This is a genomic window from Hydrogenophaga intermedia, from assembly GCF_023715105.1.
Taxonomy (GTDB): Bacteria; Pseudomonadota; Gammaproteobacteria; order Burkholderiales; family Burkholderiaceae_C; genus Hydrogenophaga; species Hydrogenophaga intermedia_A.
Map to the genome: position 1 here is coordinate 111096 of NZ_JAMBNO010000008.1, position 56926 is coordinate 168021.

General features: G+C 68.1%; 49 protein-coding genes and 4 tRNA genes (2 of these 53 only partly in view). 33 read left to right on the forward strand and 20 right to left on the reverse strand.

All coding sequences use genetic code 11. The features are described 5' to 3' along the window. Positions 1 to 479, reverse strand: the beginning of a protein-coding gene (locus tag M3149_RS09275; RefSeq protein WP_251709020.1) for a PQQ-dependent sugar dehydrogenase. It extends 772 nt beyond the left edge of the window; 479 of the gene's 1251 nt are visible here — the first part of the coding sequence; it begins with the start codon at positions 477 to 479; the stop codon falls past the left edge of the window. Positions 480 to 647: 168 nt separating this feature from the next. On the opposite strand from M3149_RS09275, the gene M3149_RS09280 reads away from it, so the two are divergent. Both M3149_RS09280 and M3149_RS09285 read left to right on the forward strand, forming a co-directional pair. Further along, positions 648 to 1259, forward strand: a complete 612-nt coding sequence (locus M3149_RS09280; RefSeq protein ID WP_251709021.1) for a LysE family translocator — start codon at positions 648 to 650, stop codon at positions 1257 to 1259. Further along, positions 1259 to 2173 (forward strand): SdiA-regulated domain-containing protein, encoded by a 915-nt coding sequence (locus M3149_RS09285; protein ID WP_251709022.1) that lies wholly within the window; start codon positions 1259 to 1261, stop codon positions 2171 to 2173. The genes M3149_RS09280 and M3149_RS09285 overlap by 1 nt, the downstream gene beginning before the upstream one ends. A gap of 13 nt (positions 2174 to 2186) precedes the next feature. Here M3149_RS09285 and M3149_RS09290 read toward each other — a convergent pair whose 3' ends face one another. After that, a complete protein-coding gene (locus tag M3149_RS09290; RefSeq protein WP_251709023.1) occupies positions 2187 to 2624 on the reverse strand; it encodes a YciI family protein in 438 nt (145 codons plus the stop codon). Between the two features lie 146 nt (positions 2625 to 2770). Here M3149_RS09290 and M3149_RS09295 point away from each other — a divergent pair, with 146 nt between their 5' ends. The 6 genes from M3149_RS09295 to M3149_RS09320 are packed head-to-tail and all read left to right on the forward strand — an operon-like array spanning position 2771 to position 8866. Next, positions 2771 to 4420 carry an acyl-CoA synthetase gene (locus M3149_RS09295; RefSeq protein ID WP_251709024.1) on the forward strand — a complete coding sequence of 550 codons (1650 nt, stop codon included), beginning with the start codon at positions 2771 to 2773 and terminating at the stop codon, positions 4418 to 4420. A 19-nt stretch (positions 4421 to 4439) separates the two neighbouring features. After that, positions 4440 to 5237, forward strand: coding sequence for an enoyl-CoA hydratase (locus M3149_RS09300; RefSeq protein WP_251709025.1), 798 nt, complete (start codon positions 4440 to 4442; stop codon positions 5235 to 5237). A gap of 8 nt (positions 5238 to 5245) precedes the next feature. Further along, positions 5246 to 6235 (forward strand): NADPH:quinone reductase, encoded by a 990-nt coding sequence (locus tag M3149_RS09305; RefSeq protein WP_251709026.1) that lies wholly within the window; start codon positions 5246 to 5248, stop codon positions 6233 to 6235. A 24-nt stretch (positions 6236 to 6259) separates the two neighbouring features. Then, positions 6260 to 6724 carry a CoA-binding protein gene (locus M3149_RS09310; RefSeq protein WP_251709027.1) on the forward strand — a complete coding sequence of 155 codons (465 nt, stop codon included), beginning with the start codon at positions 6260 to 6262 and terminating at the stop codon, positions 6722 to 6724. A 47-nt stretch (positions 6725 to 6771) separates the two neighbouring features. Beyond that, positions 6772 to 8055, forward strand: coding sequence for an O-acetylhomoserine aminocarboxypropyltransferase/cysteine synthase family protein (locus M3149_RS09315; RefSeq protein WP_251709028.1), 1284 nt, complete (start codon positions 6772 to 6774; stop codon positions 8053 to 8055). A 10-nt stretch (positions 8056 to 8065) separates the two neighbouring features. Then, on the forward strand, positions 8066 to 8866 hold the full coding sequence (locus tag M3149_RS09320; protein WP_251709029.1) for a 2-keto-4-pentenoate hydratase: 801 nt from the start codon (positions 8066 to 8068) through the stop codon (positions 8864 to 8866). A gap of 7 nt (positions 8867 to 8873) precedes the next feature. On the opposite strand, the gene M3149_RS09325 is transcribed toward M3149_RS09320, so the two are convergent. From M3149_RS09325 to M3149_RS09345, 5 genes are all read right to left on the reverse strand, one after another. After that, positions 8874 to 10169, reverse strand: a complete 1296-nt coding sequence (locus M3149_RS09325; protein ID WP_251709030.1) for a flavin-containing monooxygenase — start codon at positions 10167 to 10169, stop codon at positions 8874 to 8876. 90 nt (positions 10170 to 10259) lie between these two features. After that, positions 10260 to 10658: an ACT domain-containing protein gene (locus tag M3149_RS09330; protein ID WP_251709031.1), complete on the reverse strand. Its 399-nt coding sequence runs from the start codon at positions 10656 to 10658 to the stop codon at positions 10260 to 10262. Between the two features lie 16 nt (positions 10659 to 10674). Further along, complete coding sequence (locus M3149_RS09335) at positions 10675 to 10992, reverse strand: hypothetical protein (RefSeq protein ID WP_251709032.1); 318 nt, start codon at positions 10990 to 10992, stop codon at positions 10675 to 10677. Then, positions 10989 to 11387 (reverse strand): hypothetical protein, encoded by a 399-nt coding sequence (locus M3149_RS09340; RefSeq protein ID WP_251709033.1) that lies wholly within the window; start codon positions 11385 to 11387, stop codon positions 10989 to 10991. Before M3149_RS09340 ends, M3149_RS09335 begins: the two co-directional genes overlap by 4 nt. Before the next feature lie 41 nt (positions 11388 to 11428). Continuing rightward, positions 11429 to 11896 (reverse strand): DUF1810 domain-containing protein, encoded by a 468-nt coding sequence (locus M3149_RS09345; protein ID WP_251709034.1) that lies wholly within the window; start codon positions 11894 to 11896, stop codon positions 11429 to 11431. 98 nt (positions 11897 to 11994) lie between these two features. Here M3149_RS09345 and M3149_RS09350 point away from each other — a divergent pair, with 98 nt between their 5' ends. Further along, positions 11995 to 12768, forward strand: a complete 774-nt coding sequence (locus M3149_RS09350; RefSeq protein ID WP_251709035.1) for an ABC transporter ATP-binding protein — start codon at positions 11995 to 11997, stop codon at positions 12766 to 12768. Further along, on the forward strand, positions 12752 to 15283 hold the full coding sequence (locus M3149_RS09355; protein ID WP_251709036.1) for an ABC transporter permease: 2532 nt from the start codon (positions 12752 to 12754) through the stop codon (positions 15281 to 15283). The genes M3149_RS09350 and M3149_RS09355 overlap by 17 nt, the downstream gene beginning before the upstream one ends. Here the strand turns inward: M3149_RS09355 and M3149_RS09360 are convergent. The 4 genes from M3149_RS09360 to ytfE all read right to left on the reverse strand — a co-directional run bounded on the left by M3149_RS09360 (position 15180) and on the right by ytfE (position 18973). Continuing rightward, positions 15180 to 15992, reverse strand: coding sequence for an SOS response-associated peptidase (locus tag M3149_RS09360; protein WP_353056809.1), 813 nt, complete (start codon positions 15990 to 15992; stop codon positions 15180 to 15182). The genes M3149_RS09355 and M3149_RS09360 overlap by 104 nt on opposite strands. Positions 15993 to 16038: 46 nt before the next feature. Beyond that, on the reverse strand, positions 16039 to 16914 hold the full coding sequence (locus M3149_RS09365) for a pirin family protein (protein ID WP_251709037.1): 876 nt from the start codon (positions 16912 to 16914) through the stop codon (positions 16039 to 16041). Positions 16915 to 17042: 128 nt separating this feature from the next. Further along, entirely contained in the window at positions 17043 to 18263 is a 1221-nt protein-coding gene (locus M3149_RS09370; RefSeq protein WP_251709038.1) for an NAD(P)H-dependent flavin oxidoreductase, read from the reverse strand. Continuing rightward, complete coding sequence (gene ytfE / locus M3149_RS09375; RefSeq protein WP_251709039.1) at positions 18260 to 18973, reverse strand: iron-sulfur cluster repair protein YtfE; 714 nt, start codon at positions 18971 to 18973, stop codon at positions 18260 to 18262. The genes M3149_RS09370 and ytfE overlap by 4 nt, the downstream gene beginning before the upstream one ends. A 102-nt stretch (positions 18974 to 19075) precedes the next feature. Here ytfE and M3149_RS09380 point away from each other — a divergent pair, with 102 nt between their 5' ends. Continuing rightward, positions 19076 to 19555, forward strand: coding sequence for an RrF2 family transcriptional regulator (locus M3149_RS09380; RefSeq protein ID WP_251709040.1), 480 nt, complete (start codon positions 19076 to 19078; stop codon positions 19553 to 19555). Positions 19556 to 19562: 7 nt separating this feature from the next. Here the strand turns inward: M3149_RS09380 and hpnC are convergent, their stop codons facing one another. Further along, on the reverse strand, positions 19563 to 20477 hold the full coding sequence (hpnC, locus tag M3149_RS09385) for a squalene synthase HpnC (RefSeq protein ID WP_435370734.1): 915 nt from the start codon (positions 20475 to 20477) through the stop codon (positions 19563 to 19565). A 135-nt stretch (positions 20478 to 20612) separates the two neighbouring features. Between hpnC and M3149_RS09390 the strand changes: the two genes are divergently transcribed. The 6 genes from M3149_RS09390 to M3149_RS09415 all read left to right on the forward strand — a co-directional run bounded on the left by M3149_RS09390 (position 20613) and on the right by M3149_RS09415 (position 31687). Further along, positions 20613 to 21713: an efflux RND transporter periplasmic adaptor subunit gene (locus M3149_RS09390; RefSeq protein ID WP_251709042.1), complete on the forward strand. Its 1101-nt coding sequence runs from the start codon at positions 20613 to 20615 to the stop codon at positions 21711 to 21713. Positions 21714 to 21715: 2 nt separating this feature from the next. Further along, the gene (locus M3149_RS09395; RefSeq protein WP_251709043.1) at positions 21716 to 24859 is read left to right on the forward strand and encodes an efflux RND transporter permease subunit; all 3144 of its coding nucleotides are present in this window, start codon (positions 21716 to 21718) and stop codon (positions 24857 to 24859) included. Positions 24860 to 25018: 159 nt separating this feature from the next. Beyond that, positions 25019 to 26488, forward strand: a complete 1470-nt coding sequence (locus M3149_RS09400) for an efflux transporter outer membrane subunit (RefSeq protein WP_251709044.1) — start codon at positions 25019 to 25021, stop codon at positions 26486 to 26488. A 7-nt stretch (positions 26489 to 26495) separates the two neighbouring features. Then, positions 26496 to 27620, forward strand: coding sequence for an efflux RND transporter periplasmic adaptor subunit (locus M3149_RS09405; RefSeq protein WP_251709045.1), 1125 nt, complete (start codon positions 26496 to 26498; stop codon positions 27618 to 27620). After that, a complete protein-coding gene (locus M3149_RS09410) occupies positions 27617 to 30781 on the forward strand; it encodes an efflux RND transporter permease subunit (protein ID WP_251709046.1) in 3165 nt (1054 codons plus the stop codon). The genes M3149_RS09405 and M3149_RS09410 overlap by 4 nt, the downstream gene beginning before the upstream one ends. Positions 30782 to 30787: 6 nt before the next feature. Then, a complete protein-coding gene (locus M3149_RS09415; protein WP_251709047.1) occupies positions 30788 to 31687 on the forward strand; it encodes a LysR family transcriptional regulator in 900 nt (299 codons plus the stop codon). On the opposite strand, the gene M3149_RS09420 is transcribed toward M3149_RS09415, so the two are convergent. After that, positions 31647 to 32981, reverse strand: coding sequence for a D-amino acid dehydrogenase (locus M3149_RS09420; protein ID WP_251709048.1), 1335 nt, complete (start codon positions 32979 to 32981; stop codon positions 31647 to 31649). The genes M3149_RS09415 and M3149_RS09420 overlap by 41 nt on opposite strands. A 184-nt stretch (positions 32982 to 33165) precedes the next feature. Here M3149_RS09420 and M3149_RS09425 point away from each other — a divergent pair, with 184 nt between their 5' ends. From M3149_RS09425 to M3149_RS09490, 14 genes are all read left to right on the forward strand, one after another. Further along, the gene (locus tag M3149_RS09425; RefSeq protein WP_251709049.1) at positions 33166 to 34515 is read left to right on the forward strand and encodes an aspartate aminotransferase family protein; all 1350 of its coding nucleotides are present in this window, start codon (positions 33166 to 33168) and stop codon (positions 34513 to 34515) included. A 155-nt stretch (positions 34516 to 34670) separates the two neighbouring features. Next, on the forward strand, positions 34671 to 35648 hold the full coding sequence (locus tag M3149_RS09430; protein WP_251709050.1) for a TAXI family TRAP transporter solute-binding subunit: 978 nt from the start codon (positions 34671 to 34673) through the stop codon (positions 35646 to 35648). 109 nt (positions 35649 to 35757) lie between these two features. Continuing rightward, the gene (locus M3149_RS09435; protein ID WP_251709051.1) at positions 35758 to 38340 is read left to right on the forward strand and encodes a TRAP transporter permease; all 2583 of its coding nucleotides are present in this window, start codon (positions 35758 to 35760) and stop codon (positions 38338 to 38340) included. A 6-nt stretch (positions 38341 to 38346) separates the two neighbouring features. Beyond that, the gene (locus tag M3149_RS09440; protein WP_251709052.1) at positions 38347 to 38994 is read left to right on the forward strand and encodes an aspartate/glutamate racemase family protein; all 648 of its coding nucleotides are present in this window, start codon (positions 38347 to 38349) and stop codon (positions 38992 to 38994) included. Between the two features lie 105 nt (positions 38995 to 39099). Beyond that, a tRNA-Leu gene (locus tag M3149_RS09445) sits at positions 39100 to 39186 on the forward strand. Between the two features lie 64 nt (positions 39187 to 39250). Further along, complete coding sequence (gene tig / locus M3149_RS09450) at positions 39251 to 40561, forward strand: trigger factor (RefSeq protein WP_251709053.1); 1311 nt, start codon at positions 39251 to 39253, stop codon at positions 40559 to 40561. Between the two features lie 188 nt (positions 40562 to 40749). After that, on the forward strand, positions 40750 to 41367 hold the full coding sequence (gene clpP, locus M3149_RS09455; protein ID WP_285886845.1) for an ATP-dependent Clp endopeptidase proteolytic subunit ClpP: 618 nt from the start codon (positions 40750 to 40752) through the stop codon (positions 41365 to 41367). Positions 41368 to 41474: 107 nt separating this feature from the next. Then, positions 41475 to 42740, forward strand: coding sequence for an ATP-dependent Clp protease ATP-binding subunit ClpX (gene clpX, locus M3149_RS09460; protein ID WP_251709054.1), 1266 nt, complete (start codon positions 41475 to 41477; stop codon positions 42738 to 42740). A 17-nt stretch (positions 42741 to 42757) separates the two neighbouring features. Then, complete coding sequence (gene lon, locus M3149_RS09465) at positions 42758 to 45190, forward strand: endopeptidase La (RefSeq protein WP_251709055.1); 2433 nt, start codon at positions 42758 to 42760, stop codon at positions 45188 to 45190. Between the two features lie 82 nt (positions 45191 to 45272). Beyond that, positions 45273 to 45348, forward strand: a tRNA-Gly gene (locus M3149_RS09470). Between the two features lie 77 nt (positions 45349 to 45425). Beyond that, positions 45426 to 45499, forward strand: a tRNA-Cys gene (locus M3149_RS09475). 79 nt (positions 45500 to 45578) lie between these two features. Next, positions 45579 to 45671 (forward strand) — tRNA-Leu (locus M3149_RS09480). 40 nt (positions 45672 to 45711) lie between these two features. Then, on the forward strand, positions 45712 to 46335 hold the full coding sequence (locus M3149_RS09485; RefSeq protein WP_251709056.1) for a DUF6806 family protein: 624 nt from the start codon (positions 45712 to 45714) through the stop codon (positions 46333 to 46335). Between the two features lie 153 nt (positions 46336 to 46488). Then, positions 46489 to 47793, forward strand: a complete 1305-nt coding sequence (locus M3149_RS09490) for an MFS transporter (protein ID WP_251709057.1) — start codon at positions 46489 to 46491, stop codon at positions 47791 to 47793. Between the two features lie 31 nt (positions 47794 to 47824). Here the strand turns inward: M3149_RS09490 and murI are convergent, their stop codons facing one another. The 5 genes from murI to M3149_RS09515 form a co-directional block, all read right to left on the reverse strand. Next, positions 47825 to 48631, reverse strand: a complete 807-nt coding sequence (murI, locus tag M3149_RS09495) for a glutamate racemase (RefSeq protein WP_251709058.1) — start codon at positions 48629 to 48631, stop codon at positions 47825 to 47827. A gap of 5 nt (positions 48632 to 48636) precedes the next feature. Further along, complete coding sequence (locus tag M3149_RS09500) at positions 48637 to 50190, reverse strand: fumarate hydratase (RefSeq protein ID WP_251709059.1); 1554 nt, start codon at positions 50188 to 50190, stop codon at positions 48637 to 48639. A 107-nt stretch (positions 50191 to 50297) separates the two neighbouring features. Next, positions 50298 to 50639, reverse strand: a complete 342-nt coding sequence (locus tag M3149_RS09505) for a hypothetical protein (RefSeq protein ID WP_251709060.1) — start codon at positions 50637 to 50639, stop codon at positions 50298 to 50300. After that, positions 50528 to 51310, reverse strand: coding sequence for a leukotoxin LktA family filamentous adhesin (locus M3149_RS09510; RefSeq protein WP_251709061.1), 783 nt, complete (start codon positions 51308 to 51310; stop codon positions 50528 to 50530). The genes M3149_RS09505 and M3149_RS09510 overlap by 112 nt, the downstream gene beginning before the upstream one ends. 267 nt (positions 51311 to 51577) lie before the next feature. Further along, on the reverse strand, positions 51578 to 52177 hold the full coding sequence (locus M3149_RS09515; RefSeq protein ID WP_251709062.1) for a YqhA family protein: 600 nt from the start codon (positions 52175 to 52177) through the stop codon (positions 51578 to 51580). Between the two features lie 143 nt (positions 52178 to 52320). On the opposite strand from M3149_RS09515, the gene acs reads away from it, so the two are divergent. After that, entirely contained in the window at positions 52321 to 54315 is a 1995-nt protein-coding gene (gene acs / locus M3149_RS09520) for an acetate--CoA ligase (protein ID WP_251709063.1), read from the forward strand. A 274-nt stretch (positions 54316 to 54589) separates the two neighbouring features. Here the strand turns inward: acs and M3149_RS09525 are convergent, their stop codons facing one another. Then, on the reverse strand, positions 54590 to 54895 hold the full coding sequence (locus M3149_RS09525; RefSeq protein ID WP_251709064.1) for a c-type cytochrome: 306 nt from the start codon (positions 54893 to 54895) through the stop codon (positions 54590 to 54592). Between the two features lie 120 nt (positions 54896 to 55015). On the opposite strand from M3149_RS09525, the gene M3149_RS09530 reads away from it, so the two are divergent. Further along, complete coding sequence (locus tag M3149_RS09530) at positions 55016 to 55258, forward strand: TIGR04438 family Trp-rich protein (protein ID WP_251709065.1); 243 nt, start codon at positions 55016 to 55018, stop codon at positions 55256 to 55258. Between the two features lie 22 nt (positions 55259 to 55280). Here M3149_RS09530 and ilvD read toward each other — a convergent pair whose 3' ends face one another. Beyond that, a protein-coding gene (gene ilvD / locus M3149_RS09535; protein WP_251709066.1) for a dihydroxy-acid dehydratase crosses the window boundary here: on the reverse strand, positions 55281 to 56926 show its 3' portion. It continues 52 nt past the right edge of the window; the window shows 1646 of its 1698 coding nt (coding positions 53-1698); the start codon falls outside the window, past its right edge; its stop codon occupies positions 55281 to 55283.

Sequence of the window (56926 nt, forward strand, 5' to 3'; positions counted from 1 at the left end):
AAGCGCAGCACCTTGTCGATCGCCATCACGTAGAGCGAACCGTTGCGGTACGCCACGCCGGCGGGCTGGTTGAGCTTGTCGACCACCGTGCGCACGCTGCGCGCGCTGCCGGTGTCGCTGACCTCGTACACGCGGCCGATGCCGCGCGTGCCCACATAGATCTTGCCGTTGTCGCCCATGGCCATGGCGCGCCCGCCCGGCAGGCCGGTGGCCCAGATCTCGACCTTGAAGCCCGGCGGCAGCTTGATGCGGTTGATGGGGATCTGGTCGGCCGGCGTCACCGTCATCTTGCCGGCCAGCGGTGCCAGGGTGGAGCTGGCCATGCTGGCAGGCATGCCTTGCTTCCAGGCGGGTTGCGGTGCGGCCGCAGCGGGGGCGGCGGGCGCGGCCGCGGGCGGCGCGGCCTTCTGTGCGCAGGCCGTCAGCACGAGCGCGGCCACCGCGCCCAGCACGCCCGGGCGGGCGAGGGACTTGATCATGGGTTGTCTCCTGAAAGTTCGAGTTGTTCGTTGTGGCTTGTCCGCCGGCATAGGTCGGTAGGCATGCCAACAAACATCCTAACGTCAGGCGATCAGGTCTGCATTGCGGCAGACCCGCATTCCGTGAAGGTCAATGCCTATGGCCGCGATAGCCCTTAGCATCGCGCGATGGACCTGAACACCTGGCTCATCTACCTCATCGCGGCGGTCGGCCTGTCGCTTTCACCCGGGCCCAACGGATTGCTCGCGCTCACGCACGGCGCGCTGCACGGGCGCCGGCTCACGTTGTTCACCATCGCGGGCGGGGCGCTGGGCTTTGTGGTGCTGATTGCACTGTCCATGTTCGGCATCGGCGCGCTGCTGCAGACCTCGCTGCTGTGGCTCACGGTGCTCAAGTGGGTGGGTGGCGCCTATCTCGTGTGGTTGGGCATCCAGGTCTGGCGCTCGCCGCCGCTGGGTGCCACCCTCGCGGCCACCGGCGGGCAGGCGCGCGCGGGCGTGCTGTTCCGTCAGGGCCTGCTGTCGGCGGTCACCAACCCCAAGGGCATCCTCTTCTTCGCCGCCTTCCTGCCGCAGTTCATCGACCCGGCGCGCAGCCTGTGGCTGCAGTTCGTGGTGATGGCCGGCACCTTCGCGCTGGTGGAGATCGCCACCGAGCTGTTCATCGCCAGCGCGGCGCACCGCATCCGCCCCTGGTTGCAGCGTGTGGGCAAGGCCTTCAACCGCGCCTGCGGCGGGGTGTTCATGGCCATTGGCGCCGCACTGCCGTTGCGCGGGTGATGCGCAAGGCGCTCTGGGCCGTTGCCCTGGTTTTGCTGGCCGCAGCCTGGTACTTCAAGCTGCCCGCACTCGGTTACTACTGGGTCAACACCCGTCTCGCGTCACCCGACTGGGTGGGTCGATCCGTGAACCTGGCGTCGTACCGTGCGGTGGTCGAGGGCCAGGTCATCGAGGGGCTCACCCGAAACACCTCGGGCCTCACGTTCAACACGGCCACAGGCACGCTGTTCACGGTGATCAACCGGCCGCCGCAGGTTGCCGAGCTGTCGCGCGATGGGCGATTGCTGCGGCTCATTCCCATCGAAGGGGCGAACGATCCCGAGGGCATCACGCACGTGGATGGCGACCGTTATGTGATCTCGGACGAGGACAGCCACAGCCTCACCTGGGTCAGCATCGACGCCAGCACGCAGCGGCTGTCCTTGAAAGGTCAGCCCCGGCTGGAGTTGGGCATCGACGTGGTGAACAACGCAAGCTTCGAGGGCGTGTCCTGGGATGCGGTGAACGGCCGCCTGTTCGTGGTGAAGGAAAAGCTGCCACTGCGCGTGCTGGTCATGACCGGGCTGCAAGAGGCCATGGCAGGAAAGGGCTTCGCGGTCAGCATCACCGAGTGGAAATCGGCCTCGGCGTCCACGCTGTTCATGAGCGATCTGTCGTCGCTCACCTTTCATGAACCCACCGGCCACCTGTTGCTGCTCAGCGACGAATCGGCCATGGTGGTGGAGTACGCGCCCGATGGCACGCCCGTGAGCTTGTTGCCCTTGTTGCGCGGCTTGAACGGCCTGCGCAACAAGGTCCCGCATCCCGAAGGCCTGGCATTGGGCGCTGACGGCGCGCTCTATGTGCTCTCGGAGCCCAATCTGTTCTACCGTTTCGAGCCACGCGAACGCCCCGCCTGGGCGTCACCTCGCTGAGGCGCGTGGCCGCTCAGCCGCGTTTCACCCCGCCCTCGATCTGCTCACGCAGCCTCTCCTCCTGCTCGCGCAGCTCGGGCGTGAAGCTCTCGCCGAAGTCCTCTGCCTCGTACACGCGGCGGATCTCCAGCGTCGACTGCGGGCCGTTGGTGGGTTTGGGGCAGCGGCGGGCCCAGTCCACGGCCTCTTCCAGCGAGGCGCATTCCCAGATCCAGAAGCCGGCAATCAGCTCCTTGCTCTCGGTGAACGGCCCGTCGATCACGCGTGTGCCCTTGCCGTCGAACACCACGCGTGCGCCGCGCGCGCTGGGGTGCAGGCCATCGCCGCTTTTCATCACGCCGGCTTTCACCAGCTCCTCGTTGAATGCGCCCATCGCCGCAAACTCGGCTTCGGTGGGCATGACGCCCGCTTCGGTGTCGGCATCGGCATGCACCATGACCATGAATCGCACGGCAGTCTCCTGAGTGAAGCGGCGCCAGCCATTCTGGCGCCATCATCCGCTCGACGGGGCGTTGCGTCGGGTTTCGACAGCGTGTCTCGCCGTCCATCGGGAAAGCCCCGCTGCCGCCCGCGCGCGGCCTCACTACGATGAACCCCATGAACATCTACGACCAGCACCTCGACCGCAACCCCGCCAACCACGTGGCGCTCTCGCCCGTGAGCTTCGTGGAGCGAACGGCGGAGATCTTTGGCGACATGCCCGCGGTGATTCACGGCGCGCGGCGCTACACCTGGGCGCAGGTGCGCGATCGCTCGGCCCGTCTGGCCGCGGCGCTGCGTGCGCTGGGCGTGGGCCAGGGCGACACGGTGAGCACGCTGCTGCCCAACACCCCCGAGATGGCCGAGGCGCACTACGCCATTCCCGCGCTGGGTGCGGTCATCAACACGCTCAACACCCGGCTCGACGCCCCGCTGCTCGCCTGGCAGATGAACCACTGCGAGGCGAAGGTGCTGATCACCGACCGCGAGTTCGCCCCGGTGGTGGCGAAGGCGCTCGCGGCGCTGGCCGAGATGGGCCGCCGCGTGGTGGTGATCGACGTCTGCGACAGCGAATACAGCGGCCCGGGCGACACCCTGGGCACGCACGAGTACGAGGCCTTGCTGGCCGCGCACGAGCCGCTGGCCCGCCTGGAGGGCCCCACGGACGAATGGAACGCCATCGCCGTGAGCTACACCAGCGGCACCACCGGCGACCCCAAGGGCGTGGTGACGCACCACCGCGGCGCCTACCTCAACGCGGTGAGCAACGTCGTCACCTGGACGATGCCGCAGTTTCCGCGCTACCTGTGGACGCTGCCCATGTTCCATTGCAATGGCTGGTGTTTCCCCTGGACGGTGGCCATGCAGGCCGGCGTGCACGTGTGCCTGCGCCGCGTGGAGCCCGCGGTCATCCTGGCCGCCATGCGCGAGCACGGCGTTGACCACTACTGCGCCGCGCCCATCGTGCACAACGGGCTCATTGCCGCCGTCGCGGCCGACCCGTCGCTGAAAGACGGCATCGGCGCCGTGCGCGGCATGGTGGCGGGCGCTGCGCCGCCGGCCTCGATGATCGAGGGCATGGCGCGCATGGGGTTCCAGATCACCCACGTGTATGGCCTCACCGAGGTCTACGGCCCGGCGGCGGTGGCCGCGGCGCGCCCGACCTGGGCCGTGGCCGAGCTGGGCGAGCAGGTGCGCCTGAACGGCCGCCAGGGCGTGCGCTACCCGCTGCAGGAGGGCATGACCGTGATGAACCCCGAGACCATGCAGGAAGTGCCCGCCGACGGCCAGACCATGGGCGAGATCATGTTCCGCGGCAACATCGTGATGAAGGGCTACCTGAAGAACCCCTTGTCCACCGCCAAGGCGTTCGAGGGCGGCTGGTTCCACACCGGCGACCTGGCCGTGCTCGAGCCCGACCGCTACGTGAAGATCAAGGACCGCAGCAAGGACATCATCATCAGCGGCGGCGAGAACATCAGCTCCATCGAGGTGGAGGACGCCCTCTACCGCCACCCCGCGGTGATGGCCTGCGCCGTGGTGGCCCGGCCCGACCCGAAGTGGGGCGAAAGCCCGCTGGCCTATGTGGAACTGCGGCCCGGCGCCGAGGTGAGCGCCGCCGACCTGATTGCCCACTGCCGCACGCTGCTGGCCGGCTACAAGGTGCCCAAGGAGGTTCGCTTCGAGCCCATCCCCAAGACCAGCACCGGCAAGATCCAGAAGTTCGAGCTGCGCCAGCGCGCCAAGAGCGCCAACGCCATCGAATGAGACACACCGCGAGACGACCATGAACGACCGACTGAACCCCGACATCGCCAGCGAACCGCTGCGCTACGAGCGCGACGCCCGCGGCGTCATCACCCTCACGCTCAACCGCGCGCAGGCCTTCAACGCCTTGAGCGAAAGCATGCTGGCCGCGCTGCAGGCCGCCATGGAGCGCGTGGCCGCCGACGACAGCGCACGCGTGGTGGTGATCGCCGCGGAAGGCAAGGCCTTCTGCGCCGGGCACGACTTGAAGGAGATGCGCGCCGAGCCCTCGCTCGACTACTACCAGCGCCTGTTCGCGCAGTGCAGCCGCTTCATGCTGGCCCTGCAGCAACTGCCGGTGCCGGTGATTGCGCAGGTGCAGGGCATTGCCACGGCGGCGGGCTGCCAGCTCGTGGCCATGTGCGACCTGGCCGTGGCCGTGCGCGAGGCGAAGTTCGCCGTGAGCGGCGTGAACCTGGGCCTGTTCTGCAGCACGCCCAGCGTGGCGCTCAGCCGCAACCTCGGCCGCAAGGCCGCTTTCGAGATGCTCGTCACCGGCGGCTTCATCAGCGCCGACGAAGCGAAGGACAAGGGCCTCATCAACCGCGTGGTGGACGCCGGCGAACTGCAGGCCGAGGTGGCGAAGCTTGTGGACAGCATCCTCGCCAAACCGCGCGTGGCCATTGCCGCCGGCAAGGGCCTGTTCTACCGGCAACTGGAAACCGGCATCGCCGACGCCTACGAAGACGCGGCCCGCACCATGGCCTGCAACATGATGGACGCCAGTGCGCTGGAAGGCGTGCAGGCCTTCATCGACAAACGCAAGCCGAACTGGTGACCGCGCGCATGAAAGCCGCTTTCTACGAAGCCGTGGGCCCGGCGAAAGAGGTCCTGCGTATCGCCAACATTCCCGAGCCGCAACCCGCCCCCGGCGAGGTGCGCGTGCGCGTGCAATGGTCGGGCGTGAACCCGTCCGACGTGAAAACACGCGCCGGCCTGCGCAGCAAGACCTTGCCATTCCCGCGCATCGTGCCGCACAGCGACGGTAGCGGCGTGATCGACGCCGTGGGCGAGGGCGTTGACCGATCGCGCATCGGCGAACGCGTGTGGGTGTGGAACGCCGCCTGGGGCCGCGCGCACGGCACCGCCTGCGAGGCGCTGTGCCTGCCGCAGCAACAGGCCGTGCGTCTGCCCGACAACGTGAGCGGCGAAGCCGGCGCCTGCCTGGGCATCCCCGCGCTCACCGCGCTGCACGCGGTGTTGATGGACGGCGGCGTGGCCGGCAAGACCGTGCTGGTGGCCGGTGGCGCGGGTGCCGTCGGCCACTACGCGGTGCAGATGGCCAGCCAACTCGGCGCGGCGCGTGTCATCAGCACCGTGAGCACGCCGCAGAAAGCCGCCATCGCGCGCGAGGCCGGCGCCGACGATGTGGTGAACTACAAGACCGAGCCCCTGGTGCAGCGAATGGCCGAGCTCACGCAAGGGCAGGGCGTGGACCGCATCATCGAACTCGACATGGCCGCTAACGCCGCCGCCAACCTGGACATGCTCAAGCCCAACGGCGAATGCGTGGCGTACGGCAGCGGTGCGTCGCCCATGGCGGTGCCGTTCTACCCACTGATCGTGAAGAACCTGCAGCTCAAGTTCTTCATGGTCTATCACCTGACGGCGGCGGACCGCGCGCGCGCCACCAGCACCCTCACGCGCCTGCTTGAACGCGGCGCGCTGCAACACCTGATCGACCAGCGCCTGCCGCTGGAGCAGATTGCCGCCGCACACGAGCGCGTGGAAAGCGGGCAGGCCGTGGGCAACGTGGTGCTGCACGTGGGTGAATGACGGCCGATTGAACAAGACCTTCACATGCAAGACGACATCCCCACCCTGCGGCGCGTGCTCAAGGCCTGCCGCACCGTTGCCGTGGTCGGCCTCTCGGCCGAATGGCACCGGCCCAGCTACTTCGCGGCCAAGTACATGCAGGAGCATGGCTACCGCATCGTGCCCGTGAACCCCAAGTACCCCGAGATCCTGGGCGAGAAGAGTTACGCGCGGCTTGAAGACATCCCCTTCCCGGTGGACATGGTCGACGTGTTCCGCAAGGAGCAGGACATCCCGCCCATTGCGCAAAGCGCCGTGGCCATCCGCGCGAAGTGCCTGTGGCAACAGCTCGGCCTGAAGAGCGAGGAAGCCGACCGCATCGCCACCGCCGCCGGCCTGGACAGCATCTGGGACCGCTGCGTGAAGATCGAACACGCGCGCCTGTTCGGCGGGCTCAACTGGGCTGGCGTGAACACGCAGGTCATCTCGGCCAAACGCCCGATCGTCTGAACCAACATCCGTTCGGGCTGAGCTTGTCGAAGCCCTCGTCACACCCCATGCCCGACCGCCAGTTCCACCCCGAAACCCTGGCCATCCACGCTGGCCAGATTCCCGACAGCAGCACCGGCGCGCGCGCGCTGCCCATCTACCAGACCACCAGCTTCGTGTTCGACAGCGCCGACCACGCGGCCAGCCTGTTCAACCTGCAGACCTTCGGCAACGTCTATTCGCGCCTATCCAACCCCACCGTGGCTGCGCTCGAGGAGCGCGTGGCCGCCCTGGAAGGTGCACGCGCGGCGGTGGCCTGCGCCAGCGGCATGGCCGCCGAAACCCTGGCCCTCACCACGCTGCTGCAAAGCGGTGACCACGTGGTGGCCGCGGGTGCGCTCTACGGTGGCAGCGTCACCATGCTCGCGGTGAACCTGCGCAAGTTCGGCATCGAAACCACCTTTATGGACGCGACCAGGCCCGAGGCGTTTGCCGCCGCCATGCGCCCCAACACGCGCGCCGTGTACGCCGAAACGCTGGGCAACCCCAGCATGGTGGTGCTGGACATCCAGGCCATTGCCGACGTGGCCCACGCCCACGGCGTGCCCCTGATCGTGGACAACACCGTGCCCAGCCCCTACCTGTGCAACCCGGTGAAGCACGGCGCCGACATCGTGATCCACAGCGCCACCAAGTACCTGGCGGGCCACGGCACCACCCTGGGCGGCGTGGTGGTGGAGGCCGGCACCTTCCCGTGGGACAACGGCAAGTTCCCCGGCATGACCGAACCCAGCCCCGGCTACCACGGCGTGAAGTTCTTCGAGACCTTCGGCAACTTCGGCTTCACCATGCGCTGCCGCATGGAAGGCCTGCGCGTGTTCGGCGCATCGCTCGCGCCCACGAGTGCTTGGCAGATCCTGCAGGGCGTGGAAACGCTGCCCCTGCGCATGGAACGCCACTGCAGCAACGCGCTGGCACTGGCGAAGTACCTGAAGGACGACCCGCGCGTGAGCTGGGTGAACTACCCCGGCCTGGAAGACCACCCGCAGCACGAGCTCATGAAACGCCAGATGCGCGGCGCGTCCGGCCTGCTGGCGTTCGGCGTGGAGGGTGGGGCAGAGGCGGGCGTGCGCTTCATCGAAAGCGCGCAGTTCATGAGCCACCTCGTCAACATCGGCGACACCCGCACCCTCATCAGCCACCCCGCCAGCACCACGCACCGCCAACTGGACGAAGCGCAACAACTTGCTGCAGGCGTGCTGCCCGACATGATCCGCATCTCGGTGGGGCTGGAGCACATCGAGGACATCCTGTGGGATGTGGATCAGGCGCTGGCACGCGCCGCGGGTTGAGGGAGCCCACATGCACCCCATCACCCATGAAGCTGCCCGCCTGCTGTGGGCCGCGCGCCAGCAAGGCACCGTCATCGACGCACTGCCCGACGCACTGCGCCCCCACACCGAAGCGCAAGGCCACGCCATCCAGGCCGCACTGCCCGACGTGGCGCAAGACACCGTGGTCGGCTGGAAAATCGCCGCCACCAGCGCCGCCGGGCAAGCCCACATCCAGGTGGACGGACCGCTTGCCGGCCGCATCCTCAGCGGCTTCGTGCACCCCATGGGCAGCACACTGTCGCTGCAGGGCAACCGCATGCGCGTGGTCGAGCCCGAGTTTGCCTTTCGTATGCGGGCTGACCTGCCGCCACGCGAGCAGCCGTACACCCAGGCCGAGGTGCTGGCCGCCGTCGCCACCCTGCACCCCGCCTTCGAGCTGCCCGATTCGCGCTTCGCCGACTTCACCCGCGCCGGCAAGGCGCAACTCATCGCCGACGACTCATGCGCCGGCCGCTTCCTCTTCGGCCCCGCTGCGCCACAAGCCTGGCGCAGCATGGACCTGGCCGCCCACCCGGTGCATGCCACCGTCACCGGCGCCGACGGCCTTCCGCGCTACACAGGCGACGGCGAGGGCAGGGCATTGCTCGGTGATCCGCGCACGGCGCTCACCTGGCTGGCCAACGAGCTGTCAGCGCTGGGCATCGGCCTGAAGGCCGGCGACTGGGCGTCGTGCGGGACCTGCATGGTGCCACTGCAGGTGCAGGAAAGGGATCGGGTGGTGGCGGACTACGGGGTGTTCGGGAGGATCGAGGTTGCGGTGTCGGACTGACCTCGCATCAAGGAATCGGATACGGCATGTCATCCGGTGTGTTGAGCGCGAGGTCCCGGTAGTGCGACCGCCAGCGATCGGGAGGAAAGCTCGCCGGGTCGCGCGGGGCGAGGTGTTGCACGATGTCGAAGTGGTTGACCTTGTGGCCCACCGGCACTTCGTCCAGCCGCGCCGTGCCCTTGATGTGCGACATGATGGTGCGGCACACCAGCGCGTAGGCCCACGGAGACGAGCCAATGCCGTCCAGGCCGACGCCCGGGAAATACAGGTTGGCTGCATCGAGGCTGCGAACGATGCAGCCGCAGCGCGTCGCCAGTTCATCCACCGTGCGGATGGAGACGATGGCTGGCGACGCGAAGTACGACAGATCGATGCCGTAGCCGGTGCCCCAGAGCAGCAGATCGGTTTTCACTGTCTGCCCGTTCGACAGCGCCACCGTGTCGCCGGTGATGCTGTCCACGCTGGCGTGGTGGCGCTCGATGTCCGCGTAGTGCTCCAGCATGCCGGGGCGCCCGGGAATGAGCTGGTCGCGCAGCACGTCGAAGGGCTGCGTGGGCATGATGTCGGTGATGCCGAACTTCTGGTAGCGCTCGCGCATGTCGGCGCCGATGGCGGCGCTTTGCTGCTCGGCTGTCATGCCGCTGGCCTGCAGGCGGGCAAAGCCGCGCACGCTGCCGGCCACGTGCTTGGGTTTGCGCGTGGGCACAAACCAGCGCGTGCCCCGAAAGGCCCAGGTCAGGCGCCGCGCGCCGTGCTGAATGCACAGTTCCAGCAGGTCAAAGGCCGAGGCGCCGCCGCCCACCACCAGGACGTCGCGGCCACTCAACAGGCCGGGGTCTCGCAGGGCGCTCGAATGGAATTCGCGCACCGTGCTGCCCGTGCGCGCGCATGCAGGGATGTTCGGCGTGTTGTGTGCGCCCGTGGCCGCCACCAGGTGCCGCGCCTGCACCAGGCCCTGGGGCGTGGTCAGTTCCCAGCCGGCGGCATCCGCTCGCGCCGACTGCACCGGTGTGTTCAGCTGGATGCCGTCGGCCAGTCCGAAGTGCTCGACCCAGGCTTCGATGTTGGCCAGGATGTGCGGCTGGGTCGCCCCCTGCAACGGCAGATGGCCCAACTGCCAGTCTGCGGTGCTGATCTGGATGTCCTGCCAGGCGGGGAGGTCGCGCCACAGCCCGCCCACGCGACCCTGGCGCTCCAGCACCACGGCGTCCAGCCCGGCCCGGCGCGCATAGGCCAGTGCCACGATGCCGGCCAGGCCGCCGCCCACGATGGCCACGTCGAATCGCTTGCCAGTGATCTGCACGAGGCCTCCTGGGCGATGGAATCGCCGCATGATGCCTCAGGCAGATGGCGCCTGCCAGCGCAAGGCGCACGGCGTCCACACACCCGCCATTCATTCCTGCTGAGCCAGTCGCTTCAGCGCTTGCATCGCATCGTCCAGTCTGTCCTCCCGCACGAACAGTTGGTCGTGATGAAACGCCGACACGACATTGCAGGCAACGCCCACAGCGGCCAGCGCCGCGCTGATCCGCGCCAGGAAGCCCACCGCGTCCAGCGCCGAATGCACCGTGACCGTGACCATGCGGCATTCGAACTGGTGGGGGAGCCCGAGCACCTTCGCCTGCTGCAGCGGCACGATGGCGGTGAGGCCTTCGGCTTCGTGGAAGGTGCCCACGGGCGTGAGGCCGGGCGATAGCTGGTGGTCGGGGAAGCTGCAGTAGGTGAAGACCTCGGGATGCACCTCGGGGGTCATCTGTTGCAGCAGTGTCGATAGATCGCGTTCGCCCTGCATGCTGTCTCACTTCCGGTCATGCCATTGCACCGAGCCGTGCCAGCAGTTCCGCAATTGGTGGCGTGACGTAGGTGCGGACCAGGCGCAAGTAAAGGACCGCTCCGATCACCAGCAGCAGGCCGAACAGGCCACCTTTTGCCGCCCATGCGTTGATCCTCGTACTGAGAAAGATCGGAGCAACCAGAAGAATGTCGATGAGGACGGGGTAGATGCGCCCGGACAACGCGAGCAGGGCCACCACGGCGAGCAGCACCAGAACCGCAACCAACCTGGGCCAGGTTCGTGCTTTCGGCGGCAGCGGAATGTTCAGGCTGCTGGGTGCAAGGGGTGTCATACGCGCAGCGACATCAGGATGACGATCCACAGCGACACGCAGGCAGCCGCATACGCGAGACAGACGGCCAGGCGGGTCATCCCTCGCCACGCTGGGCGATTTCCGATGAGATGCAGACCCGGAATCAGCAGGAAGGGCGAGAAGAACAGGCCGGTGATGGGAGCATTCCCACCCAACGCTCCCACGACCACGGGGCCCCAGAAGGGCAGCAGCAGTGCCGCCCATTGGTAGAGACGATTCTTCAGAACCCCCGAAGCGAAGCCCCAGCCCGACTCGCTGGGGGCAATGCCACTCAATGGCGAGCGCAAGGTGCCGCGCGTGTAGCCGATGCCGCAGTACGGGCAGCTCTCAGCGCTGAGCGATACCGGTTTGCGGCAGTTGAAGCAGACGGACATCTGAAAGGCGTGACGGGGCGTGTGTGCCGCGCATCGTAGCGCTAGGGCTCGTCGCGAAGGGCACCCGTATCGGGCCAGTTCGCTTCTTTCAGCAGTCGCAGCGTCTCGGTATCCGGCTCGCCGCCATAGAACACATCGAGCGCCTTCGTGAAGCACGGCTCCCCGGGTGCCACCGCGGCAAACAGCGTCAGGCACGATCGCAGCTTCATCGCGTCCACCTCGCCCAGCATCTCCACCGCGGTCTTGTCGGGGTGGCTCAGCTGGGCGTGCACGCATTCGATGAGCCGCGGGCCGAGCACGGGGTGGGCCAGGTAGTCGGCCGCTTCCTGCCGGTCTGCGACGCCGTATTCGCGCGCCATTTGGCTGCGGCCCAGTTCGCGCAGTTGCGGCAGCACGTACCAGATCCAGTGCGTGCGCTTCTTGCCGGCGCGCAGTTCGGCCAGGGCTTGCGGGTAGTCGCGCGCCTGGGCGGTGACGAAGCGGTCGAGGCCGGATGGGGCGGGGTTCATGAGCGTGGCGCAGGGGCAGGGCCTGCCGTGCATGATGCCGCCTCTGCCCGCGCACGCCCAGCCGGAACTTGCCCCCCACGCCCCCGCTCACATCGCCCATGCCTTCCGCCACGCCCCCCCAGAATCACTCCCGTCCCCCACAACCCCCGCACGCCCTGATCGAGGCCGATGGCCTGTCGATGCACTACGCCATGGGCCCGCGCCAGGTTGCGGTGCTGCGCGACGTGAGCTTGCGCATCGAGGCCGGCACGCGGGTGGCCATTGCGGGGCCTTCCGGCTCGGGCAAGACCTCGCTGTTGCTGCTGCTGGCCGGGCTGGAGCGGCCGGCGGCCGGGCGCATCTGCATCGACGGCGTGGACCTGGGCGCGCTCGGCAGCGACGGCCTGGCCGATCTGCGGCGCGAGCGCATCGGCATCGTGTTCCAGAGTTTTCATTTGCTGCCCAGCCTGAGCGCGCTGGACAACGCGGCCCTGCCGCTGCAGATGGCCGGCGCCAGCGGCGCGCGCGAGGCCGCGGCCGCCATGCTGCAGCGCGTGGGCCTGGGCGAGCGGCTGCACCACAAGCCCAGCCAGCTCTCGGGCGGGGAGCAGCAGCGCGTGGCGATTGCGCGCGCGCTGGTGCACCGCCCGCGCCTGCTGCTGGCCGACGAGCCCACCGGCAACCTCGACGACCACACCGCCGAGGCGGTGCGCGAGCTGCTGTTCGCGCTCAACCGCGAGCTGGGCACGACGCTGGTGCTGGTGACGCACGACCTCGATTTCGCCGCGCGCTGCGACCGCGTGCTGCGGTTGCACGATGGGCAGTTGCATGAGACGCCGCCTTCCACGATGACCCCCGGCCACGCGGAGGCGGCGCATGCCCTTTCTGCTTGACCTGGCCTGGCGCGACCTGCGCGCCAGCGGCCGGCGGCTGTGGATCTTCGTGGCCTGCCTGGTGCTGGGCGTGTCGCTGGTGGCGGCGGGCGGTGGCCTGTACCGCCAGGTTGCCGATGCCTTGCGCCACGACGCGCGCCTGCTGTTCGGCGGCGACGTGGAGGTGGAAGCGCCCGCGCCGCTGCCGGCCGACGCGCTGGCCTGGATGCAGGCGCGCGGCACCGTGTCGCGTGTGATCGAGCTGCGCACCATGCTGCGCACCGACAGCGGCCGCGCGCAACTCATCGAACTGCTGAGCGCCGACGCCGCCTACCCGCTCTACGGCAGCGTGACGCTGCAACCCGCGGCCACGCTGGCCGAGGCGCTGGCGATGCAAGGCGGGCAGTGGGGCGCCGCTATCGACGGCGCGCTCGCCACGCGCCTGGGCCTGCGGGTGGGCGACCGGGTGTCGATCGGCGACCTCGACCTCACCGTGCGCGCGCTCATCGTGCGCCAGCCCGACCGCAGCCTGCGCGCCGACTGGGGCGCCGCGCCGGTGCTGGTGGCCGAGGGCGCGCTGATGGCCACAGGCCTGGTGCAGCCGCTCAGCCGGGTGGAATACCGCTACCGCGCGCGGGTGGATGGTGGGGCAGGGGGCGCCGACGACACGCGATCCGCCACCGCCTGGCGCGACGCCTTCATCGCCGCCTTTCCCGCCATCGACGCCGAGGTGCGCAGCTTCGACGAGCGCAGCGACCGCATGGCCGAGGTGCTGGGGCAGATCGGCTCGGGCCTGCTGCTGATCGGCTTCTCGGCGCTGTTCATTGGCGGGCTGGGCGTGTTCAACAGCGTGCAGGCCTACCTGCAGGGCAAGCTCACCACGTTGGCCACGCTGCGCGCACTGGGTCTGCGCGATGGCCGGCTGGCGGCCTTCGTGCTGCTGCAGGTGCTGTTGCTCGCGCTGCTGGCCAGCGCCGCGGGCGTGCTGCTCGGTGTGGCGCTGGCGCTCGCGGGCGCGCAGCTCGCGGCCGATCGGCTGCCGGTGAGCTTTTTGCTGCAGGGCCTGTGGCAGCCCGCGCTGCTGGCGCTGATGTTCGGCCTGCTCACGGCGCTGGCGTTCTCGCTGCCGGCGCTGGGGCGTGCGTTGTCGGTGTCGCCCGCGGTGCTGTTTCGCGGCATCGAGGGCGCTGCGCTGCGCACGCCCCGGCTGGCGCGCGGGCTCACCGCGGCGGCCGCGGGCATCACGCTGGCGCTGCTGGTGCTGAGCCTGCCGGACCCGCGTTTTGGCCTGGCCTTCGTGGCCACCACCGCGCTCGTGCTGCTCGTGCTGGACGCTGCCACGCGCGGCCTGCGCCGCGCTGCCGCGCGCTTGCAGCAGCACCGCGCCTTGCCGCTGCCCATGCAACTGGCGCTGGCCGGCTTGCAGCAAACGCATTCGCCACTTCGCACGGCGCTGCTCTCGCTGGGCTCGGCACTTACGTTGCTGGTGGCCTGCACGCTGGTGGTGGCCACGCTGCTGCGCACCGTGAACGAGACCGTGCCCACGCAGGCGCCGGCGCTGGTGTTCTACGACGTGCAGACCGAGCAGATCCCGCTGCTGCAGGAGACGCTGGCCGCGTCCCCCGGCGTGCAGGCGGTGCGCACTGCGCCGCTGGTGCTGGGCCGCCTGGTGGCCGTCAACGGTGAGGCGCTGCGGGAGAGCGGTGACGGCGAGCGCGCGCGCGAATCGCTCGACGAACACAAGCTGAGCGACCGCAGCGGCAACTTCGACGACGTGGTGGTCGATCGCGGTGCCTGGTGGCCCGAAGGCCACCGCGGTGAACCGCTGGTGGCGATGGAAGACCGCGAGGCCGACCAGCTCGGCCTGCGCGTGGGTGACCGGCTGCGCTTCGAGGTGCTGGGCCAGCCGGTGGAGGCCACGCTGAGCGCGATCTACAGCCAGCGGCGCATGCAGTCGCGCCTGTGGCTGGAGGCCATCTTCAGCGACGGCGTGCTCGACCCCTTCATCACGCGCCACGTGGGCGCGGCGTGGATGCCCCCCGGTGAGGCGCTGGCCGCGCAGGACCGCCTGGCCGCGGCGGCGCCCAACATCGCCACCGCGCGCACCGAGGCGCTGCTGAACGAGACGCGCGCGCTGATGGGCCGCGCCAGCGGTGGCCTGGTGGTGGTGGCCAGCGTGTGCCTGGCGGCCAGCCTGCTGGTGCTGGCCAGCGTGGTGGCTGCCAGCCGCAGCCGCCAGCTCTACGACGCCACCGTGATGCACGCGCTGGGCGCGCGCCATTCGCTGCTGCGCCAGGTGCTGGTGTGGGAATACCTGCTGCTGGCCGCGGTGACGGCGGGCTTTGCGCTGCTGGCCGGCAGCGCGCTGGCCACGGCCTTGTTGCAGTGGCGGCTGGACATGAGCCCGGCCGGGCTTTACTGGAGCGGCGGGCTCACCGCCCTGTTGGTGAGCGGCCTGAGCCTGGGCCTGGGGGCGCGCTATCTGCTGGGCCAGATGCGCCTGAGCCCGGCGATGCTGCTGCGCGCGGGGCAGTGAGCGAGTCCTGGGCCGTGCTGTGTTCCGGCCCGGCGTCGAACGCCTCGGCCGGCGTGAGCCGGAGCAGTTGCTGCGCCTGCGCCACGGTGCCCGCGAGCCATTGGTCGATGTCACCGTGCTCGATGGCGATCAGGCTGCGCTTGTCCTGCTGATCGGGCGGCAGCGGCTGGCGCGTGGCGGGGTCTAGCTCGGGCTTGTGCATGCGGCCCATGAGCGGGTGTTCATTCGCGCCGAGCGTGAGCATGGTGTATGACTCGTGCACCTCGCCGGTTTTTCTGTCCACCCAGCGGTGCCACAGGCCGGCCACGCCCCAGGGTGCACCGTCGCGCCGCGCAAAGCGCCACCACACGTTGCGCCCGGTCTCCCAGTTGGGCTCGAAGAACACCGTGGCCGGCACGATGCAGCGCTGCCCGCGCGCCCACGCCTCCTTGAAGCTGGCCTTGCGCGCCATGTCCTCCGAGCGCGCGTTCCAGGTCGCGAACTTCACGTCCGGCGTGGCCGAGAACGGCGGGATCAGGCCCCAGCGGCCCACCACCAGCTCGCGGCTGTAACCCGCGTCGTCGCGCGTGCGGCGAATGAAGGGACCGCTCTGGCGCGGGAACAGCTCACGCCCGAACACCTGGCGCAGCCAGGCATCGCTGTTGTGGCGGCCGAGCTCCCATTCGCGTTCGATGGCGGCCTGGTCGGGGGTGATGTAGCGGGTGCACATGCGGCGCACTGTAGCGGCGGCCCGTGCCAGGCCGCTGCCCGGGTGATCACGCGCTCTGCGTCATCTGCCCGAAGTGTCCGCTCTGGAAATCCTGGAACGCCTGGATGATTTCCTCGCGGGTGTTCATCACGAACGGGCCGTGGCCCACCACGGGCTCGTTGATCGGTTCACCGCCCAGGAAGAGCAGCACCGCGTCGGTGTTGGCCTCGATCTCGATGGCCTGGCCGCTGCGCTGGAAGGTGACCATCTGCGCCTCGCGCGCCACGGCGTCGCCATTGACGAGCACGGTGCCGCGCAGCACCACCAGTGCGGCGGTGTGGCCGTTCACCAGCGGCAGCGTGGTTTTTGCACCGGCGTTCAGGCGCAGGTCCCACACGTCCATGGGCGAGTGGGTGCGCGCCGCGCCCGCCTGGCCGGCGTGGTTGCCCGCGATCACGCGCACGCGGCCGGCGCTGTCGGGCAAGGCCACGTCGGGAATCTCCGCGTTCAGGATGTTCTGGTAGCCCGGCGGGTTCATCTTGGCGCTGGCGGGCAGGTTCACCCACAGCTGCGCCATCTGCATGGTGCCCCCCTGGCGAGTGAAGTCGGGCGAGTGGAACTCCTCGTGCAGGATGCCCGAGGCGGCCGTCATCCATTGCACGTCGCCCGGCCCGATGAGGCCGCCCGCGCCGGTGGAGTCGCGGTGCGCCAGTTCGCCTTCGTACACGATGGTCACCGTCTCGAAACCGCGGTGCGGGTGCACGCCCACGCCGCGCGGGCGTGCCGCGGGCTCGAAGCGGTAGGGCGCCGCGTAGTCGAGCATCAGGAACGGGCTGAGCTGGGCGCCGTGGTCTCCATAGGTGAACATGGAATGCACGGGGAAACCGTCACCCACCCAGTGCGGGCGGGGGGCGCTGTGAACGCCCTGGATCTGCTTGAGCATGGCTTCTTTCCTGGCTGGGCTGGCCCCGGCGAACCCGGGGCAGGAAAGAAGCATATGGGGACGCAAGTGCCCCGCCCAAGGGCGGGGTTTCCGGGCGGTTGCGGCCCGGTTTCAGGCTCAGGCCGGTTTCACGCAGGCAGGGGGCTGCCCACCATCCAGCGCAGCAGGTCCGCCACGGGCCGGATTTCGCGGCCGAAGGGCAGGGGACCGGCGCCGCGGAAGAACAGACCGCGTTGCACGTCACCGGTCATGGCGTGGCCGAGTTGCTGGTCGATGCAGAACTGGCCGATCTCGGCGATGCCGTCGCGCAGGCCGCACACGCTCAGGCAGTCGAAGGCCATGTTGCAGCGCCGCTTGGGATGCGCGGCGGCCTTCAGCTTGGCTTCGACGCGCAGGTACTTGTCGAGCCAGGGCGTGCGCACCGCGCGTGCGGGCAGGCCGGCCACGCTGGTGAACTCCACGATGTCCTGTGGTTGTGCGCCGGCAAGCACCTGTTTGAAGTGCGCGTCGGCGTCGCACTCGCGCGTGACGGCAAAGGCCGTGCCGAGCTGCACCGCGTCGGCCCCCAGGGCCTGCATGCGCAGCACGTCGCGGGGTCCGTGCATGCCGCCAGCGGCAATGAGCGCCACCTCGGATTCGACGGCCATGTCTTTGAGCATTGCACGCACGGCGGGCAGCACCTGTTCGAAGTCGAACCGCGCGTCGGTGAGGTCCGCCACGCGCGCGGCACCCAGGTGGCCGCCGGCCAGGCGCGGGTGTTCGATCACGATGGCATCGGGCAGGCGGCCCTTGCGCTCCCATTTGCGCAGCAGCAGTTGCACGCCGCGCGCGTCGGAAAGGATGGGGATCAGCGCGGCCTGCGGGTGATCGCGTGCGAGGTCGGGCAGATCGAGCGGCAGGCCGGCACCCACCACCACAGCGTCGATGCCGCTGGCCAGCGCCGCGCGCACCAGCGGCTCGTAGGCCGAGACCGCTTTCATCACGTTGACGCCGAGCATGCCTCGCCCGCCCGAAAGTGCACGGGCGCGGGCGATCTCGCGCCGCAGCGCCTCCAGGTTGGCGGCGTCGATGCGGGCGCGGGCGTCGGTTTCCTTTGTGAGGTGTGCGGTCTGCGCCATCAGGTCGGGGTGCAGGCGACGCAAGTCCACGGCAGAGACCACGCCCAGTGCGCCATGCCCGGCGACGCTGCCGGCCAGGCCCGAGGCCGACACGCACACACCCATGCCGCCTTGCACCACGGGCAGCAGTTCGCGCCCGCGCAGGCGCAGCGGGCGCATGCCGCTGGCCAGTGCCTGCTGCATCAGGTGGGTGGCCTGTGCTGCCGGGTCGTCTGCGCGATGCGCCGTCATGCGCAACCGCAACCGTCCGCGCTGCCGCAGCCTTGCTCGAACATCGGGAACAGCACGTTGTTCTCGAGGTGGATGTGCGCGATCAGGTCGTCGGTGAGCTGGCGCGTGCCGGCGTAGAGCGCACGCCAGGTGTTGCAGGCGTCGGTCGGTGGGGTGTGGTCGTTCGTGAGTTGCGCCAGGCGTTCAAGCTGCGCACCATGCTCGGTATGTTCGTCGCGCATCACGGTGATCGGCCCACCCACCATCGGGTGGCCACCGCGTTCGAGGGCAGGGAACAGGACCATCTCCTCCTTGGCCATATGCGTGAGCATCTCCTGTTCGATGGTCTCGATCAGCTCGGCCAGGCCGCGCGGCACGGCGGGGTGGTCGCGGTGCACGGCCTCCACGCGGCGCGCCATGCGGGCGAGCTCGGGCAATTGCTCGCGGTGCACCGCGTGGTAGCGCGTCAGGATGTGTTCGATCATCTCCGATGGCGTGCGCGCATCGGGGGCCGTGTTGCCCTGCGGCAGGGCTTCGAGCTCGTCCACCAGAGCGTCCAGCGCAAGGCCTTTCTGTGCCGCCGCATCGGCCAGGCTGACCTGGCCGCCGCAGCAGAAATCGAGCTTGTGGCGGCGCAGGATGGCCGTGGCGCCTGGGCGGTGGACGGCAATGTGGCCGAGGCTCTGGGTGGCGAGGTCGGGTGTGCGTTCGGTGTCGACAGTCAGTGTCATGACGGGCTCCTTTAAAGATTCATTCAATGTTCATCTATTGAACCACTAAAATGCACGACAGATGAACCTTTTGTCGGCGCGCCTGGCGCGCTCGCCCCACCGATGCGCCTGACCCAATGGACCGACTACAGCCTGCGCGTGCTGATGTACTGCGCGGTGCACCAACAGCGTGAGCAGCCGGTCACGATCAGCGAGATAGCCGAGGCGCACGGCATCTCCCGCAGCCACCTCACCAAGATCGTGATGACGCTATCGGCGCTGGGCTACCTGGAGACCACCCGTGGGCGCGGCGGCGGGCTGCGTCTGCTGGTGCCGGCCGAGCAGATCGTGCTGGGCGAGGTGGTGCGCCAGACCGAGACCGACTTCAACCTCGTGGAATGCTTCGACGCTGCCGCGAACCAGTGCCGCATCGCGGGCCTGTGCGGCCTCAAGCACGTGCTGGCCGACGCGCTGGGCGCCTACCTGGCCAAGCTGGACGCCGTGACGCTGGCCGACCTGGTGCTGCCGCCGCCGCTGGAGCAACCGTTACGGCGCATGCCACGGGCGGCACCGGCGAAGCAGCCGCAGCGAGCCGGGGGCTGAGCGGCTTTCACATCCAGAGCGCGCGCCACGCCAGCAGCGGCAGGTCGGCCTTGTCGACCGTGACCCGCTGCGCCCAGCTGCGGTGCTCGATGGCGGCGATGCGATCGAGCACGCGCAGGCCGCCTTGCACCACCAGACGCAGTTCCCAGCCGGCGCGCCCGCCGACCTCGTGCACCAGGGGCGCACCCATCTGCATCAGGCCGCGCGCGTGTGCGCACAACTCGGCCACCACGGCGTTGCGCTCGCGGTCGCGGCTGGTGGCGCCGGGCAGGAAGTCGTCCACCCGCGCCCCGTGGCGGCGCAGCACGTTGGTCGGCAGGTAGATGCGCCCGCGCGGCAGGTCGCGGCTCAAGTCCTGCCAGAAGTTGATGAGTTGCAGCGCGCTGCAGATGCGGTCGCTGCGCTCGAGCGCCTCGTCGTGGCGCACGTTCCACAGCTGCAGCAGCAGGCGGCCGATGGGATTGGCCGAACGCGCGCAGTAGTCCAGCAGCTCGGGCAGGTCGGCGTAGCGGTGGCCGCTGTCGGTGTGGCGCACGTCTTGCTCGAAGGCGTCGAGCAGGGCGTGCAGCAGCGCCGGGTCGAGCACGTGGCGTTGCACGGCCTGGGCCAGCGGGTTGAACACCTGGGGCCAGCGTGCGGCGTGGCGGCCTTGCAGCGCAGCGTCGAGTTCGGCACGGTACGCGGCCAGTTCGGTCAGGCGTTCGCTGGCGCTGTGCGGGCCTTCGTCGGCCATGTCGTCGGCCAGGCGGGCGAAACGGTAGATGGCGGCCACGGCCGGGCGCAGCGGTGCCGGGCACAGCCAGGAGGCGACAGGAAAGTTCTCGTAGTGATCGACCGAAGCACCGAAGGCCGCGGGTGCGACGCCGGTGGGCGTGGCGCTTGCATGGCCCGCGGCCACCGCTGTGTTGTCCTGCGGCTGCATCGGCACCGGCGGGGCCGCGCCGTCCGGATGGGTGGTGCTGGGGCTGGCGGGGGTATGCACTAGAATTTCGCTTACTAACCGGTCAGTCATTAATTTTGCCGGGTGCCGAACCGGCCTATCCAAGGGGTTGATCGCATGAAAGCGACGCATTTTGTCCGCATTGTGACGAGCACAGCCGCGGTGGTTCTGCTGGCCGCGTGCGCGCGGCCCGAGCCCGCGCCCGAGCCGGTGCGCTCGGTGAAACTGATCACCGTGGCCCCCGACGCCCTCGAAGCGAACGCCGAGTACGCCGGCGAGGTGCGCGCACAGGTCGAATCGCGCCTGGGTTTTCGCGTCGGCGGCAAATTGCTGGAGCGCCCGGCCGAACTGGGCCAGCGCGTCAAGCCCGGGCAGTTGCTCGCGCGGCTGGACGCGCAGGACCTCGCGCTGTCCAGCCAGGCCGCGCAGGCGGCGGTGGCCGCCGCACGCACCCAGCGCGACCTGGCGCGCGCCGACCTGGAGCGTTTCAAGAACCTGTTGGCGCAGGGCTTCGTGAGCGGCGCCGAGATCGACCGCCGCCAGGCCGCGCTGGATGCGGCCGAAGCCAGCCTGAAGCAGGCCCAGGCGCAGAGTTCGGTGCAAGGCAACCAGACCGCCTACGCGCGCCTGGTGGCCGACGCCCCAGGTGTGGTGACCGCGGTGCAGGCCGAGGTGGGGCAGGTGGTGAGCGCCGGCACGCCGGTGGTGGTGCTGGCCAAGGACGGCCCGCGCGACGTGGTTTTCGCGGTGCCCGAGGACCGGCTGGCCTTGGTGCGACCGGGCACGCCCGCCACGGTGCGGCCGTGGGCTGGCGCCCCCGGCGTGACGCCGATCGAAGGCACGGTGCGCGAGGTGGCCGCGAGCGCCGACCCGGCCACGCGCACCTTTCTTGTGAAACTCGCGCTGCCGGCCGACGCTGCGCTGCCATTGGGCGCCACCGCCTACGTGACGCTGCAGACGCCGGCCAGCGGCGTGGCCGCGATCACGCTGCCCACCAGCGCGATCCAGCAATCCACCGAGGGCGATCGCAAGGGCAGCATGGTGTGGGTGTTCGACGCCGGCAGCGGCACGGTGCGCACGCGGGCGGTGCAGGTGGCCGGTGCCGATGGCAACCGCGTCGTCATCGCCGCCGGGCTGCAGCCCGGTGACGAGGTGGTGGCCGCGGGCGGCCACGTGCTCAGCGATGGCCAGAAGGTCGTCCGTTTCGCGGCGAACTGACCATGCAGGACACCCACACCGAACCCGCGGGCTGGGCCTCGCGCTTCAACCTCTCGCGCTGGGCGCTCGACCACCCGGCCTTCACGCGCTACCTCATGGTGGTGCTCATGCTGTTCGGCATCGCCTCGTACTTCCAGCTCGGGCAGGACGAGGACCCGCCGTTCACCTTCCGCGCCATGGTGGTGCGGGTGTTCTGGCCTGGCGCCACGGCGCAGCAGGTGGCCGACCAGGTGGCCGACCGCATCGAGCGCACGCTGCAGGAGGTGCCTTACGCCGACAAGATCCGCACCTACACCAAGCCCGGTGAGGCGCTCATCATCTTCCAGCTCGCCGACTCGTCGCCATCGGCCGAGGTGGAGGATCTCTGGTACACGGTTCGCAAAAAGGTGGGCGACATGCGCGCCCAGTTGCCCGCGGGTGTGGTGGGGCCGTTCTTCAACGACGACTTCGGCGACGTCTATGGCGTGATCTACGCGCTGCAGGGCCAGGGCTTCAGCGACGCCGAACGCAAGAACGTGGCCGAAGACGTGCGCCAACGCCTCCTGAGCGTGCCCGATGTGGCCAAGGTCGAGCTCTTCGGCGTGCAGGCAGAGAAGGTCTATGTGGAGGTCTCGCAGAAGCGCCTGGCCACGCTCGGGCTCGACCTGAACCAGGTGCTCGACCAGCTCGGCCAGCAAAACGCCATGGCATCGGCCGGTGCGGTGCAGACGCCGCTGGACGTGGTGCAGGTGCGTGTGGACGGCAGCTTCAACTCGGTGGACGACCTGCGCGCCATGCCGATCCGTGGTGGCAACGGCCGCGTGATCCGCCTGGGCGACATCGCCGACATCCACCGCGCCAGCATCGACCCGCCCGAGGTGCTGGTGCGCCACGACGGACAGGACGCGATCGCGCTTGGCATCTCGATGGCCGAGGGCGGCGACATCATCCGCCTGGGCAAGGCCTTGCAACAGGCGGTGGCGCAGGCCGAAAGTCTGCTGCCCGTGGGCATGCATCTGGTGCAGGTGCAGGACCAGCCCGCCGCGGTGTCGCGCTCGGTCAACGAGTTCGTGAAGGTGCTGATCGAGGCGGTGGTGATCGTGCTCGTGGTGAGCTTCCTGGCGCTGGGCCTGCACCGCCGCCCGGGCGGTACCGGACTGCGGCGCTACGTGCTCGACACGCGCCCCGGCCTCGTGGTGTTCATCACCATCCCGCTGGTGCTGGCCATCACCTTTCTGGTGATGAACCACTACGACATCGGCCTGCACAAGATCTCGCTGGGCTCGCTCATCATCGCGCTCGGCCTGCTGGTGGACGACGCCATCATCGCGGTGGAGATGATGGTGCGAAAGCTGGAAGAGGGCTACGACATGGTGCGCGCGGCCACCTTCACCTGGGACGCGACCGCCATGCCCATGCTCACCGGCACGCTGATCACGGCCGCTGGCTTCCTGCCGATCGGCCTGGCGCAATCCGTGACGGGTGAATACACCTTTGCGATCTTCGCGGTGACGGTGATCGCCTTGCTGATTTCGTGGGTGGTGGCGGTGATGTTCGTGCCTTACCTGGGCGTGAAGCTGCTGAAGATCAAGCCGAAGGCCGAGGGGGAACCGCACGAGGTGTTCGACGGCCCGTTCTACGTGCGCTTTCGACGCGCGGTGGACTGGTGCGTGGAGCACCGGTGGATCACCATCGGCGCGACCATCCTCACCTTCGTGCTTGGCGTGGCAGGCATGGGCAAGGTGCAGCAGCAGTTCTTCCCCGATTCGAGCCGACCCGAGATCCTGGTGGATATCTGGTTGCCCGAGGGCAGCAGCGTGCGCGCCATGGACGAGGTGTCGCGTCGCGTGGAACAACGCTTGATGCGCGAGCCCGGTGTGAGCAGCGTGAGCACCTGGGTCGGTTCCGGTGTGCCGCGCTTCTATCTACCGCTGGACCAGATCTTTCCGCAGAGCAACGTGGCGCAGCTCATCGTGTTGCCGGAGAGTCTGCGGGCGCGCGAGCGCATCCGCCAGCATCTGCCGGCGCTGCTGGCGAGCGAATTCCCCGAAGTGCGCGGCCGCGTGAAGCTGTTGCCCAACGGACCGCCGGTGCCTTACCCGGTGCAATTCCGCGTCGTCGGGCCCGACCCAGCGGTGCTGCGTGGCCTGGCCGACGAAGTGCGCCGCACCATGACGGCCAACCCGAACGCGCGCGGCGTCAACGACAACTGGAACGAGTCGGTGAAGCAGATCCGCCTTGAGGTGGACCAGGCCAAGGCGCGTGCGCTGGGCGTCACCAGCGCCAGCATCGCGCAGGCGGCCCGCACCATCCTGGTGGGCAGCACCATTGGCCAGTACCGCGAAGGTGACGAGCTGATCGACATCGTGCTGCGCCAGCCGCTCGACGAGCGCGACGCCATTACCGATCTCTCCAACGCCTACCTGCCCACGGCCAGCGGCCAGGCGATCCCGCTCACGCAGATCGTGAAGGTGGGCTTTGGCTGGGAGCCGGGTGTGATGTGGCGCGAGAACCGCGAGTACGCCATCACCGTGCAGAGCGACGTGGTGGAGGGCATGCAGGGCGCCACCGTGACGGCGCAGATGCAACCCGCGCTGGCGGCGATGCAGGCGCGCTGGGCCGCCGACGGCCTGAGTGCCTACCGCATCGAGGTGGCGGGCGCGGTGGAAGAGAGCAGCAAGGGTTCGGCGTCGATTGCCGCCGGTGTGCCGTTGATGCTGTTCATCGTCTTCACGCTGCTCATGGTGCAGTTGCAGAGTTTCAGCCGCTCGATGCTGGTGTTCCTGACCGGCCCCATGGGCATGGCGGGGGTGGCCGGTGCGTTGCTGCTGCTCGACCGCCCGTTTGGGTTCGTGGCGCTGCTCGGCGTGATCGCGCTCATGGGCATGATCCAGCGCAACTCGGTGATCCTGATCGACCAGATCGAACAGGACCGCGCGCGCGGCGTGCCGGCCTGGGACGCCATCGTGGAAGCCGCGGTGCGCCGCATGCGCCCCATCGTGCTCACAGCAGCGGCCGCGGTGTTGGCCATGATCCCGCTCTCGCGCAGCGTCTTCTGGGGGCCGATGGCGGTAGCCATCATGGGTGGCCTGATCGTGGCCACCGTGCTCACGCTGCTGGCGCTGCCGGCGATGTACGCGGCCTGGTTCCGCGTGAAGCGGGCCTGACAACCGGGGCATGTGTCCGGTTGATGAGCCTGCATGGACATTGCGCGCAAAGGACGTTACGTGCCTGAAACGAAATGAAATGTTCAGGTCTGAGGTTCGACTAGAGTCTGGCGCTGCAATCCCCGAGAACAAGCCGCAGGGAAGGCCCCTGCTTCCACCATGAAGCGAATGCTTGTGGCGCTGCCTGCCAGCGCCGTGCTGGCCGCGTGCAGCGTGGCCCGTCCACCGACCGATCTCGCCGTTGAGCTGCCCGAACGCTGGGCCGCACCACCATTGCCGCACCAGGGCAGCACCGAGGCCCTGGGCGACTGGTGGGCCCGCTTCGACGACCCCGTGCTCAGCGACTGGATCGCACGCGCACAGCGCGGCAGCCCCGACATCGCCAGCGCGCGGGCCCAGGTGTTCGCGGCGCGCGCCGCGTTGGCCGGCGCCGAGGCACAGGGCAGGCCGCAGGCGAGCGCCGTGGCCATCGCCAGCCGCGGCATCACCGACACCACCACCCCGCTCGGTACCACGCTGAGCGCGGGCGTTCAGGCTTCCTGGGCCGTGGGCCTGTGGGGCGAAAGCAGCGCCCGCGTGGGCAGCGCGCAGGCGCAACAGGACGCGGCCGGTGCTCGCTGGCACGAGGCCCGGGTGCTGGTCGCCGCCGAGGTGGCGCAGGCCTATTTCGGCCAACGTTTGTGCCGCGAGCAACTGGTCGTCGTCCTGCGCGATCGCGACTCGCGCCGCGTGACGGCCGACAGCAACGCGGTGACCGAACGCGCCGGCCTCACCGCGCCGGCGGTGGCGGCACTGGCGCGCGCCAGCGCCGCCGAAGGCGATGCGCGCTGGCGCAACCAGCAGGCGCAGTGCGAGCGCCAGATCAAGGCCATTGCCGCGCTCACCGCGCAGCCCGAAGCGCAGGTGCGCGCGCAGCTTGACGGCGCGCCTGATCTGAACGCCTGGCTCGCCTCCGGCCGACTGGACCGCCTGCTGGGGGTCAATGCGGTGCCCGCCGAGGTGCTGCGCCAACGGCCCGATGTGTACCGCGCGCAGCGCGAACTGGTGGCCGCCAGCGATGACGTGGGCGTGGCGCGCGCCGCCCTGCGACCGGGTCTCACGCTGCAGGGCAGCGTGTTGCGCAACCGCTTCTCGGGTGGCGGGCTGCAGTTCACCGCCAACTCCTGGTCGATCGGCCCCATCACCTTGAGCCTGCCGCTGCTGGGGCGCGATGCCTTGCGCGCCAGCGCCGACAGCGCGCAGGCTCGCTACGAGGCGGCCGCCAGCACCTACGCCAGCACGCTGCGCCGGGCCGTATCCGAAGTCGAGCAGTCGCTGGTGACGCTCTCCGGCCTGAGCGAGCGGCTGATGTCCACCGAGGCCGCCCAGGCCGGCTACAACCGCTCGTTCGAGGCCACCGAGGCGCGCTACCGCGTGGGGTTTGCCAACCTGAACGAGCTGGAGGAGGCCCGCCGGCTCAAGCTCAACGCCGACAGCAGTGTGGTGGCGCTGCAGCAGGAGCGCCTGAACGCCTGGCTTGAGCTCTACGTCGCCCTCGGCGGTGGCTTCGACCCGGCAGCCACGGCCGATGCCATGAACACCGACGACCCGAACAACGCGTCGAACAACGTTGCGAACCAACCCCGATGAACGCCCGATGAACGCCAACACCGAACCCCGACGTCGCTGGTTCTGGCCGCTCGCCGCGCTTGCCCTGGTGGCCCTCGTGCTGCTGGCCGTGTGGCTGCTGCGCCCCGCCGATGAAGCCCCCGCACCCTCCGCGGCTGCGACCACTGAAGCCCCGCGTCCTGCACTCACCGTCACCGTGGCCGAGCCACTGCGCGAGGCGCTGCCGGTGCGGCTGCAGGCCACCGGCGACATCGCCGCCTGGCAGGAAGCCAGCGTGGGCGCCGAGGTCAACGGGCTGCGCCTGTCCAGCGTGAACGTGAACGTGGGTGACGCGGTGCGCAAGGGCCAGGTGCTGGCCGAGTTCGTGCGCGAGACCACGCAGGCCGACAGCCTGCAGGCGCGTGCCAGCCTGATGCAGGCCGAGGCCAGCTACCTCAACGCCAAGGCCGACGCCGACCGCGCGCGCGCCATCGAGAACACCGGCGCACTGTCGCCGTCGCAGGTGGCGCAGTACCTCACGCAGGAGAAAGTGGCCTTCGCGCAATGGGAGGCCGCCAAGGCCGCGTTGAGCGCCACCGAGGTGCGCCTGGGCAACACGCGCGTGCTGGCGCCCGACGACGGCGTGATCTCGGCGCGCACGGCCACCGTGGGTGCGGTGGTGGGCGCCGGGCAGGAGCTGTTCCGACTGGTGCGCCAGGGCCGGCTCGAATGGCGCGGCGAGGTCACGCCGAGCGAAGTCGATCGCGTGAAGGTCGGCCAGGTGGTGCGCGTGACGGCCGCCACCGGGCGCGAGGTCGAGGGCAAGGTGCGCGCCATCGCCCCGGCCGCCAACCCGCAGACCCGCAACATCCTGGTGTTCGTGGACCTGCCGCGCCAGGCCGAGCTCAAGGCCGGCACTTTCGCGCGCGGTGCCTTCGACCTCGGTCAGGCCGAGGCACTCACCGTGGCCAGCGCCTCGGTGGTGGTGCGCGATGGCCACACGTTCGTGTTCGTGATCGATGCGCAAGGCCAGGCCGACCAGCGCAAGGTGCAGACCGGGCGCCGTGTCGGCGAGCGGGTGGAAATCGTCGGCGGCCTCAGGAGCGGCGAACGCGTGGCGGTGCAGGGCGCGGGCTTCCTCAACCAGGGCGATCTGGTGAAAGTCGTCCCATGAACGTCTCCGCCTGGTCCATCCGCAACCCGATTCCGGCGGCGATGCTGTTCGTCATGCTCACGCTGGCGGGGCTGTTCTCCTTCCAGCAGATGAAGGTGCAGAACTTTCCGGATCTGGACCTGCCCACCATCACCGTGGTCGCGTCGCTGCCGGGAGCCTCGCCAAACCAGCTCGAGAACGACGTCGCGCGCATCATCGAGAACAGCCTGGCCTCGCTGCAGGGCTTGAAGCACATCTACACCAAGGTGCAGGACGGCACGGTCTCGCTGACCGCCGAGTTCCGGATCGAGAAGGACACGCAGGAAGCGCTGGACGATGTGCGCTCGGCCGTGGCCAAGGTCCGCAGCGACCTGCCCACGGATCTGCGCGATCCGATCGTCAACAAGGTCGAGCTCGCCGGCGGCGCGGTGCTGGCCTACACCGTGGCGTCCGACAAGATGGACACCGAGGCGCTGTCCTGGTTCGTGGACAACGACGTGTCCAAGCTGCTGCTGTCGGTGTCCGGCGTGGGCGCCGTCAACCGCGTGGGCGGTGTGGACCGCGAGGTGCAGGTGCTGCTCGACCCGCTCAAGCTGCAGGCCCTGGGCACCACCGCCACCGACATTTCGCGCCAGCTTGCCAAGGTGCAGATCGAAAGCGCGGGCGGCCGGGTGGACCTGGGCGGCAGCCAGCAGCCGCTGCGCACGCTCTCGCAACTGGCGTCGGCCGAGGCGCTGGCGGGCATGGAGGTGGCACTCAGCGACGGCCGGCGTGTTCGTCTGGACCAGATCGCCACCGTGCGCGACACCGTGGCCGAACCCACGGCCGCGGCCTTCCTGGACGGCAAGCCGGTGGTCGGCTTCGAAGTGGCGCGCAGCCGCGGTGCGAGTGAGATCGAGGTGGGCGACGGCGTGCGTGCGAAGCTCAAGGCGCTGCAGGCGGCGCGGCCGGATCTGCAGATCACCGAGTCCTTCGATTTCGTCACGCCGGTGAAGGAAGAGTTCGACGCCTCGATGACGCTGCTCTACGAGGGCGCCCTTCTTGCGGTGCTGGTGGTGTGGCTGTTCCTGCGTGATTTCCGCGCCACCGTGGTTTCGGCGGTGGCGCTGCCGCTCTCCGCCATCCCGGCCTTCATCGGCATGCACTACCTGGGCTTCACCATCAACGTGGTCACGCTGCTGGCCATGTCGCTGGTGATCGGCATCCTGGTCGACGACGCCATCGTGGAGGTGGAAAACATCGTGCGCCACATGCGCATGGGCAAGACGCCGTACCAGGCCGCCATGGAAGCGGCCGACGAGATCGGGCTGGCGGTGATCGCCACCACCTTCACGCTGATCGCGGTGTTCCTGCCCACGGCCTTCATGGCGGGCATTCCGGGCAAGTTCTTCAAGCAGTTCGGCTGGACGGCCTCCCTTGCGGTGTTCGCCTCGCTGGTGGTGGCGCGCGCGCTCACGCCCATGATGGCGGCCTACCTGCTCAAGCCCTTCGTGCAGAAGGACATCCCACGCTGGATGGACACCAACCCGCTCACGCGAGCCATGTGGCGCTGGTCGCAGAACCAGGAGGAACCGGCCTGGCTGGACCGCTACCAGAACTGGGCACGCTGGTGCATCCGCCACCGCTGGATCACGAGCCTGGGCGCGGGCCTGTTCTTTGTCGGCTCGCTGATGCTCATTCCGCTGCTGCCGCAAGGCTTCATCCCGCCCGACGACAACTCGCAGACCCAGGTCTATCTGGAACTGCCGCCGGGCGCGACGCTGGAGCAGACCGTGGCCACCGCCGAACGCGCGCGCCAGCTCGTGGCCGCGGTGCCGCACGTGAAGTCGGTCTACACCACCATCGGCTCGGGCACCGCGGGCACCGACCCGTTCGCGCCGCAGGGCGCGGCCGAATCGCGCAAGGCCGCGCTCACCATCCAGCTCGCCCCGCGTGGCGAGCGCCCACGCAAGCAGGGCATCGAGAACCAGATTCGCGCCGCCATGTCCAATCTGCCCGGCGTGCGCAGCAAGGTGGGCCTGGGCGGCTCGGGTGAGAAATACATCCTCACGCTCACCGGCACCGATGCCAACGCGATGGCAACCGCAGCGCGCGAGGTCGAGCGCGACCTGCGCACCATCCGCGGCGTGGGCAGCATCCAGTCCACCGCGGCGCTGGTGCGCACCGAGATCATCGTCACACCCGATCTGGCGCGCGCCGCCGAACTCGGCGTCACCAGTTCGGCCATCGCCGAGACGCTGCGCATCGCCACCGTGGGCGACTACGACAACGCGCTGCCCAAGATGAACCTGCCGCAGCGGCAGGTGCCGATCGTGGTGAAACTCGACATCGGTGCGCGCCAGGACCTGGACGTGCTGCGCCGCCTGGCCGTGCCGGGCGCCAAGGGTCCGGTGATGCTGGAGCACGTGGCCTCGCTCGAGTTCGGTGGCGGCCCGGCCGTGATCGATCGCTACGACCGCGCGCGCAACATCAACTTCGAGGTCGAACTTGCGGGCATTGCGCTGGGCGACATGAAGAACGCGGTGGACAAGCTGCCAAGCCTGCGCAACCTGCCGCCCGGCGTGTCGGTGCTGGAGATCGGCGACGCGGAAGTGCAGGGCGAGTTGTTCGCGAGCTTCGCGCTGGCCATGCTCACCGGCGTGCTGTGCATCTACATCGTGCTGGTGCTGCTCTTCAAGGCCTTCCTGCACCCGTTCACCATTCTCGCGGCGCTGCCGCTGTCGCTCGGCGGGGCCTTCGTGGCGTTGTTGCTCACCAACAAGAGTTTTTCCATGCCCTCGCTGATCGGCCTGATCATGCTCATGGGCGTGGCGACCAAGAACTCGATCCTGCTGGTGGAGTACGCGATCGAGGCGCGGCGCCAGCACGGGATGTCGCGGCTCGACGCGATCCTCGATGCGTGCCACAAGCGTGCTCGCCCGATCGTGATGACCACCATCGCCATGGGCGCGGGCATGTTGCCGATCGCCGTCGGTTGGGGCGCAGCCGATGGGAGCTTTCGCTCGCCCATGGCGGTGGCCGTCATCGGCGGCCTCATCACCTCGACGTTCCTGAGCCTGCTCGTGATCCCGGCGGTGTTCACCATCGTGGATGACGTGGCACTGTGGTTCGCTCGTGTGTTCCATCGCCGCGATGCGTCGATGCCGCCCGCGTCACCGACCGCAACGGGCGCCGCACAATAGCGGCCCATGCGCCTACGCCACATCGAGGTCTTCAACGCCGTCATGCTCACCGGCAGCGTGAGTGCGGCGGCCCGCATGATCAACGTGACGCAGCCGGCGGTGAGCCGCACACTGCAGCACGCCGAGCTGCAGCTGGGCTTCCCGCTGTTCCAGCGCGCGGGTGGGCGCCTGGTGCCCACGGCCGAGGCGCAGACGCTGTACCCACACATCGAGCGTTTGTTCGCCCAACTCGATGAGGTGCAACGCCTGGCCGGCAACCTCAAGGCCGGGCGCAGCCAGGGCGAGTTGCGCGTGCTGACCGTGCTGGGGCTGAGCCACGAGGTATTTCCCCGTGCGATGCGGTTGTTCCGTGAGAAGCATCCCGAGGTGCTGGTGCACCACCAGGCGCAGCATTCGGTGCAGATCGTCTCCTCGCTCGTGCTGCAGGAGGCCGATCTCGGCTATGTGTTCAGCGCCGCCTCACACCCGGCATTGGCGCAGGAGCGACTGGCCGAGCGGCGGGTGATGGCGGTGCTGCCCAAAGGCCTGTTGCCGCCGCGCGCGCTCAAGGCCGGCAGCATCGGCTGGGCGCAGCTGGCCCGACTGCCCGTGATTGCGCTCGACGGTCAGGACCCGCTTGGCCTGCAGCTGGCCCACACCCTGCGCGACCACAACCTGGGCCTGCAGCCGGTGATGACGGTGCAGACCTACCACGTGGCGCTGGCGCTGGCGCACCATGGTGTGGGCGTGGCGCTGGTGGAGGGCTGCACCGCGGCCTCGGCCGACCCGACGAAGGTGGACGTACTGCCGCTGGAGCCGGCGATCGCCACCACCGTGCACATGCTGCGCCCGACGGCGCGCCCGCACTCGGTGGTGGCGCGCAGCTTCACGCGCTGTGTGCAGCAAGCCCTGCAGCAGATCGGCTGAGCCCCGCGGGCGTCCGGTTCTCCAGCCCGCGCGGGCCACCCACGGCACCTTGCAGCAGGTGCGACACGCGTTGCGCACTGCCCGCGGCGAGCGTGAAACCAAGTGCGCCATGCCCGGCGTTGAACAGCAGGTTTTCCGGTGCACCCTGCACCTGACCCAGGATGGGCACGCCGGTGGGTGTGGCCGGGCGCAGGCCGGCCCAGGCCTGCACGTCGTTGCCGCTCATGGCCAGCGGGAACACCTCGCTGGCGGCACGGCGCAACTGCGCGACGCGCGCGGGGTCGATGCGGGCATCGTGGCCGGCCAGTTCGGCCAGGCCGGCGACGCGCAAGCGCGAGCCCAGGCGTGCAAAGACCACCTTGCGCTGTGCGTCGGTGACGCTCACGGCCGGCGCCAGCCCGCCGGCCTCGGGCACACCCAGCGTGAGGCTGTAGCCCTTGAGCGGATACACCGGCACCGACACACCGAGCCGGCTCGCAAAGCCCGCCACCCCGCTGCCCAAGGCCGCCACGAAGGCGTCCGCCTCGATCCAGTGCCCGCCCGCCTGCACGGCCACCAGTCGCTCGCCTTCGCGGCGCAGCGCACCCACCGCGTCGCCCAGCACGAAGCGCACACCGCGCGCCTGCAGCACACCGTGCAACGCATCGCACAGACGCGCGCAGTCGGCCGCGCACTCCCCGGGCGTGTGGATGCCCCCCACATGGCGCGCTGCGCTGCCTGCCAGCGCGGGTTCGATCTTCAGGCACTCGGCCAGCGTGAGCGCGTGCTGTTCGGCGCCGCCGAGCACGCGTTGCAATTCAAGCTGACGGCGGGCGGCGGCAAAGGCAGCTTCGCTGCCGTACATCACGAGCTTGCCGCTGCGTTGGTGGTCGCAATCGGCCCGGGTGTCGGCCAGCAGGCGCTGCAGCACGTCGCGGCTTTCCTCGGCCAGGGCCAGCAGCCGGGCCGTGCTGCGTGCGGACACATCCGCGCGGCAGGCAGCCAGGAACCGCAGGCCCCAGGCCCATTGCTGTGGGTCCAGCCTCAGCCGCAGGGAGAACGGCGACTCCCGCGACAGCAGCAGCTTGGGCAACTGGGCCCAGATGGAGGGGTCGGCCAGCGGCTGTACGTAGGCGTAGCTGAGCTGCGCGCCATTGGCCAGGCTGGCTCCCTCGCCCGGGCGCCGCTGGTCGATCACGATCACCTCGAAACCGTCGCGCTGGAGTTGCCAGGCGGTGGCCAGGCCGACGATGCCGGCCCCGAGCACGGCGACGCGTCGAGGGCGGTTCAGGGTCAGGGCAGGGGGGTTGTGCATGGTGCGCAACTCTAGGGGTTAACCCGGGCGTGCGCACATGCAGATCGCACGGCGGCCCATGCCCGGAACTCATGGGCCAGTGGTGCGGCACATAACCTGGCGGCATGGGGCGGGCTCACAAAAGCATGTTCACAGGCGGGCCAGGTGCCTAGACTGGCGGCTCCTCACCCCAACGCATGCCGCCATGCAAGCCACCCGCGTCTTCCACCGCCACCTTCACCAGGAAATGCCCTTTGCCGTGAGCGGTCAGGGCATCACGATCACCGACAGCCAGGGCAAGTCCTACCTCGACGCCTCGGGCGGTGCCGCGGTGTCGTGCCTGGGGCATGGCCACCCCGATGTGATCGCGGCCATGCACGCGCAGATCGATCAACTGGCCTACGCGCACACCAGCTTCTTCACCACCGCCGTGGCCGAAGAACTGGCCGACACCCTGATCGACACCGCGCCCGCGGGCATGAGCAACGTGTACTTCGTAAGCGGTGGTTCCGAGGCCGTGGAGGCCGCGCTCAAGATGGCGCGCCAGTACTTCGTGGAGATCGGCCAGCCGCAACGCAAGCACTTCATCGCGCGGCGCCAGAGCTACCACGGCAACACCTTGGGTGCGCTGGCGGTGGGTGGCAACGCCTGGCGGCGCGAGCAGTTCAAGCCGCTGCTGATCGATGTCGAGCACGTCTCACCCTGCTACGAGTACCGCGACAAACGTGCCGATGAAACGCCGGAACAGTACGGCCAGCGTCTGGTGGCCGAGCTGGAGGCCACCATCGAGCGTCTGGGCGGCGAGAACGTGATCGCCTTCGTCGCGGAAACCGTGGGCGGCGCCACCGCTGGCGTGCTGACGCCGGTGCCGGGCTACTTCAAGGCCATCCGCGCGCTGTGCGACCGCCACGGCATCCTGCTGATCCTCGACGAAGTGATGTGCGGCATGGGCCGAACCGGCACGCTGCACGCCTGCGAGCAGGACAGCGTGGTGCCCGACCTGCTCACCATCGCCAAGGGCCTGGGCGGCGGTTACCAGCCCATCGGCGCGGTGCTGGCGCAGGCGAAGCTGGTGGACGCCTTCCGACAGGGCAGTGGCCTGTTCCAGCACGGCCACACCTACCTGGGCCATGCGGTGGCCTGCGCCGCAGCGCTGGCGGTGCAGCGCGTCATCCAGCGCGACGGCCTGCTGGCGCAGGTGCGCGAACGCGGCCGCACGTTGCAAGGCCTTTTGCAAGACGCGTTTGGCGCGCACCCGCACGTCGGCGACATCCGGGGCCGCGGGCTGTTCTGGGGCGTGGAGCTGGTGGCAGACCGCGCCAGCAAGCAGTGGTTCGACCCGGCCCTCAAGCTGCACGCACGCATCAAGCGCGCCGCCATGGCCGAGGGCCTGATGGTCTACCCCATGGGCGGCACGGTCGACGGCCGCTGCGGCGACCACGTGCTGCTCGCGCCGCCCTTCATCAGCACGCCCGACGAGCTGGGCCAGATCGTGCAGCGCCTGCAGCGCGCCATCGATCGGACACTGGCCGGCGTGGCCTTGGCCGCGGCCTGATCCCATGCGGCCTTTGCATACTCTGCCGGGGTAAACCCCCGCTTGCTGCGACGAGGGGGCGGCCTGGCTTGCTTTAGCATTCACCCCCTGCGCACATGGGCCCCACAAGGGCCCGACGCTTTCCCAACCACCAGTGACCTGCAGGAGAACACACCATGAAGAAACTCACCGCCTGCCTCAGCGCCGTGGCCGCATCGGCCGCGTTGATGGCACCCGCCGCACCGGCCTTTGCGCAAGCGAAGTTCATGACCATCGGCACCGGTGGCGTGACCGGCGTCTACTACGCTGCCGGCGGCGCCATCTGCCGTCTGGTGAACAAGGACCGCGCCAAGCACAACATTCGCTGCTCGGTGGAGTCCACTGGCGGCTCGGTGTTCAACGTCAACACCATCAAGGCCGGCGAGCTCGACCTGGGCTTTGCGCAGTCCGACGTGCAGTTCAACGCCACGAAGGGTGTGGGCCAGTTCAAGGACGCCGGTGCCTACGGTGATCTGCGCGCGGTGTTTGCCGTGCACCCCGAGCCCTTCACGGTGGTCGCCCGCAAGGAAGCGAACATCACCAAATTCGAAGACTTCAAGGGCAAGCGCTTCAACGTCGGCAACCCGGGCTCGGGCACGCGCTCCTCGATGGAAGAGCTGCTGGGCGCCATGGGCTGGAAATTGTCCGATTTCTCGTTGGCGTCCGAACTGAAGGCCGACGAACATGGCCCGGCGCTGTGCGACGGCAAGATCGACGGTTTCTTCTACGCTGTGGGCCACCCCAGCGCCAACATCCAAGATCCGACCACCTCGTGCGGCGCCAAGCTCGTGTCCATCACCGGCCCGGCCGTGGACAAGCTGGTTGCCGAGAAGCCCTATTACGCCAAGGTCACGCTGGCCGGTGGCCTGTACCCCAACAACCCGCAACCCACCACCACCTATGGCGTGACCGCCACCGTGGTGGCCTCCACCAAGACGCCGGCAGACACGGTGTACCAGGTGGTCAAGGCAGTGTTCGACAACTTTGACGAGTTCAAGAAGCTGCACCCGGCGCTGGCCAACCTGACGCCCGAGGGCATGGTCAAGGACGGTCTGAGCGCGCCGCTGCACGAAGGCGCTGCCCGCTACTACAAGGAAAAAGGCTGGATCAAGTGATGAGCGGGGCCCATCCCCTGGTGGAAGGGCCCCATCTCTCCAACATGGCGAAGGCAGGCTTCGCCATTTTTTTTGACCGATCCCGTTTCTTTCCCCGGAGCGCACCACCATGAGCACCGACATCGAAAAAGCCCCGGAAGCGCTGCAACAACTCGTGGCCGACAGCGACACCGGCGGGCGCAAGCCCACCGGCATCACGGCCGGCATCATCTTCACAGCGGCCCTGTTGTGGGCCTTGTTCCAGTTCTGGTACGCCTCGCCGCTGCCCTTCGAGCTGGGCTTCGGCATCCTCAATGACACCGAGGCGCGCGCCATCCACCTGGCGTTCGCGCTTTTCCTGGCCTTCCTGGCATGGCCGGCCTTCAAGTGGTCGCCCCGCAAGCACGTGCCGGTGGTCGACTGGGTGCTCGCGCTGGCGGGCGCCTTCGCGGCGGCCTACCTGATGCTCTTCTACGCCGAGCTGGCCACGCGCCCCGGCCAGCCCAACACGACGGACATCGTGGTGGCCACCATCGGCCTGGTGCTGCTGCTGGAGGCCACACGCCGCGCCGTGGGTTGGCCGATGGCCGCACTGGCGGCGATCTTCATCGCCTACAGCATGCTCGGGCCCTTCCTGCCGGACGTGCTGGCGCACAAGGGCGCTTCGCTCAACAGGTTGCTGTCGCACATGTGGCTCACCACCGAGGGTGTGTTCGGCATCGCGCTCGGCGTGTCGGCCGGAACCATCTTCGTCTACGTGCTGTTCGGTGCGCTGCTCGATCGCGCGGGCGGTGGCAACTACATGATGCAGGTGAGCTTTGCGGCGCTGGGCCACCTGCGCGGCGGCCCGGCCAAGGTGGCGGTGGTGTCGTCGGCACTCAACGGCATGATCTCCGGCAGCTCGGTGTCCAACGTCGTCTCGGGCGGCATCTTCACCATCCCGCTCATGAAGAAAGCGGGCTACGGCGGCATCAAGGCCGGTGCCATCGAGACCATGAGTTCGGTCAACGGCCAGATCATGCCGCCCGTCATGGGCGCCGCCGCGTTCCTGATGGTCGAGTACGTGGGCATACCGTACGCCGAGATCGTCAAGCACGCCTTCCTGCCGGCCACGCTCTCCTACATCGGCCTGCTCTACATCGTGCACCTGGAGGCGCTCAAGCTCGGCATGAACCCGATCGTGAACGTCGCACCCAAGCCCTGGCGCGTGCGGCTGATGCGCAACCTGATCGGCATCAGCGGCAGCATCGCCGTGGTGTGCGCGATCTACTACCTGATCCTGGGCCTCAAGGCCGCGCTCGGTGCGGTCGCGCCCTACGCGGTGGGCGCGGTGGTGCTGGGCCTGTACCTGTTCTCGGTGCAGCAGGCCGCGCGCAGCCCCGATCTGCCGGACGACATCGACATCGAGAACCCCAAGCCGCTGCAGACCTGGCCCACGGTGCGCGCCGGCCTGCACTACATCATGCCGATCGCGGTGCTGATCTGGTGCCTGATGGTCGAGGTCATGTCGCCCGCGCTCTCGGCCTTCTGGGCTGTGGTCACGCTGGTGGTGCTGATGCTCACGCAAGGGCCTTTGATCGCCTTGTTCCGGGGTGTCCCGGCGCCCGGCGCCTGGAAGGCGGGCTTCGATTCGGTCGTGAGTGGCTTTACCGACGGCTCGCGCAACATGATCGGCATCGGCGTGGCCACGGCCACTGCGGGTGTCATCGTGGGGGCCATCACGCTCACCGGCCTGGGCCTGCGAATGACGGAGTTCGTGGAGTTCGTGGCGCAGGGCAACGTGATGGCGATGCTGCTCTTCATCGCCTTCGTCTGCCTTGTGCTCGGCCTGGGCGTGCCCACCACGGCCAACTACGTGCTGGTGGCTACGCTGATGGCCCCAGTGGTGGTGGAGCTCGGTGCGCAGAGCGGCCTGATCATTCCGCTGATCGCGGTGCACCTGTTCGTCTTCTACTACGGGATCATGGGTGACATCACGCCTCCGGTGGGGCTGGCGACATTCGCGGCGTCGGCCATTTCGGGCGAAGACTCCATCAAGACCGGCGTGCAGGGCGCTGTCTATGCGCTGCGCACCGTGATCCTGCCCTTCATCTGGATCTTCAACCCGCAACTGCTGCTGATCGACGTGCATGGCTGGGGCGAACTCATCCGCGTGATTGCGGCTTGCACGCTGGCCACGCTGGTGTTCGCGGCGGTCACCATGTTCTGGTTCCGTGTGAAGAACCGCTGGTGGGAGACCGTGCTGCTGGCCGTGGCGGTTGTGCTGCTGTTTCGCCCCGACGCCTTCATGGACCGGCTCTACGCTCCCAACCAGAGTGTGTCGCCAGCCCAGGTGTTCGACGTGGCGCGCGATCGGCCCGCCAACGACCGAGTGGTGATGGTGATCCAGGGCATGACGATTGAAGGTGACGACATCACCAAGACCGTTGCAGTGCAACTCGGCGACGCGGGCCCTGATGGTCGCAAGCGCCTGGCCGATGCAGGCCTGCAACTCGTGCCGCTGGGAGACCAGATGCAGATCGGCGCCATCAAGTTCGGCTCGCGTGCGGCCAAGTCCGGCTTCGAGCAGGGTTGGGACGTGAAGGAGGTCCTGGTGCCGTCAGAGCGTCCTTCGACGCACTGGTTCTACCTGCCTGCGCTGCTGCTGGTGGCCCTGGTGTGGTGGAACCAGGGCCGACGCCTGAAGCCTGGCCTGCGCACCGCGGTGGCTTGAGGGAGCATGACGCGCATTGCCCTGATCCACGCGCTGGCCCATTCGGTCGCGCCCATCAACGAGGCGATGGCGCGCGACTGGCCCGAGGCGCTGCGCATGAACCTGCTCGACGACAGCCTGTCGGCCGATCTCGCGCGCGAGGGCCGCGGGCTGGACGCGGCCATGCACGCGCGCTTCGAGGCGCTGACTGCGTACGCCGAATCGACGGGGGTGCAAGGCATCCTGTTCACCTGCTCGGCCTTCGGCCCGTGCATCGAGGCCGCGGCGGCGCGCCGCCCGCACCTGCCGGTGCTCAAGCCCAACGAGGCCATGGTCGACGAGGCGGTCGCCCTCGCTGCCGGCGCGCCAATCGGCCTGCTCGCCACCTTCGGCCCGACGCTGCAGTCGATGCCGCCGGAATTTCCGGCTGGCGTCTCGCTGCACACGGCACTGGCCGGGGGCGCGCTGGACGCTCTCAACGCGGGCGATGGCGCCGCGCACGACGCGCGGGCGGTCGAGGCGGCGCTTGCCCTGAAGGCACAGGGCTGCGCGGTGATCGCGCTGGCGCAGTTCAGCCTGGCGCGGGCCGCCGCCGCGGTGCAGGCGGCCACCGGCCTGCCGGTGCTCACCACGCCGGACAGCGCGATCCGCAAATTGCGCCGCCTGGCGGCTTGACGGCGCCCGTCGGGCACCCGTGCCCCGGCTACAATCGCGGGTTTCCGTGAGAGGGCTGCCCGCCCCGCTGGGCGCCGCCCCGGCGGCGCGAGACTCCCTTGCGGCGCGCGGGTGGCGAAATTGGTAGACGCACCAGGTTTAGGTCCTGACGCCAGCAATGGTGTGGGGGTTCGAGTCCCCCCCCGCGCACCAGCCCCACGGAAGCCCCGATTTCCTGCGCCGGCCCGAACTGCCGGTCTTCCCTTTGGAGAACACCATGACCGTGACCGTTGAAACCCTGGAGAAGCTGGAGCGCAAGATCACGCTGACGCTGCCTGCCGACGTCATCCAGAACGAGGTGGCCGCGCGCCTCAAGCGCATCGCCCGCGACGTCAAGATGGACGGCTTTCGCCCCGGCAAGGTGCCGATGAACGTGGTGGCCCAGCGCTACGGCTATTCGGTGCACTACGAGGTCATGAACGACAAGGTGGGCGAGGCCTTCGCCACCGCGGCCAACGAAGCGCAACTGCGCGTGGCTGGCCAGCCCCGCATCACCGAGAAGGAAGGCGCGCCCGAAGGCCAGCTGGCCTTCGACGCGGTCTTCGAGGTCTACCCCGAGGTCAAGATCGGCGATCTGACCGGTGCCAAGGTCGAGAAGTTGGATGCGTCGGTCGACGAAGCTGCCATCGAGCGCACCCTGGACATCCTGCGCAAGCAGCGCCGCACCTTCGCGCAGCGCGCCCAGGATCAGGCCGCCCAGGACGGCGACCGCGCCACCATCGACTTCGAAGGCAAGATCGACGGCGAGCCCTTCGAGGGCGGCAAGGCCGAGGCCTTCCAGTTCATCGTCGGTGACGGCCAGATGCTCAAGGAGTTCGAAGATGCCGTGCGCGGCATGAAAACCGGCGAGAGCAAGACCTTCCCGCTGGCCTTCCCGGCCGATTACCACGGCAAGGACGTGGCGGGCAAGACGGCCGACTTCCTGGTCACGGTCAAGAAACTCGAAGCCGCCCACCTGCCCGCCGTCGATGAAGCGCTGGCCAAGTCGCTGGGCATTGCCGACGGCACGGTGGAAGGCTTGCGCGCCGACATCCGCAAGAACCTCGAGCGCGAAGTCAAGTTCCGCCTGCAGGCCCGCAACAAGGCCGCCGTGATGGACGCGCTCGTGGCCGTGGCCGAACTCGATCTGCCCAAGTCCGTGGTGCAGTCCGAGCTGGATCGCCTGGTCGAGGGTGCCCGTGCCGATCTCAAGCAGCGCGGTATCAAGGACGCCGAGAAGGCCCCGATCCCCGACGAGCTGTTCCGCCCGCAGGCCGAGCGCCGCGTGCGCCTGGGCCTGGTGGTGGCCGAGCTGGTCAAGGCCAACGAACTGCACGCCAAGCCCGAGCAGATCAAGGCCCACATCGAAGAGCTGGCCGCTTCCTACGAGAAGCCGGCCGACGTGATCCGCTGGTACCAGAGCGACAACCGCCGCATGGCCGAGGTCGAGGCCATCGTGATCGAGAACAACGTGACCGAATTCGTGCTGTCCAAGGCCCAGGTCGAGAACAAGACCGTGGCTTTTGACGAACTGATGGCGCAGTCCTGATCGACGCATCGGTCACGCAGGGAGGGCGGACGCGTTCCGCCCTCTTTTTTTTGCCTCGACCGGCCCCACCTACCTGCGCCAGCCCCAAGCGACGCGGGCCATGGCCCCACCGCCGGTGGGCGTTGTGATGGGTTGGTTACAGTAGGGTCACGTCACTCGCCGCAGAAGCGGTGCATCCGGAGAAACGCATGAGCGCAATGGACATCCAAGGCCTGGGCATGGTCCCCATGGTCATCGAACAATCGGGCCGCGGCGAACGCGCCTACGACATCTACTCGCGCCTGCTCAAGGAGCGTGTGATCTTCCTGGTCGGCCCCGTGAACGACCAGACGGCCAACCTGGTGGTGGCCCAGCTGCTGTTCCTGGAAAGCGAGAACCCCGACAAGGACATCTCGTTCTACATCAACTCGCCGGGTGGTTCGGTGAGCGCCGGCATGGCGATCTTCGACACCATGAACTTCATCAAGCCCGATGTGTCCACGCTGTGCGTGGGCATGGCCGCGAGCATGGGCGCGTTCCTGCTGGCCGCGGGTGCCAAGGGCAAGCGCTTTGCACTGCCGAACTCCAAGGTCATGATCCACCAGCCGCTGGGCGGCACCCAGGGTCAGGCCACCGAGATCGAGATCCACGCCCGCGAGATCCTCAAGACCCGCGAACAGCTCAACAAGATTCTGGCCGACCGCACCGGCCAGCCGCTGGAGAAGATCGAGCGCGACACCGAGCGCGACTACTACCTGAGCGCGGCCGAGTCGGCCGAGTACGGGCTGATCGACCGCGTGATCGAAAGACGCCCGACGGCCGGCTGACGCACCGGTGATGGGCGGCAGATCGCGGGATTTGCCGTCCATTTCCACCGTTTGGCCCGGTCGACCCTTGAACTATCATTGATCACCGTTTTCCCCTTCTAGCGACCATGGCCGACAAGAAAGCCGCCTCCAGCGAAAAAGCGCTGTATTGCTCCTTCTGCGGCAAAAGCCAGCACGAGGTCAAGAAGCTGATCGCCGGTCCCTCGGTGTTCATCTGCGACGAGTGCATCGACCTGTGCAACGACATCATTCGTGACGAGTTGCCCGGGGTCGAGTCGGTCAAGGCGTCTGCCGACGACCTGCCCACGCCAGCACTGCTCAAGTCCAACCTCGACAACTACGTGATCGGCCAGGACGCCGCCAAGCGCGCACTGGCTGTGGCCGTCTATAACCACTACAAGCGCCTGCGCCACAAGCAGGCCTCGCGCAAGGAAGAGGTCGAACTCGCCAAGAGCAACATCCTGCTGATCGGCCCCACGGGTTCGGGCAAGACGCTGCTCGCCCAGACCATGGCGCGCATGCTCAACGTGCCCTTCGTGATGGCCGACGCCACCACGCTCACCGAGGCGGGCTACGTGGGCGAAGACGTCGAGAACATCGTCGCCAAGTTGCTGCAGAGCTGCAACTACGACATCGAGCGTGCGCAGCAGGGCATCGTCTACATCGACGAGATCGACAAGATCACGCGCAAGTCCGACAACCCCTCGATCACGCGCGACGTGTCGGGCGAGGGCGTGCAGCAGGCGCTGCTCAAGCTGATCGAAGGCACCATGGCCAGCGTGCCGCCGCAGGGCGGGCGCAAGCACCCCAACCAGGATTTCCTGCAGGTCGACACGACCAACATCCTCTTCATCTGCGGCGGCGCGTTCGCCGGGCTGGAGAAGGTGATCGAGGCGCGCACCGAGGCCTCGGGCATCGGTTTTGGCGCCACCGTGCGCAGCAAGCAGCAGCGCAGCCTGACCGACGTGTTCCGCGAGGTCGAGCCCGAGGACCTGATCAAGTACGGCCTGATCCCCGAGCTCGTGGGTCGTCTGCCCGTGATCGCGGCGCTCGCCGAACTCAGCGAAGACGCGCTGGTCGACATCCTCACCCAGCCGAAGAATGCGGTGGTCAAGCAATTCTCGCGCCTGCTCTCGATGGAGGGCGCCGAGCTCGAGGTGCGACCGGCCGCGCTCAAGGCCATTGCCCGCAAGGCGCTGGCGCGCAAGACCGGCGCCCGCGGATTGCGCTCCATACTGGAAAACGCGCTGATCGACACCATGTTCGAGCTGCCTGGCTTGAACAACGTCGAGAAGGTGGTGGTCGATGAGTCGACCATCGAAGAAAACAAACCGCCGCTGCTGGTCTACCGCGAAGCGGCCAAGCAGGCCTGATACCCATCGAGGTCGATATGTCCGGTCAAACCCCCCTGCCCAGCACCCCCGTCGAGCTGCCGCTGCTGCCGTTGCGCGACGTCGTGGTGTTCCCCCACATGGTCATCCCGCTGTTCGTGGGCCGGCCCAAGAGCATCAAGGCCCTGGAGGCCGCGATGGAAGGCGAGCGCCGCATCATGCTGGTGGCTCAGAAAGCCGCTGCAAAGGACGAGCCCTCGGTCGAGGACATGTTCGAGATGGGCTGCGTCGCCTCCATCCTGCAGATGCTCAAGCTGCCGGACGGCACCGTGAAGGTGCTGGTCGAAGGTGTGCAGCGCGCCAAGGTGCTGTCCATCAATGACGGCGAGACCCACTTCGTCGCCAACGTCACCCCGATCGACCCGGCCAACGAGCGCGCCGCGGCCCCGGTCAATGAGCTGGAAGCGCTGCGCCGGGCTGTGATGCAGCAGTTCGACCAGTACGTCAAGCTCAACAAGAAGATTCCGTCGGAGATTCTCACCTCGATCTCCAGCATCGACGACCCGGGGCGTCTGGCCGACACCATCGCCGCACACCTGCCGCTCAAGCTCGAGAACAAGCAGGTCGTGCTTGACCTCGATCCGGTGGTCAAGCGCCTGGAGAACCTGTTCGAGCAACTCGAGCGCGAGGTCGACATCCTCAACGTCGACAAGAAGATCCGCGGACGCGTCAAGCGCCAGATGGAGAAGAACCAGCGCGACTTCTACCTCAACGAACAGGTCAAGGCGATCCAGAAGGAGCTTGGTGAAGGCGAAGAGGGCGCCGACATCGAAGAGATCGAGAAGAAGATCAAGGCCGCGCGCATGCCGGCCGAGGCACGCAAGAAGGCCGACGGCGAGCTCAAGAAGCTCAAGCTCATGTCGCCCATGTCGGCCGAGGCCACGGTGGTGCGCAACTACATCGACGTGCTCGTGGGCCTGCCCTGGAGCAAGAAAACCAAGATCAAGCACGACCTGGCCTACGCCGAAGAAGTGCTCAACGCCGATCACTACGGCCTCGAGAAGGTCAAGGACCGCATCCTCGAGTACCTCGCGGTGCAGCAACGCGTCGACAAGGTCAAGGCGCCCATCCTGTGCCTCGTGGGCCCGCCGGGCGTGGGCAAGACCTCGCTCGGTCAGTCGGTGGCCAAGGCCACGGGCCGCAAGTACGTGCGCATGGCCCTGGGTGGCATGCGCGACGAGGCCGAGATCCGCGGCCACCGCCGCACCTACATCGGCGCCATGCCGGGCAAGGTGCTGCAAAGCCTGAACAAGGTGGGCACGCGCAATCCGCTGTTCCTGCTCGACGAGATCGACAAGCTCGGCACCGACTTCCGCGGCGATCCCTCGAGCGCGCTGCTCGAGGTGCTCGACCCCGAGCAGAACCATACGTTCGGCGACCACTACGTGGAAGTCGACTTCGACCTGTCCGATGTGATGTTCGTCGCGACCTCGAACTCGATGAACATTCCGCCGGCACTGCTGGACCGCATGGAGGTCATCCGCCTCTCGGGCTACACCGAGGACGAGAAAGTCAACATCGCGGTGCGCTACCTGTTGCCCAAGCAGTTGAAGAACAACGGCATCAAGGACGGCGAGATGGACGTGCGCGAAGACGCGGTCCGCGACATCGTGCGCTACTACACGCGCGAAGCCGGCGTGCGTTCGCTCGAGCGCGAACTCTCCAAGATCTGCCGCAAGGTGGTCAAGGGCCTGCTGCTCAAGAAATTCACGCCCACCGTCGTGGTGACGGCCGAGAACCTGAGCGAGTTCCTGGGTGTGCGCAAGTACAGCTACGGCCGTGCCGAGCAGCAGAACCAGGTGGGTCAGGTGGTCGGCCTGGCGTGGACGGAGGTCGGCGGCGACCTGCTGACCATCGAAGTGGCCACCATGCCTGGCAAGGGTGCCACCACCCGCACCGGTTCACTGGGCGACGTGATGAAGGAATCGGTGGAGGCCGCGCGCACCGTGGTGCGCAGCCGCTCGCGCATGCTGGGCATCAAGGACGAGATGTTCGACAAGCGCGACATCCACATCCACGTGCCCGACGGCGCCACGCCCAAGGACGGCCCGAGCGCCGGCATTGCGATGACGACGGCCATGGTGTCTGCGCTGACCGGTATTCCGGTGCGGGCCGATGTCGCGATGACCGGCGAGATCACGCTGCGTGGCGAGGTCACGGCCATCGGCGGGCTCAAGGAAAAACTGCTGGCGGCGCTGCGTGGCGGCATCAAGACGGTGGTGATTCCCGAAGAGAACGTGAAGGACCTCGCCGAGATTCCGGACAACGTGAAGCAGGGCCTGGAGATCATCCCGGTGAAGTGGATCGACAAGGTGTTGTCGATCGCGCTGGAGCGCCAACCCGTGCCCCTGACCGACGAAGAAGTGGCGGCCCAGATGGCCGCCGCCCAGGTGCGCTCGGCCGCTGCCGAAGGGGACGCCGTCAAGCACTGAAAAAGTTGCCTGGGCTTGAAGGGGGCGCATTTTTTGCGCTATACTTCCAGCTTCTGCAAAACGCTCGGTTTTGCGGAAAAACGCGGGAATAGCTCAGTTGGTAGAGCGCAACCTTGCCAAGGTTGAGGTCGCGAGTTCGAACCTCGTTTCCCGCTCCAGATTCGCAACCAGGGAAGCCCTGCTTCCCGCGCAGAAAGGGAAGCACAGCTTCCCTTTTTTGTCGGATGCACGAACCGGCGCGTTAGCAAAGCGGTTATGCAACGGATTGCAAATCCGTCTAGGGCGGTTCGACTCCGCCACGCGCCTCCAGAACCACCGTCAAACCCTGCCCGCCCGGTGCTGGCGGGGTTTGCTTTTTTCACCTGCGACAATGCGGCTGCGGCCCGTGGCCTCGATGGTGAAATTGGTAGACACAGCGGACTTAAACTCCGCCGCTTTCCCGCAAGGGGGCGTACCGGTTCGACCCCGGTTCGAGGCACCAACGCCAGGTCAATGCCGGTCCTGCCGGCGGAGTGAGATTCATGAGCAGCCGATTCGACGCCCCCTTCGAGATTCACGTGCATGGCGATGTGCCGCTGCGGACCGACGTCGCGTACGAGCAGATCCAGGAAGCGCTCAAGCCTTTGTGGCAGTACGCGGGCGCGCGCTCGCTGGCCGCTGCAGCGGCCAGCAGCTACGAGGACGAGCCCGGTATCCGCTTCGAGGCCGACAGCCACACCTTGCAGATCTGCTGGACCGTCAATGGTGACGAGGATTTCCGTCAGGCGATCGAGGATGCCTGCATGGGTCTCAACGAAATCGCTTCTGCCGGTGCGCCGCTGGAGGTGTCGTTCTATGACACCGAGTTCGATGAGGAAGACGACAGCGGCGAGGAAGAGGCCCGCGACGATTTCATCATGTGCTTCGTCGGCCCGACGCCCGCGGCCATCATGCAGGTGCAGCGTGACCTGCTCGTGCAGGACGTGGTGCAGGTCATGGAGCGCCACTTCGACGCGTCCGAACTCGGCGACGTGGTGGCCTCGATCGACAAGCTCTTCAACCAACGCTTCGACGCGCTGGTGAACTCCATGCAGCTGGGCAAGCCGCCGCGCGGCCATGGCCCGTCGGGTCACGGCGGCCCGCGCAAGCCACGCCACCTGCACTGACAGCGAGTCGCCCGCGCCGCGCTGCGCGCGACCCACTTGAGGGGGCAATGCCCACGGACCGGCAGAGCCCGATCCGTGGCGTTTGTCGGCAATGCACGCGCCCCGAATAGACTTCGGGGCATTGCGCCCCTTGGGCGCGCCTGCGGAGTCTGCATGGCCTTCTTCTCCACCGATGCCCTGAACACCGGCGTGCGCAAGCGCGAGGTGTTCGGCTGGGCGATGTACGACTTCGCCAACTCAGGCTACACCACCGTCGTGCTGACCGCTGTGTTCGCCGCCTACTTCGTGGGGGCGGTGGCCGATGGTGCCGATTGGGCCACCTTCGCGTGGACAGCGGCGCTCAGCGTTTCGCACCTCATCGTGATGTTCACCGTGCCCGCCATGGGCGCCTGGGCTGACCGCCATGCGGCAAAAAAGCGGTTGCTCATGCTGACCACGGTGGGCTGCGTGGTCACCACCGCCGGCCTGGCCCTCGTGCAGCCAGGGGCAGTCGCGTTGGGCGTGGTGCTGGTGATCGCGTCCAACGTGTGTTTTGCCTGGGGCGAATCGCTGGCCGCCGCTTTCCTGCCGGAACTCGCGAGGCCGCAGGCCATGGGCCGTGTGAGCGGCTGGGGCTGGAGCCTGGGCTACGTGGGTGGCATGCTCAGCCTGGGCCTGTGCCTGGCCTATGTGCTGTGGGCTCAGGCGCAGGGTCAGAAGGCGTCGCAGTTCGTGCCGGTCACCATGATCATCACGGCCGCGCTCTTCGGTCTGGCGGCGCTGTTCACCCTGGGCCTGCTGCGCGAGCGCGCCGAACCACAGGCCGGACGCGAGGGTGGCTGGCGCGCCTCGCTGCAGCGACTGCGTGTGACCTTCGGTCAGGCGCGCCATTACCGCGATTTCATGTGGCTGCTGGCCAGCACGGCGGCCTATCAGGGCGGCGTGGCGGTGGCCATCGCGCTGGCGGCGATCTATGCCGAGCAGGTGATCGGCTTTGCGCAGCAGGAGACCATGCTGCTCATCTTCGTGCTCAACATCGCGGCCATGGTGGGCGCCTTCGCCTTCGGATACGGCCAGGATCGGCTGGGCCACAAGCTCGCGCTGGGGCTCACGCTGGTGGGCTGGATCGCCACCTGCGTGATCGCCGCCCTGAGCACCACCAAGGGCCAGTTCTGGTGGGCAGCCACCATCGCCGGGCTGTGCATGGGGTCGAGCCAATCCGCCGGGCGCGCCATGGCCGGCATGCTGGCCCCCCCTGCGCAACTGGCTGAATTCTTCGGCCTGTGGACCTTCTCGACGCGCGTGGCCAGCATCGTGGGGCCGCTCACCTACGGCGCGATCACCTGGATGACCGCGGGCAACCACCGCCTGGCCATCGTGTCGACGGCCTTGATGTTCGTGCTCGGCCTGTTGTTGCTGATTCCCGTGAACATGCAACGCGGCCGCACCGCGGCCTTGACGGCGCCCGAGTTGCGCTGATCGGGCGACGGACAGCCCAAGGGGAAGCGCCTCAGTCCCCCAGGGTCAGCCGCTGTACCGCGGCCCGCTCCAGCCCCAGCCAGCGTTGTGCAGCCTGCGAGAGCACTTCGGTGCCACCCGTGCACCGCCACCGCAACGCAGCTTGCGCGTCGTTGCCTGGCAGGGGGCCAAGCAAGCTGGCCGCGCGGCGTGCCACGGCTTCGGCGGGGTCCACCAACCGCAGCGGCTCTGCCCACGCGGCGCGCCACGCCGCGTCCACCAGGGGGTAGTGGGTGCAACCAAGCACCAGGGTGTCGATGGAAGGCGCGTGGCCGAGCAGGGCCTGCAGGTGCGAACGGCACAGCGCGTTCATCGCGGTTTCGTCGTTGCGCTCGATGGCGTCTGCCAGACCATCGGCCGCGTGGTCGTGGATCTGCAAGCCTGGCCCGGCGCTGGCGAGGCAGGCGTCGCGCAGCGCGTGGTACCGGGGGCTCTGCAGTGTGGCGCGCGTGGCGAGCACACCCACGTGGCCGCTGCGGGTAAGGCCCAGGGCAGGGCGCACGGCGGGTTCGATGCCCACGATGGGCAGGTCGGGGTGCTCCCGGCGCAGGGCATCGATGGCCACGGCGGTGGCGCTGTTGCAGGCAAGAACGAGCAGATCGAGCGCGCTGTCGGCGCGCCACGCGCGTACCAGCGCGGCCAAGCGCTCGCGCAGCGAGGCGGCTTCACGCTCGCCATAGGGCGCCCAGGCGTTGTCCGCGAGGTAGTGGTAGTGCGCGGCGGGCAACGTGGCGCGCAAGGCGCGCAGCACGCTGAGCCCGCCGATGCCGCTGTCGAAGACGCCGATGACCGGCGCCATATCCCTCAAGCGCTGGCGACCGTGATGCCCTTGAACTCGCCGGAGGCGATGCGCTGGCTCCACTCGGCCGGACCGGTGATGTGGGCGCTGGTACCCCCGGCGTCCACGGCCACGGTCACAGGCATGTCAACCACGTCGAACTCGTAGATGGCTTCCATGCCGAGGTCTTCGAAGCCGACCACGCGCGCCTGCTTGATCGCCTTGGACACGAGGTAGGCTGCTCCGCCCACTGCCATCAGGTAGGCGCTCTTGTGCTTCTTGATGGACTCGATCGCGACCGGGCCGCGCTCGGCCTTGCCGATCATGGCGATCAGGCCGGTCTGGCTGAGCATCATGTCGGTGAACTTGTCCATGCGCGTGGCGGTGGTGGGGCCGGCGGGGCCGACCACCTCGTCGCGCACCGGGTCGACCGGGCCCACGTAGTAGATGACGCGGTTGGTGAAGTCCACCGGCAGCTTCTCGCCCTTGGCGAACATGTCTTGAATGCGCTTGTGCGCGGCGTCGCGGCCGGTGAGCATCTTGCCGTTGAGCAGCAGCGTGTCACCGGGTTTCCAGCTGGCCACCTCTTCCTTCGTGAGCGTGTTCAGGTCGACGCGCTTGCTTTTCTTCGCATCGGGTTCCCAGTTCACGTTCGGCCACAGGTCGAGGCTGGGCGCGTCCAGGTAGACCGGGCCGCTGCCGTCGAGCACGAAGTGCGCGTGGCGCGTGGCTGCGCAGTTGGGGATCATGGCCACCGGCTTGCTGGCCGCGTGCGTGGGGTACATCGCGATCTTGACGTCGAGCACGGTGGTAAGACCCCCCAGGCCCTGTGCGCCGATGCCCAGTGCGTTGACCTTCTCGTACAGCTCCAGACGCAGCTCTTCCACCTGCGTGAGCTTCTCACCCTTGCCGGCCTTGGCCTGCAGCTCGTACATGTCGATGTCTTCCATCAGGCTCTGCTTGGCCAGCAGCATGGCCTTCTCGGCCGTCCCGCCGATGCCGATGCCCAACATGCCCGGCGGGCACCAGCCCGCGCCCATGGTCGGTACGGTCTTGAGCACCCAGTCGACCAGGGAATCGCTGGGGTTGAGCATGACGAACTTGCTCTTGTTCTCGCTGCCGCCGCCCTTGGCCGCCACCGTCACGTCGACGGTGTTGCCGGGCACGATCTCGGTGAAGATCACCGCAGGCGTGTTGTCCTTGGTGTTCTTGCGCGCGAAGTGCGGGTCGGCCACCACGCTGGCGCGAAGCTTGTTGTCGGCGTGGTTGTAGCCGCGGCGCACGCCTTCGTTGATGGCGTCTTCCAGGCTGCCGCTGAAGCCTTCGAGCCGCACGTCCATGCCGATCTTGAGGAAGACGTTGACGATGCCCGTGTCCTGGCAGATCGGGCGGTGACCGGTCGCGCTCATGCGGCTGTTGGTCAGGATCTGCGCGATCGCGTCCTTGGCCGCGGCGCTTTGCTCGCGCTCGTAGGCGCGCGCCAGGTGGGCGAGGTAGTCGGCCGGGTGGTAGTAGCTGATGAACTGCAGCGCGCCGGCAATGGATTCGATGAGGTCGTTCTGGCGGATGGTCGTCGTCATGGCGTGCGCCCGTGGGGTGGCAGGGTGAATGCGGTGGGAATCCGCCATTTTCGCAGAGCCCGCGCGCCTTGCTGGCGGCACGGGCTGGCGCCCGCTCAAGGCCCGGTTCAGGGCCAGTTGACGGTGATCGACGCGTGCAGCCGGGTGCGTTTGCGTTCGGCTTCGGCCGACTCGTTGCGCAGGGGCCAACCCAACGTGAGGCGGGCCTGCACGCGCGGTCCCCATTCGGCCACCAGGCCCAGGCCGGCGCTGCTCAGGAAGTCGGCCTTCGTGATGTCGGACAGCGGTTCGGGACGGAAGGGGAACGCGCCGCCGTGGTCGATGAAGGCCAGGCCCGTCACGTGGGGCCCTCCGCCGCCCTCGGCGGGCGTGTACAGCCTTCGACGCAGCTCGGCGCTTGCGAGGTAGCCGCTGCGCCCGGTGAGCAGGCCCTCGCTGTAGCCACGCACACTGGCGCTGCCGCCCACCTGGAATTGCTCGGAAGATGCGCGCCCCCCGCAATCTCGATGCGGCCCGCGGCCAGCGTCGCTGCGTCGGCGGCATTCACCCGACCCTCAACCCGCACCAAACCCGTCGCGCTCAGCGGCACCTGGCCCGCCAGCACCTGTGCGGCGGCCTGCTCGTCGATCAAACCGGCGGGCGAGACCAGGCGATCCATGAACGCCGCGGTGGGCGTGGTCAGTGTGAGGCTGCCGACGTTGAGGACGCCCTGCGCGCCGACCACCGTGCCATGCGGGTTGAGGAAGTAGACGTGGCCGCCGATCTGACCGTTGCGGTAGGCATTGAGCAGGCCATTGATGTAGGAGCGCTCACCGTGCACCAGGTTGAGCAGGTGCTGGGTCTGGCCGGGCAGGTGCATGTTGACCGTGTGCCCCTGGCCGACGTTGAAACGCTGGAAGGAGTTGAAGGCGCTGCTGCCACTCACCGTGCTGGTGGTGATGTCGGTCACTGCGCCGTTGACCTGAACGCTGGTATGCGTGCGCCCGTCGGTCACGATGGGCTGGGCGCAGGCACTGCTGGCCGCGTAAATCCCCAGGGTCATCAAGGCACTTTGCAGCGCGCAGCGCTTGAGCACGCAAAGGTCTTGGCGGCGCAGATAGCCGATGGCGGCCTGGGTCATGGTCGGTCCTCCGGTGATGACCCCGGGCCACACCATGTGGCCATCCCGGGGCTGCACGAGTACCTGCCGAACGCCTCCCTGGCGCCGCCCGATCCCCGGTGCTGGCCGAATCTACCAGTACGAGTACCCGAGTGCTACAGTATGTAACCCGAAACGGTACGGGGTATCCCGGGTGGCGCTTGCCCGAACGTGAGGTATGTCACGGATGGCGCTGCGGGCGCCATCGGGTGAGGTGCGCGCCTTGTGCCGAGCGCGCACCCCGGGAGGTCAGTGCGGCGCGCCGTGGTTGGACGCCATGACGCGGTCGGCCAGTGCGATGGCCAGCGCGCTGAACAGGAAGGCGACGTGGATGATGGTCTGCCACATCAGCACCTTCACGTCATAGTTGGCGGCGTTGATGAAGGTCTTGAGAAGGTGGATGGAGCTGATGCCGATGATCGCCGTGGCCAGCTTGACCTTGAGCACGCTGGCGTTCACGTGGCTCAGCCACTCGGGCTGGTCCGGGTGGTTTTCCAGGTGCATGCGGCTGACGAAGGTTTCGTAGCCGCCGACGATGACCATGATCAGCAGGTTGGAGATCATGACCACGTCGATGAGCGCGAGCACCACCAGCATGATGATGGTCTCGTTGAGTCCCGTGAGCTCCACGTCACTCTTGTAGCCGATGCTCGTGACGAGCTTTTGCAGCGCGGCATCGTTGCCAAAAGCGGCCTCGATCAGGTGCACGAGTTCCACCCAGAAATGGAAGACGTAGATGGCCTGGGCCGCAATGAGGCCGATGTAGAGCGGCAGTTGCAGCCAACGGCTGGCGAAGATGAGGTTGGGCAAGGGGCGGATCGGGCCGGTCGTTTTGACGGGGTCGGACATGATGGTGTGGGAAAGGGCGCCGGGCGAGGGGGCGCGGGTGTCGGTTATTGTAGGAGCGTGCCCGGTGTCAGGCGGCCGTAAGTGCCCTTGCGCACAGTGCCGCCGGCCCGTTTTTCCCCACAAAGAGCCGAGGAGACAGCTGCATGACAACGCCTTCGTCGTCGATCGAATCCGTCCTGGTCGAGAACCGCGTCTTCGAACCCAGTGCCGCCACCGTGGCGGCGGCCCGCATCTCGGGCATGAAGTCCTACGAGGCGCTGTGCGCCGAGGCGGACAAGGACCCGCAAGCTTTCTGGGCGCGACTGGCGCGCGAGGAACTGGGCTGGCACAAACCCTTCAAGCAGGTGCTCGACGACAGCAACAAGCCCTTCTACAAGTGGTTTGCCGACGGCGAACTCAACGCCTCCTGGAACTGCCTGGACCGCCACATGGGCACGCCGGTGGAGCACAAGACAGCCATCGTGTTCGAGGCCGACGACGGCGCCGTCACGCGCATCACCTACCGCCAGTTGCTCGACAAGGTCTCGCAGTTCGCGAACATGCTCAAGGCGCGCGGCGTGCAGCAGGGCGACCGCGTGGTCATCTACATGCCGATGACGATCGAGGGCGTGGTGGCCATGCAGGCCTGCGCGCGCATCGGCGCCACCCACAGCGTGGTGTTCGGCGGATTCTCGGCCAAGGCACTGCAGGAGCGCATCCAGGACGCCGGTGCGGTGGCCGTGATCACCGCCAACTACCAGATGCGCGGCGGCAAGGAGTTGCCGCTCAAGGCCATCGTCGACGAAGGCATTGCCATGGGCGGTTGCGAGTCGATCAAGAACGTCATCGTCTACCAGCGCACGCCCACGGCCTGCAACATGGTGGCCGGGCGCGATGTGTACTGGCACGAGGCCGTGGCCGGGCAGGGCAGCGAATGCCCGCCGGCCTACGTGGGCGCTGAACACCCGCTGTTCATCCTCTACACCTCGGGCTCAACGGGCAAACCCAAGGGCGTGCAGCACAGCACCGGGGGCTACCTGCTGTGGGCAAAGCTCACCATGCTCTGGACTTTCGACCTGCGCCCGGAGGATGTGTTCTGGTGCACGGCCGACATCGGCTGGATCACCGGCCATACCTACGTGGCCTACGGCCCGTTGGCCGCGGGCGCCACGCAGGTGGTGTTCGAAGGCGTGCCCACCTACCCGAACGCGGCGCGCTTCTGGCAGATGATCGAGAAACACAAGGTCACCATCTTCTACACCGCCCCCACGGCGATCCGCTCGCTCATCAAGGCGGCCGAGGGCGATGAGAAGGTGCACCCGAAGAACTCCGACCTGTCGAGCCTGCGCTTGCTGGGCTCCGTGGGCGAGCCCATCAACCCTGAGGCCTGGATGTGGTACCACCGCCATGTGGGCCGTGAGCGTTGCCCCATCGTCGACACCTTCTGGCAGACGGAAACCGGTGGCCACGTGATCACGCCGCTGCCAGGCGCCACGCCCCTGGTACCGGGTTCGTGCACGCTGCCGCTGCCGGGCATCAGCGCCGCCATCGTGGATGAGTCGGCCAACGACGTGCCCAATGGCGCGGGCGGCATCCTGGTCATCAAGAAGCCCTGGCCCTCGATGATCCGCACCATCTGGGGTGACCCGGAGCGCTTCAAGAAAAGCTACTTCCCCGAGGAGCTCAAGGGCTACTACCTGGCGGGCGACGGTGCCGTGCGCAGTGCCGACCGCGGCTACTTCCGCATCACCGGGCGCATCGACGACGTGCTCAACGTCTCGGGTCACCGCATGGGCACGATGGAGATCGAGTCGGCCCTGGTCTCCAAGACCGATCTCGTGGCCGAAGCCGCGGTGGTGGGGCGCCCAGACGACGTCACCGGCGAGGCGATCGTTGCCTTCGTGGTGCTCAAGCGCTCGCGCCCCACCGGCGACGAGGCCAAGGCGATCGCGAAGGAGTTGCGCGACTGGGTGGGCAAGGAGATCGGCCCGATCGCCAAGCCCAAGGACATCCGCTTCGGCGACAACCTGCCCAAGACCCGCAGCGGCAAGATCATGCGGCGCCTGTTGCGCGCCATCGCCAAGGGCGAGGCAATCACACAGGATGTCTCGACCCTCGAGAACCCGGCCATCCTGGATCAGTTGTCGCAGAACAACTGACCGAGGGCCTGCCCGGGGTCGGGCAGACAACAAAAAACCCGCTGGGATCCACTAGCCGTTCGGTTAAGGGGTTGATAACGACCACTTCGGTGGTCGTTTTTCATTGCAGGACAACGACTTAGAGAGCCCACTGCTGACCAAGAAAAAGCGCCGGACAAGTCCGGCGCTAAGTGCTTGAATCAGCTGAAGATTTCCGCCTAGTCTGTTCGCTTAGCAACTCCTTTATGGAACGGCTAGTGGGATCCAGCGGGTTTTTTCGTGACCGGGTCGGTGCTTATTTCTGGCCCAGCACCCAAGACGCGAGCTTCTTGGCGTCGGCTTCGTTGACCTGCGGGTTGGCGGGCATGGGAATCGCGCCCCACACGCCGGAGCCACCCTTCATGATCTTCGTGGCCAGCATGTCGACGGCCTTGGCGTCGCCAGCGTATTTCTTGGCCACGTCCTTGTAGGAGGGGCCCACGAGTTTCTTGTCGACCGCGTGGCAGGCCATGCAGTTCTTGGCCTTGGCCAGCGCTTCGTCAGCCATGGCGGGGGCCGCCAGGGTGGTCATGACGGCCATAATCAGGAGCGCACGTTTCATGGGTTTTGTCCTTTGGAATGTCGATGGGCAGACGAGCCGATTCTAGCGATCGGTCCTTGTCACCCCGCCTTGATCGGACTTTCTTTGCCGGGATTTACCGGGGCTTTACCGGAGGCTGTGATGTATTTGCTGGGCCTGGGGATCGTGCTGCTGCTGATGAAGTACCTGGAGGTCGACCCCGTGACCGCTTGGTCCTGGTGGGTGGTGCTCGCGCCGTTCGCGCTGGCCGTGGCCTGGTGGGCCTGGGCGGACACCACCGGTTACACCAAACGCAAGGCCATGGAGCGGATGGACCAGAAGAAAAAGGACCGCATCGACAAGCAGCGCGAGACCCTCGGCTTGAAGCCGGGCAAGCGCCGCTGAGCGGCACTGGCCCGGCAGTGGGTCAGAAATTGTCGAGCACGGCGCCCTTGCTGGCGCTGGACGCGTTGAACGCGAACTTGGCCTGCACGCCGCGCGTGTAGCGCGGCGCCGGCGCCTTCCAGGCGGCGCGGCGCGTGGCCAGCTCGGCCTCGGCCACATTCAGTTCCAGCTTGAGCTGGTGAGCGTCGATGGTGATCGAATCGCCCTCGTGCACCAGGGCGATGTTGCCGCCCGCCGCCGCCTCCGGCGCCACGTGGCCAACCACCATGCCCCAGGTGCCGCCACTGAAGCGGCCGTCGGTGATCAGACCCACGCTTTCGCCCAGGCCGGCACCGATCAGCGCGCCGGTGGGGGCCAGCATCTCCGGCATGCCCGGGCCGCCCTTGGGGCCCAGGTAGCGCAGCACCATCACGTCGCCCGCCTTGATCTTGCCGTCCAGGATGGCCTGGAGCGCCGATTGCTCGTCGTCGAACACGCGCGCCGGGCCGGTGATCACCGGGTTCTTCAGGCCGGTGATCTTGGCCACCGCGCCCTCGGGGGACAGGTTGCCCTTGAGGATGGCCAGGTGGCCCTGCTCGTACATCGGCTTGCTGATCGGGCGGATCACGTCCTGGTCGGCGCGCGGCTCATCGGGCACATCCTTGAGCACCTCGGCGATGGTCTGGCCGGTGATGGTGAGGCAATCCCCGTGCAGCAGGCCCGCGTTGAGCAGGATCTTCATGACCTGCGGGATGCCACCCGCCTGGTGCAGGTCGACCGCGAGGTACTTGCCACTGGGCTTGAGGTCGCACAGCACGGGGGTGCGCTGGCGCACGCGCTCGAAGTCGTCGATGCTCCATTCCACGCCCGCGCAGTGGGCAATGGCCAGGAAGTGCAGCACCGCGTTGGTCGAGCCGCCGGTGGCCATGATCACCGCCACCGCGTTCTCGATCGCCTTCTTCGTGACGATGTCGCGCGGCTTGATGTCCTTCTTGATGGCCTCCAGCAGCACCTTGGCCGATTCCTTGGCCGAGTTCTGCTTCTCGTCGTGCGGGTTGGCCATGGTGGACGAGTAGGGCAGCGAGATGCCCAGCGCCTCGAAGGCAGACGACATGGTGTTGGCCGTGTACATGCCCCCGCACGAGCCGGTGCCGGGAATGGCGTGCTGCTCGATGTCCTTGAGTTCCTGGTCACTGATCTTGCCGGCGGCGTTCTGGCCCACGGCCTCGAACACGCTGACGATGTTCAGGTCCTGCCCCTTCCACTTGCCGGGCAAGATGGTGCCGCCGTAGACGTAGATGGCCGGCACGTTGGCGCGCAGCATGCCCATCAGGCCGCCGGGCATGTTCTTGTCGCAGCCGCCGACCACGACCACGCCGTCCATCCACTGGCCCTGCACACAGGTCTCGATGCAGTCGGCGATGACCTCGCGGCTCACCAGCGAGTACTTCATGCCCTCGGTGCCCATCGCCATGCCGTCGCTGATGGTGGGCGTGCCGAAGATCTGCGGATTGCCGCCAGCTTCGATGATGCCCTGCACCGCGGCATCGGCCAGTTTCTGCAGGCCGCTGTTGCACGGGGTGATGGTGCTGTGGCCGTTGGCCACGCCCACCATGGGCTTGCCGAAATCGGTTTCCTGGTAGCCCATGCCGTAATACATGGAGCGGTTGGGGGCGCGCGATTTGCCCT

Bases quoted from the DNA above. Each gene is read 5' to 3' on its own strand.
- M3149_RS09415 (WP_251709047.1), top strand. From the start codon at position 30,788: ATGCGCCTACGCCACATCGAGGTCTTCAACGCCGTCATGCTCACCGGC.
- ytfE (WP_251709039.1), bottom strand. From the start codon at position 18,973: ATGACACTGACTGTCGACACCGAACGCACACCCGACCTCGCCACCCAG.
- M3149_RS09420 (WP_251709048.1), bottom strand. From the start codon at position 32,981: ATGCACAACCCCCCTGCCCTGACCCTGAACCGCCCTCGACGCGTCGCC.
- M3149_RS09525 (WP_251709064.1), bottom strand. From the start codon at position 54,895: ATGAAACGTGCGCTCCTGATTATGGCCGTCATGACCACCCTGGCGGCC.
- murI (WP_251709058.1), bottom strand. From the start codon at position 48,631: ATGGCGCCGGTCATCGGCGTCTTCGACAGCGGCATCGGCGGGCTCAGC.
- M3149_RS09345 (WP_251709034.1), bottom strand. From the start codon at position 11,896: ATGAACCCCGCCCCATCCGGCCTCGACCGCTTCGTCACCGCCCAGGCG.
- M3149_RS09285 (WP_251709022.1), top strand. From the start codon at position 1,259: ATGCGCAAGGCGCTCTGGGCCGTTGCCCTGGTTTTGCTGGCCGCAGCC.
- acs (WP_251709063.1), top strand. From the start codon at position 52,321: ATGACAACGCCTTCGTCGTCGATCGAATCCGTCCTGGTCGAGAACCGC.
- M3149_RS09500 (WP_251709059.1), bottom strand. From the start codon at position 50,190: ATGACGACGACCATCCGCCAGAACGACCTCATCGAATCCATTGCCGGC.
- M3149_RS09300 (WP_251709025.1), top strand. From the start codon at position 4,440: ATGAACGACCGACTGAACCCCGACATCGCCAGCGAACCGCTGCGCTAC.
- M3149_RS09430 (WP_251709050.1), top strand. From the start codon at position 34,671: ATGAAGAAACTCACCGCCTGCCTCAGCGCCGTGGCCGCATCGGCCGCG.
- M3149_RS09340 (WP_251709033.1), bottom strand. From the start codon at position 11,387: ATGTCCGTCTGCTTCAACTGCCGCAAACCGGTATCGCTCAGCGCTGAG.
- M3149_RS09280 (WP_251709021.1), top strand. From the start codon at position 648: ATGGACCTGAACACCTGGCTCATCTACCTCATCGCGGCGGTCGGCCTG.
- M3149_RS09335 (WP_251709032.1), bottom strand. From the start codon at position 10,992: ATGACACCCCTTGCACCCAGCAGCCTGAACATTCCGCTGCCGCCGAAA.
- tig (WP_251709053.1), top strand. From the start codon at position 39,251: ATGACCGTGACCGTTGAAACCCTGGAGAAGCTGGAGCGCAAGATCACG.
- M3149_RS09305 (WP_251709026.1), top strand. From the start codon at position 5,246: ATGAAAGCCGCTTTCTACGAAGCCGTGGGCCCGGCGAAAGAGGTCCTG.
- M3149_RS09400 (WP_251709044.1), top strand. From the start codon at position 25,019: ATGAAGCGAATGCTTGTGGCGCTGCCTGCCAGCGCCGTGCTGGCCGCG.
- M3149_RS09530 (WP_251709065.1), top strand. From the start codon at position 55,016: ATGTATTTGCTGGGCCTGGGGATCGTGCTGCTGCTGATGAAGTACCTG.
- hpnC (WP_435370734.1), bottom strand. From the start codon at position 20,477: ATGCAGCCGCAGGACAACACAGCGGTGGCCGCGGGCCATGCAAGCGCC.
- M3149_RS09330 (WP_251709031.1), bottom strand. From the start codon at position 10,658: ATGCAGGGCGAACGCGATCTATCGACACTGCTGCAACAGATGACCCCC.
- M3149_RS09315 (WP_251709028.1), top strand. From the start codon at position 6,772: ATGCCCGACCGCCAGTTCCACCCCGAAACCCTGGCCATCCACGCTGGC.
- M3149_RS09515 (WP_251709062.1), bottom strand. From the start codon at position 52,177: ATGTCCGACCCCGTCAAAACGACCGGCCCGATCCGCCCCTTGCCCAAC.
- M3149_RS09405 (WP_251709045.1), top strand. From the start codon at position 26,496: ATGAACGCCAACACCGAACCCCGACGTCGCTGGTTCTGGCCGCTCGCC.
- M3149_RS09390 (WP_251709042.1), top strand. From the start codon at position 20,613: ATGAAAGCGACGCATTTTGTCCGCATTGTGACGAGCACAGCCGCGGTG.
- M3149_RS09295 (WP_251709024.1), top strand. From the start codon at position 2,771: ATGAACATCTACGACCAGCACCTCGACCGCAACCCCGCCAACCACGTG.
- M3149_RS09355 (WP_251709036.1), top strand. From the start codon at position 12,752: ATGCCCTTTCTGCTTGACCTGGCCTGGCGCGACCTGCGCGCCAGCGGC.
- M3149_RS09490 (WP_251709057.1), top strand. From the start codon at position 46,489: ATGGCCTTCTTCTCCACCGATGCCCTGAACACCGGCGTGCGCAAGCGC.
- M3149_RS09440 (WP_251709052.1), top strand. From the start codon at position 38,347: ATGACGCGCATTGCCCTGATCCACGCGCTGGCCCATTCGGTCGCGCCC.
- clpX (WP_251709054.1), top strand. From the start codon at position 41,475: ATGGCCGACAAGAAAGCCGCCTCCAGCGAAAAAGCGCTGTATTGCTCC.
- M3149_RS09365 (WP_251709037.1), bottom strand. From the start codon at position 16,914: ATGCTCAAGCAGATCCAGGGCGTTCACAGCGCCCCCCGCCCGCACTGG.
- M3149_RS09395 (WP_251709043.1), top strand. From the start codon at position 21,716: ATGCAGGACACCCACACCGAACCCGCGGGCTGGGCCTCGCGCTTCAAC.
- M3149_RS09485 (WP_251709056.1), top strand. From the start codon at position 45,712: ATGAGCAGCCGATTCGACGCCCCCTTCGAGATTCACGTGCATGGCGAT.
- M3149_RS09510 (WP_251709061.1), bottom strand. From the start codon at position 51,310: ATGACCCAGGCCGCCATCGGCTATCTGCGCCGCCAAGACCTTTGCGTG.
- M3149_RS09320 (WP_251709029.1), top strand. From the start codon at position 8,066: ATGCACCCCATCACCCATGAAGCTGCCCGCCTGCTGTGGGCCGCGCGC.
- M3149_RS09425 (WP_251709049.1), top strand. From the start codon at position 33,166: ATGCAAGCCACCCGCGTCTTCCACCGCCACCTTCACCAGGAAATGCCC.
- M3149_RS09435 (WP_251709051.1), top strand. From the start codon at position 35,758: ATGAGCACCGACATCGAAAAAGCCCCGGAAGCGCTGCAACAACTCGTG.
- clpP (WP_285886845.1), top strand. From the start codon at position 40,750: ATGAGCGCAATGGACATCCAAGGCCTGGGCATGGTCCCCATGGTCATC.
- M3149_RS09380 (WP_251709040.1), top strand. From the start codon at position 19,076: ATGCGCCTGACCCAATGGACCGACTACAGCCTGCGCGTGCTGATGTAC.
- M3149_RS09360 (WP_353056809.1), bottom strand. From the start codon at position 15,992: ATGTGCACCCGCTACATCACCCCCGACCAGGCCGCCATCGAACGCGAA.
- M3149_RS09350 (WP_251709035.1), top strand. From the start codon at position 11,995: ATGCCTTCCGCCACGCCCCCCCAGAATCACTCCCGTCCCCCACAACCC.
- M3149_RS09410 (WP_251709046.1), top strand. From the start codon at position 27,617: ATGAACGTCTCCGCCTGGTCCATCCGCAACCCGATTCCGGCGGCGATG.
- M3149_RS09310 (WP_251709027.1), top strand. From the start codon at position 6,260: ATGCAAGACGACATCCCCACCCTGCGGCGCGTGCTCAAGGCCTGCCGC.
- M3149_RS09370 (WP_251709038.1), bottom strand. From the start codon at position 18,263: ATGACGGCGCATCGCGCAGACGACCCGGCAGCACAGGCCACCCACCTG.
- lon (WP_251709055.1), top strand. From the start codon at position 42,758: ATGTCCGGTCAAACCCCCCTGCCCAGCACCCCCGTCGAGCTGCCGCTG.